General features: G+C 71.6%; 48 protein-coding genes, 1 tRNA gene and 1 pseudogene (1 of these 50 only partly in view). 30 read left to right on the top strand and 20 right to left on the bottom strand.

The annotated features are described in order from the left end of the window. Positions 1–252, top strand: the 3' portion of a protein-coding gene (locus AQJ84_RS15465; protein WP_037804650.1) for a Uma2 family endonuclease. 366 nt of this gene lie to the left of the window's left edge; 252 of the gene's 618 nt are visible here — the last part of the coding sequence; its start codon lies off the left edge, out of view; it ends in the stop codon at positions 250–252. Between the two features lie 2 nt (positions 253–254). Here AQJ84_RS15465 and AQJ84_RS15460 read toward each other — a convergent pair whose 3' ends face one another. Then, complete coding sequence (locus AQJ84_RS15460; RefSeq protein ID WP_030044929.1) at positions 255–1,127, bottom strand: diacylglycerol kinase family protein; 873 nt, start codon at positions 1,125–1,127, stop codon at positions 255–257. A 210-nt stretch (positions 1,128–1,337) separates the two neighbouring features. Between AQJ84_RS15460 and AQJ84_RS15455 the strand changes: the two genes are divergently transcribed. Then, complete coding sequence (locus AQJ84_RS15455) at positions 1,338–2,621, top strand: adenylosuccinate synthase (RefSeq protein WP_053192915.1); 1,284 nt, start codon at positions 1,338–1,340, stop codon at positions 2,619–2,621. A gap of 230 nt (positions 2,622–2,851) precedes the next feature. Here AQJ84_RS15455 and fxsA read toward each other — a convergent pair whose 3' ends face one another. Next, positions 2,852–3,040 (bottom strand): FxSxx-COOH cyclophane-containing RiPP peptide, encoded by a 189-nt coding sequence (fxsA, locus tag AQJ84_RS15450; protein ID WP_030044932.1) that lies wholly within the window; start codon positions 3,038–3,040, stop codon positions 2,852–2,854. Positions 3,041–3,318: 278 nt separating this feature from the next. Between fxsA and fsxC the strand changes: the two genes are divergently transcribed. From fsxC to AQJ84_RS15425, 6 genes and pseudogenes are all read left to right on the top strand, one after another. Next, positions 3,319–4,632, top strand: a complete 1,314-nt coding sequence (gene fsxC, locus AQJ84_RS15445; protein WP_030044933.1) for an FxsC protein — start codon at positions 3,319–3,321, stop codon at positions 4,630–4,632. Continuing rightward, positions 4,622–8,620, top strand: coding sequence for an FxSxx-COOH system tetratricopeptide repeat protein (gene fxsT, locus AQJ84_RS15440; protein ID WP_053192918.1), 3,999 nt, complete (start codon positions 4,622–4,624; stop codon positions 8,618–8,620). The genes fsxC and fxsT overlap by 11 nt, the downstream gene beginning before the upstream one ends. Positions 8,621–8,721: 101 nt before the next feature. Continuing rightward, positions 8,722–9,993 carry an FxsB family cyclophane-forming radical SAM/SPASM peptide maturase gene (locus AQJ84_RS15435; protein WP_053192919.1) on the top strand — a complete coding sequence of 424 codons (1,272 nt, stop codon included), beginning with the start codon at positions 8,722–8,724 and terminating at the stop codon, positions 9,991–9,993. After that, positions 9,990–11,012 (top strand): annotated as a pseudogene (locus AQJ84_RS44140) (aKG-HExxH-type peptide beta-hydroxylase); the annotation flags it as partial. The gene AQJ84_RS15435 and the pseudogene AQJ84_RS44140, both read left to right, overlap by 4 nt. A 21-nt stretch (positions 11,013–11,033) precedes the next feature. Further along, positions 11,034–11,852, top strand: coding sequence for an aminoglycoside N(3)-acetyltransferase (locus tag AQJ84_RS44135; RefSeq protein ID WP_030044936.1), 819 nt, complete (start codon positions 11,034–11,036; stop codon positions 11,850–11,852). A 133-nt stretch (positions 11,853–11,985) separates the two neighbouring features. Next, positions 11,986–12,279, top strand: coding sequence for a hypothetical protein (locus tag AQJ84_RS15425; RefSeq protein WP_030044937.1), 294 nt, complete (start codon positions 11,986–11,988; stop codon positions 12,277–12,279). Positions 12,280–12,297: 18 nt separating this feature from the next. Here AQJ84_RS15425 and AQJ84_RS15420 read toward each other — a convergent pair whose 3' ends face one another. The 3 genes from AQJ84_RS15420 to AQJ84_RS15410 all read right to left on the bottom strand — a co-directional run bounded on the left by AQJ84_RS15420 (position 12,298) and on the right by AQJ84_RS15410 (position 15,267). Beyond that, positions 12,298–12,948 (bottom strand): hypothetical protein, encoded by a 651-nt coding sequence (locus AQJ84_RS15420; RefSeq protein WP_030044938.1) that lies wholly within the window; start codon positions 12,946–12,948, stop codon positions 12,298–12,300. A 121-nt stretch (positions 12,949–13,069) separates the two neighbouring features. Continuing rightward, the gene (locus AQJ84_RS15415; protein ID WP_053192921.1) at positions 13,070–13,771 is read right to left on the bottom strand and encodes a GntR family transcriptional regulator; all 702 of its coding nucleotides are present in this window, start codon (positions 13,769–13,771) and stop codon (positions 13,070–13,072) included. A 140-nt stretch (positions 13,772–13,911) separates the two neighbouring features. After that, a complete protein-coding gene (locus AQJ84_RS15410) occupies positions 13,912–15,267 on the bottom strand; it encodes an aspartate aminotransferase family protein (protein WP_030044941.1) in 1,356 nt (451 codons plus the stop codon). A 180-nt stretch (positions 15,268–15,447) separates the two neighbouring features. Here AQJ84_RS15410 and AQJ84_RS15405 point away from each other — a divergent pair, with 180 nt between their 5' ends. The 3 genes from AQJ84_RS15405 (at position 15,448) to AQJ84_RS15395 (ending at position 18,883) form a co-directional block, all read left to right on the top strand. Continuing rightward, positions 15,448–16,053 (top strand): DJ-1/PfpI family protein, encoded by a 606-nt coding sequence (locus tag AQJ84_RS15405; RefSeq protein WP_030044942.1) that lies wholly within the window; start codon positions 15,448–15,450, stop codon positions 16,051–16,053. Continuing rightward, positions 16,050–16,511, top strand: coding sequence for a MarR family winged helix-turn-helix transcriptional regulator (locus AQJ84_RS15400; protein ID WP_030044943.1), 462 nt, complete (start codon positions 16,050–16,052; stop codon positions 16,509–16,511). The genes AQJ84_RS15405 and AQJ84_RS15400 overlap by 4 nt, the downstream gene beginning before the upstream one ends. Positions 16,512–16,594: 83 nt before the next feature. Further along, positions 16,595–18,883, top strand: a complete 2,289-nt coding sequence (locus AQJ84_RS15395) for a serine/threonine-protein kinase (RefSeq protein ID WP_030044944.1) — start codon at positions 16,595–16,597, stop codon at positions 18,881–18,883. A 130-nt stretch (positions 18,884–19,013) separates the two neighbouring features. Here AQJ84_RS15395 and AQJ84_RS15390 read toward each other — a convergent pair whose 3' ends face one another. Then, on the bottom strand, positions 19,014–19,763 hold the full coding sequence (locus AQJ84_RS15390; RefSeq protein WP_053190223.1) for an SLATT domain-containing protein: 750 nt from the start codon (positions 19,761–19,763) through the stop codon (positions 19,014–19,016). Positions 19,764–20,038: 275 nt separating this feature from the next. Here AQJ84_RS15390 and AQJ84_RS15385 point away from each other — a divergent pair, with 275 nt between their 5' ends. From AQJ84_RS15385 to AQJ84_RS15365, 6 genes are all read left to right on the top strand, one after another. Next, positions 20,039–20,383, top strand: coding sequence for a YbaB/EbfC family nucleoid-associated protein (locus tag AQJ84_RS15385; protein ID WP_030044947.1), 345 nt, complete (start codon positions 20,039–20,041; stop codon positions 20,381–20,383). A gap of 88 nt (positions 20,384–20,471) precedes the next feature. Beyond that, positions 20,472–21,071, top strand: a complete 600-nt coding sequence (gene recR, locus AQJ84_RS15380; RefSeq protein WP_030044948.1) for a recombination mediator RecR — start codon at positions 20,472–20,474, stop codon at positions 21,069–21,071. Further along, positions 21,064–21,723 carry a DUF5063 domain-containing protein gene (locus AQJ84_RS15375; RefSeq protein ID WP_030044949.1) on the top strand — a complete coding sequence of 220 codons (660 nt, stop codon included), beginning with the start codon at positions 21,064–21,066 and terminating at the stop codon, positions 21,721–21,723. Before recR ends, AQJ84_RS15375 begins: the two co-directional genes overlap by 8 nt. A gap of 96 nt (positions 21,724–21,819) precedes the next feature. After that, the gene (locus AQJ84_RS44730; protein WP_259294267.1) at positions 21,820–21,945 is read left to right on the top strand and encodes a hypothetical protein; all 126 of its coding nucleotides are present in this window, start codon (positions 21,820–21,822) and stop codon (positions 21,943–21,945) included. A gap of 338 nt (positions 21,946–22,283) precedes the next feature. Beyond that, positions 22,284–22,469, top strand: coding sequence for a hypothetical protein (locus tag AQJ84_RS15370; protein ID WP_030044950.1), 186 nt, complete (start codon positions 22,284–22,286; stop codon positions 22,467–22,469). 156 nt (positions 22,470–22,625) lie between these two features. Continuing rightward, positions 22,626–23,126: an SgcJ/EcaC family oxidoreductase gene (locus tag AQJ84_RS15365; RefSeq protein WP_030044951.1), complete on the top strand. Its 501-nt coding sequence runs from the start codon at positions 22,626–22,628 to the stop codon at positions 23,124–23,126. 3 nt (positions 23,127–23,129) lie between these two features. On the opposite strand, the gene AQJ84_RS15360 is transcribed toward AQJ84_RS15365, so the two are convergent. Beyond that, positions 23,130–24,515 carry a sensor histidine kinase gene (locus AQJ84_RS15360; protein WP_053190221.1) on the bottom strand — a complete coding sequence of 462 codons (1,386 nt, stop codon included), beginning with the start codon at positions 24,513–24,515 and terminating at the stop codon, positions 23,130–23,132. Next, positions 24,512–25,207: a response regulator transcription factor gene (locus AQJ84_RS15355; protein ID WP_053190220.1), complete on the bottom strand. Its 696-nt coding sequence runs from the start codon at positions 25,205–25,207 to the stop codon at positions 24,512–24,514. The genes AQJ84_RS15360 and AQJ84_RS15355 overlap by 4 nt, the downstream gene beginning before the upstream one ends. 213 nt (positions 25,208–25,420) lie before the next feature. Between AQJ84_RS15355 and AQJ84_RS15350 the strand changes: the two genes are divergently transcribed. The 4 genes from AQJ84_RS15350 to AQJ84_RS15335 all read left to right on the top strand — a co-directional run bounded on the left by AQJ84_RS15350 (position 25,421) and on the right by AQJ84_RS15335 (position 30,037). Beyond that, entirely contained in the window at positions 25,421–26,710 is a 1,290-nt protein-coding gene (locus AQJ84_RS15350; RefSeq protein WP_030044957.1) for an aspartate kinase, read from the top strand. Continuing rightward, complete coding sequence (locus tag AQJ84_RS15345) at positions 26,710–27,780, top strand: aspartate-semialdehyde dehydrogenase (protein ID WP_030044958.1); 1,071 nt, start codon at positions 26,710–26,712, stop codon at positions 27,778–27,780. Before AQJ84_RS15350 ends, AQJ84_RS15345 begins: the two co-directional genes overlap by 1 nt. A 524-nt stretch (positions 27,781–28,304) precedes the next feature. Further along, positions 28,305–28,880 carry a SigE family RNA polymerase sigma factor gene (locus AQJ84_RS15340; RefSeq protein WP_053190224.1) on the top strand — a complete coding sequence of 192 codons (576 nt, stop codon included), beginning with the start codon at positions 28,305–28,307 and terminating at the stop codon, positions 28,878–28,880. A gap of 119 nt (positions 28,881–28,999) precedes the next feature. Next, positions 29,000–30,037 carry a hypothetical protein gene (locus AQJ84_RS15335; RefSeq protein WP_030044961.1) on the top strand — a complete coding sequence of 346 codons (1,038 nt, stop codon included), beginning with the start codon at positions 29,000–29,002 and terminating at the stop codon, positions 30,035–30,037. Positions 30,038–30,195: 158 nt separating this feature from the next. On the opposite strand, the gene AQJ84_RS15330 is transcribed toward AQJ84_RS15335, so the two are convergent. Continuing rightward, positions 30,196–30,981 (bottom strand): SURF1 family protein, encoded by a 786-nt coding sequence (locus tag AQJ84_RS15330; protein WP_030044962.1) that lies wholly within the window; start codon positions 30,979–30,981, stop codon positions 30,196–30,198. A 229-nt stretch (positions 30,982–31,210) separates the two neighbouring features. Here AQJ84_RS15330 and AQJ84_RS15325 point away from each other — a divergent pair, with 229 nt between their 5' ends. Further along, the gene (locus tag AQJ84_RS15325; RefSeq protein WP_030044963.1) at positions 31,211–33,040 is read left to right on the top strand and encodes a S9 family peptidase; all 1,830 of its coding nucleotides are present in this window, start codon (positions 31,211–31,213) and stop codon (positions 33,038–33,040) included. A gap of 217 nt (positions 33,041–33,257) precedes the next feature. Here the strand turns inward: AQJ84_RS15325 and AQJ84_RS15320 are convergent, their stop codons facing one another. Continuing rightward, the gene (locus AQJ84_RS15320) at positions 33,258–35,171 is read right to left on the bottom strand and encodes an NAD(P)-binding protein (protein WP_053190219.1); all 1,914 of its coding nucleotides are present in this window, start codon (positions 35,169–35,171) and stop codon (positions 33,258–33,260) included. A gap of 238 nt (positions 35,172–35,409) precedes the next feature. On the opposite strand from AQJ84_RS15320, the gene AQJ84_RS15315 reads away from it, so the two are divergent. Then, positions 35,410–36,441 (top strand): permease, encoded by a 1,032-nt coding sequence (locus tag AQJ84_RS15315; protein WP_030044966.1) that lies wholly within the window; start codon positions 35,410–35,412, stop codon positions 36,439–36,441. Beyond that, on the top strand, positions 36,438–37,157 hold the full coding sequence (locus AQJ84_RS15310) for a TIGR03943 family putative permease subunit (RefSeq protein WP_030044967.1): 720 nt from the start codon (positions 36,438–36,440) through the stop codon (positions 37,155–37,157). The genes AQJ84_RS15315 and AQJ84_RS15310 overlap by 4 nt, the downstream gene beginning before the upstream one ends. Before the next feature lie 34 nt (positions 37,158–37,191). Here AQJ84_RS15310 and AQJ84_RS15305 read toward each other — a convergent pair whose 3' ends face one another. Then, a complete protein-coding gene (locus AQJ84_RS15305) occupies positions 37,192–38,598 on the bottom strand; it encodes a serine/threonine-protein kinase (RefSeq protein ID WP_059198825.1) in 1,407 nt (468 codons plus the stop codon). A gap of 463 nt (positions 38,599–39,061) precedes the next feature. Between AQJ84_RS15305 and AQJ84_RS15300 the strand changes: the two genes are divergently transcribed. Further along, positions 39,062–40,282, top strand: a complete 1,221-nt coding sequence (locus AQJ84_RS15300) for an amidohydrolase family protein (protein WP_030045697.1) — start codon at positions 39,062–39,064, stop codon at positions 40,280–40,282. A gap of 281 nt (positions 40,283–40,563) precedes the next feature. Here the strand turns inward: AQJ84_RS15300 and AQJ84_RS15295 are convergent, their stop codons facing one another. Continuing rightward, a complete protein-coding gene (locus AQJ84_RS15295; RefSeq protein WP_107082602.1) occupies positions 40,564–44,547 on the bottom strand; it encodes an nSTAND1 domain-containing NTPase in 3,984 nt (1,327 codons plus the stop codon). A 458-nt stretch (positions 44,548–45,005) separates the two neighbouring features. After that, entirely contained in the window at positions 45,006–45,800 is a 795-nt protein-coding gene (locus tag AQJ84_RS15290; RefSeq protein WP_053190210.1) for an MBL fold metallo-hydrolase, read from the bottom strand. A gap of 194 nt (positions 45,801–45,994) precedes the next feature. On the opposite strand from AQJ84_RS15290, the gene AQJ84_RS15285 reads away from it, so the two are divergent. Next, a complete protein-coding gene (locus tag AQJ84_RS15285; RefSeq protein ID WP_079022590.1) occupies positions 45,995–46,651 on the top strand; it encodes a CGNR zinc finger domain-containing protein in 657 nt (218 codons plus the stop codon). 51 nt (positions 46,652–46,702) lie between these two features. Here AQJ84_RS15285 and AQJ84_RS15280 read toward each other — a convergent pair whose 3' ends face one another. From AQJ84_RS15280 to AQJ84_RS15265, 4 genes are all read right to left on the bottom strand, one after another. Beyond that, positions 46,703–47,413 carry a hypothetical protein gene (locus AQJ84_RS15280; protein WP_059198824.1) on the bottom strand — a complete coding sequence of 237 codons (711 nt, stop codon included), beginning with the start codon at positions 47,411–47,413 and terminating at the stop codon, positions 46,703–46,705. A 442-nt stretch (positions 47,414–47,855) separates the two neighbouring features. Next, positions 47,856–47,929: transfer RNA gene (locus tag AQJ84_RS15275), tRNA-Pro, on the bottom strand. A gap of 34 nt (positions 47,930–47,963) precedes the next feature. After that, complete coding sequence (locus AQJ84_RS15270; protein ID WP_053190208.1) at positions 47,964–48,749, bottom strand: Pr6Pr family membrane protein; 786 nt, start codon at positions 48,747–48,749, stop codon at positions 47,964–47,966. Between the two features lie 129 nt (positions 48,750–48,878). After that, positions 48,879–49,805, bottom strand: coding sequence for a metallophosphoesterase (locus AQJ84_RS15265; protein WP_053190207.1), 927 nt, complete (start codon positions 49,803–49,805; stop codon positions 48,879–48,881). A gap of 118 nt (positions 49,806–49,923) precedes the next feature. Between AQJ84_RS15265 and AQJ84_RS15260 the strand changes: the two genes are divergently transcribed. Beyond that, positions 49,924–50,388 (top strand): GatB/YqeY domain-containing protein, encoded by a 465-nt coding sequence (locus AQJ84_RS15260; RefSeq protein WP_030045685.1) that lies wholly within the window; start codon positions 49,924–49,926, stop codon positions 50,386–50,388. Positions 50,389–50,614: 226 nt separating this feature from the next. On the opposite strand, the gene AQJ84_RS15255 is transcribed toward AQJ84_RS15260, so the two are convergent. Then, positions 50,615–52,891, bottom strand: a complete 2,277-nt coding sequence (locus tag AQJ84_RS15255; protein WP_030045684.1) for a transglycosylase domain-containing protein — start codon at positions 52,889–52,891, stop codon at positions 50,615–50,617. A 542-nt stretch (positions 52,892–53,433) separates the two neighbouring features. On the opposite strand from AQJ84_RS15255, the gene wblA reads away from it, so the two are divergent. Further along, positions 53,434–53,772, top strand: coding sequence for a transcriptional regulator WblA (wblA, locus tag AQJ84_RS43470; RefSeq protein WP_030045682.1), 339 nt, complete (start codon positions 53,434–53,436; stop codon positions 53,770–53,772). Positions 53,773–54,024: 252 nt separating this feature from the next. On the opposite strand, the gene AQJ84_RS15245 is transcribed toward wblA, so the two are convergent. Together AQJ84_RS15245 and AQJ84_RS15240 are read right to left on the bottom strand one after the other, a co-directional pair. After that, the gene (locus AQJ84_RS15245; RefSeq protein ID WP_030045681.1) at positions 54,025–55,464 is read right to left on the bottom strand and encodes an ArsA family ATPase; all 1,440 of its coding nucleotides are present in this window, start codon (positions 55,462–55,464) and stop codon (positions 54,025–54,027) included. Between the two features lie 13 nt (positions 55,465–55,477). Beyond that, complete coding sequence (locus AQJ84_RS15240; RefSeq protein WP_030045680.1) at positions 55,478–56,455, bottom strand: ArsA-related P-loop ATPase; 978 nt, start codon at positions 56,453–56,455, stop codon at positions 55,478–55,480. A gap of 95 nt (positions 56,456–56,550) precedes the next feature. Between AQJ84_RS15240 and AQJ84_RS42215 the strand changes: the two genes are divergently transcribed. Both AQJ84_RS42215 and AQJ84_RS15235 read left to right on the top strand, forming a co-directional pair. Then, positions 56,551–56,718 (top strand): DUF4177 domain-containing protein, encoded by a 168-nt coding sequence (locus tag AQJ84_RS42215; protein WP_107082601.1) that lies wholly within the window; start codon positions 56,551–56,553, stop codon positions 56,716–56,718. Beyond that, positions 56,715–57,182, top strand: a complete 468-nt coding sequence (locus tag AQJ84_RS15235) for a RidA family protein (RefSeq protein WP_030045678.1) — start codon at positions 56,715–56,717, stop codon at positions 57,180–57,182. The genes AQJ84_RS42215 and AQJ84_RS15235 overlap by 4 nt, the downstream gene beginning before the upstream one ends. Positions 57,183–57,397 lie beyond the last annotated feature (215 nt).

The following is a 57,397-nucleotide window of genomic DNA, read 5'->3' as shown; positions in this document are numbered from 1 at the left end:
ACGTCCACCCGCGACCACGACCTCACCGACAAGGTCAAGGTCTACGGCAGGGCAGGCGTCCCCGTCTACCTGATCCTCGACATGCAGGAGGCGCAGGCCACGGTGCTCTGGACGCCCTCCGTCAAGGGGTACGAGTCGCACTGCACGAGGCCGTTCGGCGAGAAACTTCCGATGCCGACCCCGTTCGACTGCGATCTCGACACCGCCGGCTTCCGCAGGGCTCCCGGAGAGCCCGAAGAAGACGAAGACTGACCTCACCCCACCTCTGGCATCACCAACCCCCACGCCCCCTCCCACACCGTCCACGTCCGCTTCCGTACCGGCCCCGACAGCACCGTGTCCGCCCGGTAGCGGAAGTCCGCCCCGGACACGGTGACGCGGCGTCCCGTCGCCAGTAGCGGGGTCGCCTCCGCGCCCACCGACAGGGGGCGGATCTCGACCTCGGCGAGGCCCGAAAGGCCGGGGGCGACGGAGAGGGACTCCAGGGGCTGGTCGAGGTCGACCAGGATGACCCCGTCGACCTCGACGCGGAGGCGGGAGGGCCCGGGGGCGGACGTAGAAGCGGGGGAACGAGTGGGGCGGACCGTCACCAGGGTCCGGGCGAGGGAGCGCATCCACGGGGACAGCGCCCCCTGCGGTGCCGCCCCCGTCCCCGACTCGGCCTCCGACTCCGGAGTCCTCCCCGGCGGCGATATCACCAGCGTCCCCAGCACCACCCCGTCGCTCTCGTCGACCAGCAGGTCCATGCGGCGCTCGGCCCCGTCCAGGACGGCCCGGGCGGCCTGCACCGCGCCCATCGGGACGCCCAGGGAGCGGGCCAGGGACAGGACGCCCCCCACCGGCACCACCGACAGCGCACATCCGGCCAGCTCCCGCCGCCGGTGCAAAAGGGACACCGCCCGCACCAGGGCCCGGTCGTCGCCGACCAGGACCGGCCGCCGGGAACCTCTTCGCTGGAGGGCCCGGGCGAATTCCTCGGGCCCGTCCGGGAGACACACCTTCGTGGTCGCACCCGCGCTGAGCACGTCTTTCACGATCCGTACGGACTCACCGTCCGTCCTCCGGGCGACCGGATCGATGATCACAAGCAGCTGATCGGAAGCCGCGGAAGTCGCCACCTCGGTCATGCCTCGCTTCCTCGGGTAGCATCTTTGTGCAAGAGCCCCTTGCGCTATTGCGCCAGGGGCTTCGTCTATTCCGGGGCATCCGGGTCCGACGGGTTCACGGCCGACGACGGCCGTCGGTGGCCGAAGCAGGTCGCCGGTGTACAAGGCACAGGGCCGTGCCGTGTACTCCCCTGACCATGGACATGCCCCGCCCGGAAGGGGTGTACGCGCGTGCCCGCACTTGTGCTGCTCGGTGCTCAGTGGGGTGACGAAGGCAAGGGAAAGGCAACCGACCTGCTCGGTGGCTCGGTGGACTATGTGGTGCGCTACCAGGGCGGCAACAACGCCGGCCACACGGTAGTCGTGGGCGATCAGAAGTACGCCCTCCACCTCCTCCCTTCCGGAATCCTCTCGCCGGGGTGCACCCCGGTCATCGGCAACGGAGTCGTCGTCGACCCGTCGGTCCTGTTCTCCGAGCTGAACGGACTGAACGAGCGTGGCGTCGACACGTCCAAGCTCCTCATCAGTGGAAACGCCCACATCATCACGCCTTACAACGTGACGGTCGACAAGGTGACGGAACGCTTCCTCGGGAAGCGCAAGATCGGCACGACCGGGCGCGGCATCGGCCCGACCTACGCCGACAAGATCAACCGTGTGGGCATCCGGGTGCAGGACCTCTACGACGAGTCGATCCTCACCCAGAAGGTCGAGGCGGCCCTCGACGTCAAGAACCAGGTCCTCACCAAGCTCTACAACCGGCGCGCGATCGCCGTCGACCAGGTGGTCGAGGAACTGCTGGGCTACGCGGACCGGCTCGCGCCGTACGTCGCCGACACGGTCCTGGTCCTCAACCAGGCCCTGGAGAACGACAAGGTGGTCCTCTTCGAGGGCGGCCAGGGCACCCTCCTGGACATCGACCACGGCACGTACCCCTTCGTCACCTCGTCGAACCCGACCGCGGGCGGCGCCTGCACCGGTGCAGGCGTGGGCCCGACGAAGATCAGCCGGGTCATCGGCATCCTGAAGGCGTACACCACCCGCGTCGGTTCGGGCCCGTTCCCCACGGAGCTCTTCGACGCGGACGGCGAGGCGCTGCGCCGCATCGGCGGCGAGCGGGGTGTCACCACCGGCCGTGACCGCCGCTGTGGCTGGTTCGACGCGGTGATCGCCCGCTACGCGACCCGGGTCAACGGCCTGACGGACTTCTTCCTGACCAAGCTCGACGTCCTCACCGGCTGGGAGCAGATCCCGGTCTGCGTGGCCTACGAGATCGACGGCAAGCGCGTGGAGGAACTCCCGTACTCGCAGTCGGACTTCCACCACGCGAAGCCGATCTACGAGACCCTCCCGGGCTGGTCCGAGGACATCACCAAGGCGAAGTCGTTCTCCGACCTGCCGAAGAACGCCCAGGACTACGTCAAGGCGCTGGAGGAGATGTCCGGCGCCCCGATCTCCGCGATCGGCGTGGGCCCGGGCCGCGACGAGACGATCGAGATCAACTCGTTCCTCTAGGACGACGGTTCAGCAGGGTTCTCGCACGGGTGCCCCCGTCCGGTGTCGGACGGGGGCACCCGTGCGTGCGGGGCGGCCACCCGCAGTAGTCGTGAGCCGTTCCCGCACATCGCCGACGCGGACATCGCCGGCAGACTTCGCCGCGACGAACCGGAGGCTGACGCAGGACGGGACGCCGGTGTTCTGACGGCGGTGCCGGGACACCGCGTCCACGGGAGGGAAGCGCCCTGTCAGAGGTCCGACAGGGCGGACTGGAACGCGGCGAAGCCCTCGCTCGTCGGGTTCAGGGCCTCGCCCACCACCCGGCGCAGCTGTTCGGCCAGGACGGTGTCCGGCAGATCGTCCAGGAGTTCCATGGGCAGATCCGCGACATCCACCAGCACCGAGACGAACTCGGAACCGCTCGCGTCCTTCTGCACGTACGGTGCCCTTCTCTGCCGTGCGTGCCCGCGCACGCGTGGTCCCCGGGTGCCGCCCGGTCATCGGCAGCGGGCCGAGCCTATAGGATTCCGCGGCCCCGGGACCGTACAGGTGCGGTCGGGGGAGATGCCCGCGGGCAACCGGGACAGGCGAGTTTTCCGGGACGATGTCTGAGCCCCGAACGGCATGGGTATGAAGGCGCCGCGTACGTGTTCCAGGCGGGGGGACGTTCCGGCGGGTGCGCGCCGGCGGCGGCCGGATACGGGGGTGGTGGGGGGTGCCCTTGCAGCAGGAGTTCTACTTCTTTCTCAGCTATGCCCGGCGCGACGACCGTGAAGACGCCTTCGTGGAACAGTTCCACGCCGATCTGCTGAGCGAGCTCCAGGAGAGGGGAGCGGCCTGCGACGGCCAGCTGTCCTTTCGCGACGCGGCGCGGATCAGGCTCGGCGCGGACTGGGAGACCACGATCGGCGACGCGGTCGGGAGCTGCCGCGCCCTGGTGGCCCTGTGTTCGCCGGGCTATGTGAACAGCCCTTACTGCGGCAAGGAGTGGGCGGTCTTCCAGGACCGGCTGAGGCGGTACCGCGTCGAGACCGACATCGAGGCGCCCGCGCTGATACCGGTGCGATGGCTTCCCATACGCGGCGCGCTGCCCCCGGCGATGAGCCGGTACCAGTACACCGAGCGGGGCATGGACCCGAAGGCGCGTGAGGACTACACCGAGCGGGGTCTGATGCACGTCATGCGCGCCGACCCGGCCGGTGCGACCTACCGCGCGGTCGTGTCGGCAGTCGCCGACGGGGTGCGGCGGGCCGCCGAGCGCTACGGGCTGCCCACCGTCAGACCCGACCTGAGGACCGTACGCAGCGCCTTCCAGGGATACGAGGTGGGCGAACCTCTCGAGCGCGCCACCGGGCGGGTCCGGGTGTTCGTCGCGGCCGGAACCGCCTCCGCGCCGCCCGAGGGCCGTCAGGACCACCAGTACTACGGGCGTTCACCCTACGACTGGACGCCGTACCACCCGCCCGTCCACCCGACCGCGGCGCTGCGCGCCCAGCAGGTGATCGGCGAGTCACGGTGCATCACCCACTTCGACGAGGTCGGCCACGACCTCGTCAGCAAGCTCGACGAGGGGGTGCGCAACCGCGAGACCAGTGTGCTGCTGGTCGACGCGTGGGCGGCGCGCGGGGAGCCGTACCGGGCCGCGCTGGCCGCCTTCGACCGGCAGAACCACCCGGTGACGGGTGTGCTCGTGCCGTGCCACGACACGGACGAGGAATCCAACGCCGACATGCTGTGGCAGGACCTCAGCCAGGTCTTCCAGCGCAACTGGATGCGACGCAACGACGCCTGGGACCCGCTCTTCAGGGTCCGGGTCGACAAACGCCACTTCGACGACCAGTTGTCGGTGATGGTCGTCGTGGCGCAGAACCGCCTGGCGGAGCAGGCCGATCCCGTTCTGCTGCCCGCGGGGCCGGCCGCGCCGCCGTTACCGAGCCTGGGCGTTCCGGCGCAGTCCCCGATGGGCCGCGGCGCACCGGCCGACCAGCACGGCAGTCCTCCCACCGAAGGATCGGACGATGACGGCTGACACCGGGACGCGACGCGAGGGCAAGATCGTCACCTTCTACTCGTACAAGGGTGGAACGGGACGGACCATGGCGCTGGTCAACGTCGGCTGGATTCTCGCCAGCAAAGGGCTGCGGGTGCTGCTGGTCGACTGGGACCTCGAAGCTCCGGGTATGCACCGCTACCTGAGGCCGCTGCTCGTCGTCGACCCCGAACTACGCTCCACGGACGGCCTGGTCAACATGATGCAGGCCTACGTCGGGCAGGTCATGGGCTCGGGCCGTCCCGAGCAGCCGCCCGGCGAGCGGGACGCGGCGCCCGCCGTGATGGGAGCGCAGGAGCTGCGCGCCTGTGCCGACCTCGGCCCCTACACCACCGGTCTCAGACTGAGCCTGCCGCCCGGCGGACGGCTCGACTTCCTTCCGGCCGGACGTCAGTCCGCCGCCTACTCGGCCGCCGTCACCAGTTTCAACTGGCACGCCTTCTACGACCGCCTGGGCGGCGGATCCTTCCTCCAGGTGCTGCGCCGGCGGATGGCGGAGGCGTACGACTACGTGCTCATCGACAGCCGTACCGGGGTCAGCGACATCTCCGGGATCTGCACCATCCTGCTGCCCGACATCGTCGTGGACGGTTTCGTGCTGAACCACCAGAGCATCGAGGGCGGCATCGCGGCCGCGAACTCGGTGACGGTCTCCGCACCGCGTCCGATCCGCGTACTTCCCGTGCCCATGCGGGTCGAGGAGGCCGAGCAGGAACTGCTCGAGCAGGGCCGCGACTCCGCCCGCGCCGGCTTCGCGCCGTTCCTGTCATGGCTGGGAGAGGAACACCACGCCCGGTACTGGGGCGAGGTCGAGATCCCCTACAAGCCCTACTACGCCTACGCGGAGATCCCGGCGACCGTGAAGGACCGGTTGCTCCAGAAGGGCTCGCTGCTGACCGCGTTCGAACGGCTCACCGCGTGGATCACCGAAGACGCGGTGCGGGCCCTGGAACCGCAACCAGCCGAGGAACGCAAGCAGCTGGCGGCGGAGTACCTCCGCGATCCCCGCGCTGTCCCGCCCCGGCTGTACGTCAGCTACGCGCCGATCGACCGGATGTGGGCCGAGTGGGCCGCCGCACACCTGGAGACGGCCGGCTACCAGGTGTCCCTGCACAGCGCCGCCGAACCCGTGACCGGAGCGCCACCGGAGGCGACGTCCGTCCTGGAGCGGCGAGGGCGACTGCTCGCCCTGCTCTCCCCCGAGTATCTGGTGCAGCCGCGGGCCCTGAACATCGCGGCCCGACTGGGCGGTGTCGAGGCGGGTGGCGGGCCGGCCCTGCTGCTGGTGCGGGTGCAGGAGACGGAGGCCGCTTCGGACGGCCCGTTCGGCGACCGACCCAGTCTCGACCTCACTCGCAGATCGCCCGACGAGGCCGCCGTACACCTGTTGGCGGCCGTCGGTTCCCCCTCGGGCGGGCGGTCGGCCGATCGTGGCACCCCGGCCCTGGGCACGGCCACTCCCCCCTACCCCGGTGACTCGCCGGCCGTGCAGCGCGTCCCGTCGCGCAACGTCTCCTTCACCGGCCGCGGGGCACTCCTGGACCGGCTCCGCGACGGTTTCACCACAGGGCCCACCGCCAGGCCCCAGGTGCTCTACGGGCTGGGCGGGATGGGCAAGACCCAGGTCGCCCAGGAGTACGCACACCGCTTCAAGTCCGCCTACGACGCCGTCTGGTGGGTGACCGCGGCGCAGCCCGGCCTGATCCGCTCGGCACTCGCCGAGCTCGCCCCCGACCTGGGGCTGGAACAGGGCCAGGACGTCTCCGGCACGGCCGACGCGGTGCTGCGGGCACTGCGACGCGGCGAGCCCTACGACCGCTGGCTGCTGGTCTACGACAACGCCGGGCGCCCGGAGGAGCTGGCGGAGCTCATCCCCGCCGGGCCGTCCGGCGGACACACGCTGCTGACCTCACGTGACCGGGCCTGGGTGAACAACGCGGGCCTGGTCGAGGTCGAGGTGTTCCAGCGCCACGAGAGCGTGGAACTGCTGCGCGGGCTCAACCCCGGCCTGGCCGAGGGCGACGCCGACAAGGTCGCCGAGGAACTGGGCGACCTGCCGCTGGCCGTGGGCCAGGCCGCCGTCTGGCTGAGCGAGAGCAGCATGCCGGTGGCGACCTACCTCAGCCTGCTCGGTGAACGGCTCACCGAGGTCCTGCGCGACACCCGGCTGCCCGACCGGGACTACCCGCACTCGGCGGCGGCGACCTGGCGCCTCGCGCTGGACGAACTGCGCCACGTGAACCTGGCGGCGGCCGAGATGCTGGAGATCTGCGCCTTCTTCGGCCCCGATCCCGTTCCCCTGGCCCTGCTGTACAGCAGGGCCGTCACCCAGGCGTTGACGCTCCAGGAGGGCGAACCGCGCGACGAGATGGCCATCGCCCAGGTGGTGCGTGCCATCAACAGGTTCGGGCTGGCCAAGAGCGACCAGGGCAGCGAGACGCTCACCGTCCACCGGCTGGTGCAGGCGGTCATCCGCGACCAGGTGGCCGAGCCGCGCAAGGTGCGGCTGCGTGGCGTGGTGCACGCGGCGCTGGCCGACGCCAGGCCGGGTGACCCGGACGAGACGTCCGGCTGGAACCGCTACGACCAACTGCTGCCGCACCTGGCGCCGTCCCGTGCCGTCAGGAACCCGGATCCCCAGGTGCGGGCGTGGATCACCGACTCCGTCCGCTACCTGTGGAAGCGGAGTCTGCACGGCGCCGCGCACCAACTGGCCCAGGACATACTGCAGCGGTGGGAGGCCTCGGGCATCGGTCACGCGGACGATGCCCAGACGCTCATCCTGCGCATCCAGCTCGGGAACGTCCTGCGCTCCCTGGGCCGGCTGCGGGAGGCGTACGAGTCCGATCTCGACACGTACGAGCGGCTGCGCCGCAGCAAGGGGGACGAGTACGCCCACACTCTGGCCGCGGCCGGCAACGTGGCCGCCGACCTGCGCGAGCTGGGCCGGTACCTGCAGGCACGGGACCTGGACCGGCGGACGCTGCGGGCGGCGCAGCGCACCCTGGGCGACGACCACAAGCGCACCCTGATGTACCTGAACAACCTGGCCCTGTCCGAGTATCTGGCAGGGGACCGCCCCTCGGCCCTGGAACTGCACCACCGCGCCTGGCGGCAGCAGAGCGAGACGCACGGCGCGAACAGTCTCAACGCGCTGTCGTCGGCCAGCAACTACGCCCGTGACCTGCGGGAGACCGGACGGCTGCGGGAAGCCCTGGAGTTGCTGGAGAGCACGGTGGCGCGCTACCGGGAGACGCTCGGCGAGAGCCACATCGAAACCCTGCGCGCCCTCAAGAACCTGGCGGTGGCACTGCGCAGGAACGGAGAGTACGAACGGGCCAGGGAGATCGACGAGGACATCCGCAGCCGGTACGTCTCGGACCAGGGTCCCGACCACCAGGACACCCTCGCCGCCGCCTCCAACCTGGCCAGTGACCTGGCGGCGCTCGGCGAGCCGGCTCAGGCCCTGGAACTCGCCGAGCGCGTGATGAACCGTTACCGCGACTACCTGGGCGAGATGCATCCGGTCACGCTGGCCTGTGCCAACAACGTGTCCGTCTATCTGCGTCTGGTGGGCCGCACGGCCGAGGCGCACGAGCTGGTGGACCGGGCGCTGACGGGGCTCCGCGAGGTCCTGGGGGAATCCCATCTCTACACGCTCGCCTGCACGATCAACCACGCCAACGACCTCGTCCTGGCCGGCGACCTGGAGGGCGCGGTCGCGGAGGAGCGGTTCGTGCTCGAGCGGCTGACGGAGGTGCTCGGCCCGGAGCACTACGACACCATCGGCGTCACCTCCAACCTCTCGCTCAGCCTCCGTGCCGCGGGCCGGACGGAGGAGGCCGACCGGCTCGTCGAGGAGGCGCGGCAGAACGCCGTCAGAACCCTCGGGGAGGACCACCCCACCACCAAGGCGGTGCGGGCCAGGCAGCGGCTCGACTCCGACATCGAGCCGCCGACCACCTGACCGCCCCCGGTCCGTCCGCCGTTCTCCGCAAGGCGTTTGACCGAGGGCGGCGGGTTGTACGATGCCGCATCACCACCGTCGCACCAGAGCGATCGAGGCCCATGCACGCCACCCGGTCCACGCCTCACGAGCCGTGCGGTCCGCGAGAGCGGCCGCCTCACGCGACGCTGCCCTTCCGCCAGTTCCTGCTGAAGATCCACAGCCGCTGTGATCTGGCCTGCGCCTACTGCTACATGTACGAGGCAGCCGACCAGAGCTGGCGAGAGCGACCGCGCCGCATGGACATGGAGACCGTCCGTCGCACGGCCCGGCTGATCGCCGAACACGCCGTGCGGCACGAGTTGGCGACGGTGTACGTCGTGCTGCACGGCGGTGAGCCGCTCCTGGTCGGCGCGCGGCATCTGGAAGCCACGCTGCGAGTGCTCGCCGACTGCCTGCCCCCAGCCGTCGAGCTGCGTGTCACCCTGCAGACCAACGGGGTACGGCTGGCCGAGGACCCGGCCCTGCTGCCCGTGCTCGACCGGTACGGCGTCCGGCTCGGCATCAGCCTCGACGGGCCGGCAGCCGTCCACGACCGCCATCGACGGCGGCCGGACGGGCGCGGCAGTCACGCCGCTGTCGGGCGTTCGCTGCGGCTGCTCACGGGCGGGCCGTACCGGCGGCTGTTCGCGGGGCTGTTGTGCGTGGTGGACACGGACGCCGATCCCGTGGACACGTACGAGGCCCTGCTCGCGTTCGCCCCGCCCCGGCTCGATCTGCTGCTCCCGCACGGCACCTGGGGCACCCCGCCTCCCGGTCTGGAGGGGCGCACCTCGCCCCCGGACGAGCCACCGGTCCTGGCCGCGCTGGGCCGGTCCGTCCCGTACGGCGACTGGCTGTGCGCCGTCTTCGACCGCTGGTACGACGCTCCCCGCCGGGAGACCGGTGTCCGGCTCTTCGAGGAGATCATGACGCTCCTGCTGGGCGGCACCTCACGCAGCGAGGCGGTCGGGCTGACCCCGGTCGACCTGGTCGTCGTCGAGACCGACGGGGCGATCGACCAGGCGGACTCGCTCAAGGTCTCCTATCCGGGGGCTCCGGCGACCGGGCTCGACGTGTTCCACCACACCTTCGCCGACGCCGCCGCGCACCCGGCGTTCCAGGCCCGTCAGCGGGGGCTGGCCGGGCTCGGTCCGGTGTGCCGTTCCTGCCCGCGCGTCCGCGTCTGCGGAGGGGGCCTGTACGCCCACCGGTACGACCCCTCCCGCACTCCCGTCTTCTCGGCGCCGTCGGTCTACTGCGCCGACCTGGCGGTGCTCGTGGACCACATCGCCGGGCGGCTGCGGCGGGACGTCACCGAACTGGTCGCGCCACGGGGGGACGCGGCCCGATGAGCGGCGGGGCGAGAGCGGGTACGCGTCGGGTACAAGTGCCCGACGCCGGACGGTACTTCATCCCGCCCCACACCCTCGCCGCGCTGGCGCGCGCCCGCGGCGGCGCCCAGGCCGTGACGCTGCTGCGCTCCGGTCAGCTCAGCAAGCGGAAGCTTCTGGTGCGGGCGCTGCACCAGGCGGCGGTGCGCCGGGGAGGGAGCGACGGGCTCGACGCCGTGTACCCCCGGCTGCTCGACCTCAGCCGCCGGGACCCCGAGGCCTGGCGGACCGTCATGCTCCATCCCTACCTGGACGAAGGGCTGGCACGGGCCCTGGTGGTGCTGGAGCGCGGCGAGCGGATCGAGGCCGAGTGGCTCACCTGGTGGGAGCGGCTCGTGGCCCCTTCGCCCGGCGGGGACTGGCCGCAGGTGCGCGCGGAGTGCGACGGGCAGGTCCTGCGACTGCGGCTCGCTGACAGCGGGCCCTTCCGCGACGCTCACGGGCACACCCCCGACGGGCCCCTCACGGCGGAGCTGGCCCGTCACTGGACGAAGGCCCTGTCCGCCGCCTGGAAGGTGATCGTGCGGCGGCACCCCTGGCATGTCCGCGCGATGGCGGCCTGCCTCACCACGCTGGCACCGCTGCGGCCCGGATCGGACGGGGCCGCGGTCAGCTCGGCCGCCCGGCGGGCCTACGGCGCCGTAGGCGCCTCGCTCCAGGACGACCCTTCCCTCCTGGCGCTGACCCTCGTGCACGAGTTCCTGCACGTCCAGCTCGGTGCCCTGCTGGACCTGTTGCCCCTGCACGGCCCGCCGACCGGCGTGCGCTACCACGCCCCCTGGCGTCCGGACCCCCGGCCGGCCGGGGCGCTGCTGCAGGGTGCGTACGCGCACATGGGTGTGACCGACTTCTGGCGGGCCGAACGCGCCGTCGGCGGGAGGCGCGCCCGGCGCGAGTACGCCACCTGGCGGGGGCACACCGTCGACGCCGCGGGAACGCTGCTGGACAGCGGGGAACTGCTGCCCGCGGGGGTGCGGTTCGTGACGGAGCTGCGAGACGCGGTGCGTCGCCCGCCGGTCGCGTCCGGCAGGTTCGGGAAGCCGCGGAACAGGGGCACTCTCGCCGCCGAGCTGCGTGCCCTAGGGCTGCGGGCGGGGGACACCGTCGTGGTGCATGCCTCCCTGCGCGCTCTGGGGCCGGTGACGGGCGGCGCGGACACGGTCGTGGACGCGCTGCGGGATGTGCTCGGCCCGGCCGGCACGCTGGTGGCGTACGCCCAGACACCGGACAACTCCGATCCGGCCCGCTGGCACCTCACCCGCGGGTACGCCGTGCCGGAGGAACACTGGGCCGGGCTGCGGGCCCGGCTGCCCGCGTTCGACCCGTCGCGCACCCCCAGCTTCGGTGTGGGGGTCCTGCCGGAGACGGTGCGGACCCGGCCGGGTGCGCTGCGCAGCGCCCATCCCCAGAGTTCCTTCGTGGCCCTCGGGTCCAGGGCCCGCCACGTCACCGAGGAACACGCGCCCGACTGTCACCTGGGGGAGCACTCGCCGCTGGCCCGTCTGGAGCGGCTCGGCGCGCGGGTGTTGCTGCTGGGCGTGGGGTACGACGTCTGCACGGCCTTCCATCTCGCGGAGTACCGGGTTCCCGGGCGGCCGCGGCTGTCGTACGCGTGCGTGGTCGCCGACGAGCAGGGCCGACGGGCCTGGTACCACTACGACGACGTCGCCCTCGACGCCTCACCGTTCGCCGAGCTGGGCCGGGCCTACGAGGCCACCGGGGCCGTGACCCGGGGACGGGTCGGCGACGCGGACTGCCGGCTGCTCTCCCTCGCCCCGGCCGTGGCCCACGCGGTCGAGTGGCTCGGCGCCCGCGCCTGACGTCCGGGCGCGGGCTCCGGTTCCTCCGCTGTGCCGCCGTGAGGCAGCCGACAGCACAGGATAAATGACGCATACGGCCCTATTCTGAGACCGTACCCCCCGCGCGTGCGCCGATCAGGAGAAGGTGAGTGCGATGCGCGTACTGCTCAAGGTGTCCATGGACACGGAGAAGGCCAACGAGGCCATCCGCAACGGCACGCTGCCCAAGCTGATCCAGGAGTCCCTGGAACAGATCAAGCCCGAAGCGGCCTACTTCACGTCCGAGAACGGTCAGCGCACCGCCTACCTGGTCTTCGACATGCAGGACAGCTCGCAGATGCCGGTGATCAGCGAGCCGTTCTTCATGAACCTGGGTGCCAAGATCACCTACACGCCGGTGATGAACTACGAGGACGTGCAGAAGGGTCTCTCCCAGCTGGGGCGCTGACCGTCGGCCCGGCACCCCTCAGCTGAAGATGATCATCGACCCCTGCGCCAGACTCCGCGTCGCCGCCGCGTGCAGGCCCAGCCAGACGTGCCGTTCCCGGGAGAAGGGGCTGGGATCGTACGGCGCCGGTACGGCGGGCTCCTCCAACTCCGTGGGCGCGAGCGGGGCCTGCGGGGGCGCCGGAGGGTTGGCAGGGTCGATGCCGAGTGACGGCGCGACGTACTCCAGTTCCCGCAGCAGCGTCTGCGCCGAGCCCAACGGGCCGCCGCCCGCGAGGAGTTCGTCGTTGGACAGCGGGTGCGGAAAGTCCACGGGGACGTACGCGCCCGCGTGGTCGTAGTGCCACACCAGGTGCGACTGCTGGGCCGTGGACTCGAACATCTCCAGCAACTGCTCGTAGTCGCCGCCCAGTTCGTCCACCGGCGTCACCGGTAGTCCGCACACCTGGAGCAGGTAGGCGCGGCGCAGGAAGTGCAGCGCGTCGTAGTCGAAACCGGCGACCGGGGCGACCTCGCCGGACAGGCCCGGCATGTACTGGTACACCGGCACCGGAGGCAGCCCGGCCTCGGCGAGCACCTTGTTGTATTGCGCGAGTTCCTCGGCGAACGGGTTGTCCGGCGTGTGGCACAACACGTCCACGAGCGGCACCAGCCACAGGTCACAGGCCAAAGGTCAGCTCCTCGGATACTCGCAGCGCACGGTGGTCGTCACAGTGTGGTCAGGGCAGGGTAGTCGGTGCGGCACGGAGTGTGCTCCTGTCGTGCAGGTCCCATACCCGTGCCGGCCCCGCTCACCCCGCTGCGAGGCGTTCGATCAGTGCGAGCGCGTCCTGGTTGTAGGCGGCGATGATCGAGCGGGCGGCCGGGGTGTCGTGCCGGGCCAGGGTGTCCACCAGTTCCGTGTGCCCGGACCACAGGCTGCCGCGCAGGTCGGACAGGCGCCGCAGGTGCTGCACCGTGCACACCCAGGACTGCACGCGCAGCCGGTGCAGGAAGTCGGCGAGGTAGGGGTTGCCGAACAGGTTGCTCAACTCGCGCCAGAAGCGCAGGTCGTAGCCGATGAGGACGGTGAGGTCACCGGCGGCGGCGGCGCGCTGCGCCTCCTCGCCGCGGCGGCGGACGCCCGCGACGGCGGCGGCCGTACGGGGGGCGTCGAGATCGCGGTAGACCAGGTGACCCTTGTCGAGCACCTCGAACATGCCGTCGGTGACCAGGCTGCGGGCCTCGATGATGCCCCGGAAGTCGGTGTACGTGTACTCGTGCACCCGGAAGCCCCGGTGCTGGTCCGCCTCGAGCAGCCCCTGCGCGGACAGGTCCACCAGTGCCTCGCGCACCGGTGTCGCGGAGACGCCGTACTGGTCGGCGATCTCCTTCACCGTGAACTCCTGCCCCGGCTGCAGCCGCCCGGCCAGCACCTCGTCGCGAAGCGCGTCGGCGATCTGTTGCCGCAGGGTGCTGCGGGTCACGGCGCCGTTGCCGCTACTGGCGGGCATCGTCGGGGCGTCTCCCTCGTCGCGATCGGGTGGCGTGCACGTATATGTCTACGAGCACGCCACCTTACGCGTTCGAGTTCGCGGCGGCTGTTGTCGAACTGTGGGCAGACTCACGTGCCTCAGGCGCCTGCCCACCACGGCTATTCCGTGAACTCGTCCGCCACCGAGAGGGCCGTGTCCAGCGCCGCCAGCCCCTCCTTCAGCTCCGCCTCACTCACGTTGCACGGCGGCACCACGTGCGTCCGGTTCATGTTGATGAACGGCCACACTCCTCCCGCCTTCAGGGCGGCGCCGAACCTGGCCATCGGCGCGTTCGCCTCGCCGGCCGCGTTGTACGGCACCAGCGGCTCGCGCGTCTCCTGGTTCCTGACCAGGTCGATCGCCCAGAACATGCCGACGCCGCGCACCTCGCCCACCGACGGGTGCCGGTCGGCCAGCTCCCGCAGCGCGGGACCGACGACGTCCGCCCCGAGCCGCGCCGCGTTCTCGACGACGCCCTCCTCGGCCATCACGCCGATCGTCGCGACGGCCGCCGCACACGCCAGCGGGTGCCCCGAGTAGGTCAGCCCGCCCGGGTAGGGCCGCTTGCCGAAGGTCTCCGCGATCGCGCCGGAGACGGCCACGCCGCCGAGCGGCACATACCCGGAGTTCACGCCCTTGGCGAAGGTCATCAGGTCCGGTACGACGTCGAACAGGTCGGCCGCGAACCACTCGCCGGTCCGGCCGAATCCGGCCATGACCTCGTCGAGGACGAAGACGATCCCGTACTTGTCGCAGATCTCGCGAACCCCGGCGAGGTAGCCCGGCGGCGGGACCATGATCCCGGCCGTCCCCGGGATCGTCTCCAGGATGATCGCCGCGACCGTCGCCGGCCCCTCGAAGGCGATCGTCGTCTCCAGGTGTTCCAGGGCGCGCGCGCACTCCTGCTCCTCGGTCTCCGCGTAGAAGCGGGAGCGGTACAGGAAGGGCGCCCAGAAGTGCACGACCCCGGCCGCGGCGCCGTCGGAGGCCCAGCGGCGCGGGTCACCGGTGAGGTTGATCGCCTGCTGGGTGCCGCCGTGGTACGAGCGGTACGCCGACAGCACCTTCGGCCGCCCGGTGTGCAGCCGGGCCATGCGCACGGCGTGCTCCACCGCGTCCGCCCCGCCGTTGGTGAAGAAGATCTTGTCCAGGTCGCCGGGCGTCCGCTCGGCGATCAGCCGGGCCGCCTCCGAACGCGCCTCGATCGCGAAGGCGGGAGCGAACGTGGACAGGGTCGCGGCCTGCTCCTGTATCGCGGCGACGACCTTGGGGTGCTGGTAGCCGATGTTGGTGTAGACGAGACCGCTGGTGAAGTCGAGGTACCGGTTGCCGTCGTAGTCCCAGAAGTACGACCCCTCCGCGCCGGCCACGGCGAGCGGGTCGATGAGCTCCTGCGCGGACCAGGAGTGGAACACGTGCGCACGGTCCGCGGCCTTCACGGCGGCGCCGACCTCGGGGTTTGGCTGAGGGGTCATGGGCCCGAGGGTAAATGTCCGCGATGCGGAAGCGGTATTGGCGTCCTGTCTGTGGACGAGGGCTTTCCGCGACAGGTTGTCGAAGGTCGGTCGCCTGGAGCGGTGCCTATTGACAGCAAGCTGTCGAAATGACAGTGTGTTGTCATCGCAAGGGGCGATCGCAGGACCGAGGAGGCCGCCATGAACCGCAAGCCAGTGCATCTCGCCGTGTACGACACGCTCGCCGACTGGGAGACGGGATACGCGACGGCGCATCTCGCCCGCGCCGGATACGAGATCCGCACGGTCGGTCCCACCGCGGCGCCGGTGACGTCGGTGGGCGGGCTGCGCGTCCAGCCCTCGTCCGCGCTGGAGGACCTGCGACCGCAGGACAGCGCGATGCTGATCCTGCCGGGCGCCGACCTCTGGGACACGACGGACGACCTCGCCCCCTTCGCCCGCACGGCCCGCGCGTTCCTGGACGCCGGTGTGCCCGTCGCCGCGATCTGCGGGGCCACCGCGGGACTGGCCCGCGAGGGACTGCTCGACGAGCGCGACCACACCAGCGCGATCTCCTTCTACCTGGCCGCCACCGGATACGCCGGCGGCGGGCGGTACGTCGAGGCGGACGCGGTGAGCGACCGCGGCCTGGTCACCGCGGGACCGACCGAACCCGTCGCCTTCGCCCGCGAGATCCTCGGGCTGCTCGGGGTGTACGAGGGCGACGTGCTCGACGCCTGGTACCGGCTGTTCCACGACTCCGACGTCGAGGCCTACGCCGTCCTGGAGAAGGCGGGGGCGCTGTGAGCCGGGAGCGGCAGGATCTGCTCAGCCGCAGCGCGCTCGGCGTCTTCCGGCTCAACGGCCAGTTCCTCGCCGTGGCGGAGGAGCTGGCACGGCCCGCCGGGCTCACCGCCGCCTGGTGGCAGGTGCTCGGCGCGGTGCTCGGCGAACCGCTGCCCGTCTCCGGCATCGCCCGGGCGATGGGCATCACCCGGCAGAGCGTGCAGCGCATCGCCGACCTGCTGGTGGACAAGGGGCTCGCGGAGTACCGGCCCAACCCGGCGCACCGGCGCGCGAAGCTCCTGGCGCCCACCGAGGAGGGGCTCGCGGCGGTGTCCCGGATCGACCCGGGGCACGCCGCCTTCGCCGACCGGCTGGCCGCCGCCTACGGCGACGACGCCGGGTTCTCGGACGCCGTACGCGTGCTGGAACGGCTGTCGAAGGCACTCGAACAGATCGGCCCGCCTGTTACGGAACCGTAGACAACGCCCAGCTCACCGGCGGGTGGGGCCGCACTATCCTCGGTCTGTTGCTCAGGGGCGGGGCGGGGGAAGGCGGCGCGACGATGGAGAAACTGGGGCCCGGGGATCCACCACGGATCGGTGCGTACCGGCTGTTGGCGCGGCTCGGCGCCGGTGGGATGGGCCAGGTGTATCTGGCCCGCTCCGACCGGGGGCGCACGGTCGCCGTCAAGCTCGTACGGGAGGAACTGGCCGCCCAGGACGAGTTCCGGGCGCGGTTCCGGCAGGAGGTGCAGGCAGCCCGACAGGTCGGCGGGTACTGGACGGCGCCCGTGCTGGACGCCGACACCGAGGCGGCCGTGCCCTGGGTGGCCACCGGATACGTCGCCGGGCCGAGCCTCCAGCAGGTCGTCGGTCACGACCACGGGGCGCTGCCCGAACGCACGGTACGCATCCTGGCGGCCGGCCTCGCGCACGCGCTGAAGGACGTGCACGCCGCGGGGATCGTCCACCGCGACCTCAAGCCGTCCAACGTGCTGGTGACCATCGACGGTCCGCGGGTCATCGACTTCGGCATCGCACGGGCGCTGGAGACGGTCACCGACGGGGGACTGACCCGCACCGGCGCGCTCGTCGGCTCACCGGGGTTCATGGCGCCCGAGCAGGTGCGGGGTGACCGGATCACCCCGGCCTGCGACGTCTTCTGCCTCGGCTCGGTGCTGGCCTACGCCGCGACCGGCAAGCTCCCCTTCGGCACCGCCAACAGCGGTGTGCACGCCCTGATGTTCCGCATCGCCCAGGAGGAACCCGACCTGGAGGGCGTCCCCGAGGGCATCGCCGACCTCGTCCGCACCTGCCTGAAGAAGGACCCGGGGTCCCGTCCGACGCTGGACCGGATCCTGGAGCGCACGGGCGCTCAGGACACGGTCTCCGGCGGCCGGGCCCTGGACCCGTGGCTGCCGAGCGCGTTGGTGGCCCAACTGGGGCGGCACGCGGTGCGGTTGCTGGACGCGGAGGATCCGGAGGGGGCGGGGGACGGCGGCGGATCCGGTGCTGCTGTCGGCGGTGGTGCCGCCGGTGCTGCCGTCGGCGGTGGTGCCGCGTCCGGCGAGGGCGACGGCGTGGATACCGGCGCCGTGGCCGGTGCGGGGGCCGCGGCCGGGGCCGGCCCGGGTGTTGGTTCCGCGCCCCACCCCGCCTCCGGTGCCGGTGCGGGGCCCGCTGCCGAGGTGCCTCCCGAGCACGCGGCCGTCGCCGACGGCTCGCCCCCGCCCCCGGCGGTGAGCCCGGCATCCGATCGCGCCCCGCACCAGGCCTCGAACCCGCACCAGGCCTCGAACCCGCACGAGGCCGGAACCCGGCCCCAGGCGGGCTCCGCGCATCAGACCCCCGCACCGGCCCAGGCCCCCGCCACGCCCCCCGGCCCGCCCGCGCCGCGGCAGCCCGGCAGCGGTGAGCGCCTGGACCACCTGCCCACCGTCGCCGCGGGCCAGGGAGTCCGGACGCCCCCGCCGGGCACCCCGGGCGCTCCGCCCGCCGCCGGTTCCTTCGGGAACTCCACCCCGGCCGGCCCCGCCCCCTCCCACCCGGCCTACGGCTACCCGCAGCAGCACCCGAACCCGGCCGCCCCGCCCCCGGCGTACGGTCACCCCCAGCAGCCCGGCGCCCCGGGCAACTGGGCGGCCGTCCCCGGGGCCTGGTCCGGAGCGCCCGGAGCGCCGGGCACCCCGTCGCCGTACAACCAGTACGGCGGCCTGGGCCAGACCCCGCCCTACGGGCCGCCCCCGGCCACCCACATCCCGCCCCAGGCCCCCAGGCGCGACTCCCGCTCCACCGCCGTGCTCGTCCTGGTCGCCCTGGTCGTCGCGCTCGCGGCCGGCGGCTCGGTCTACGCGCTGATGAACGGTGACGGGGACGACCAGGCGGGCGGTGACCCCACCCCTTCCGTGACGGCTCCGACGACCCCCGGCGAGAGCACGCCCGAACAGCGGACGTCACCGGCCCCTTCGCAGTCGGCGACCTCCAGCCCGGCGACGGACGGCGCGGTCCCGGCCGGCTACCTCGGCACCTGGAGCACGACGATCGACAACGCCGACGGCCTGCACACCCGCGAACTGACCATCCAGCAGGGCGAGAAGGGCGACACGGTGCTGTCCCTCGTCGCCGACGGCCCCACCGCGAACGGCACCTACCACTGTGTCTTCCAGGCGGACCTGGTCGAAGCGTCCGGCGCCGAGGGGCCGTTGCGGGTCGGCCCGTCGACGGTCACCAGCGGTGAGCCGCGCTCGTCCTGTTCCCCGGGCGCGGCGACCGAGATCACCCTGCTGCCGGACGGCACCCTCGAACGCGTCAACACCGACACGAGCGAGAAGCTGACGTACACCAGGCAGTGACCGAACCCGAACCCGAACCCGCCCTCGTCGTCGGCCCGTCGAAGCGAGGCCGGCGCGAGGGGTGGCCGGCGCGAGGGTGCCCGGTCACCTCACGCGCGGCGGCCCGTCATCCCGGCTCGGCCGGCGGCCCTCAGCGCGGCTCCGGCGGGCGCTGCCGCGGCATGTTGGGGCGGGTGCCGGGGCCCGGCGGGAGCGGGAAACGGCCCTGGGAGGCCCCCGAATCCGTCCGCTGGGGAACGGTCACCGCCGACTGGATGCCGAGGGGGGCCGCGCCGGTGCGGAACTCGACCATCCAGTCGGCCGTCTCCGTGCGGACCAGCTCGGTCACGTCCTCCGAGAAGCGGCGCAGTACGGCCAGGCACCGGTCGGCGGCCTCGCCCGCCGTGCCCTCCGTCGGCCCGAGCACCTCGCGGACGCTCTCGGAGGCCCAGTCGAACTGGAGGACCTGGAGCCGTCGCTGCACGGCCTGGGCCGTGGCCACGTCCCTTATCCAGCCGGACGTCACACCGAAGTAGCGGTCCCCGGCCACACACGCCACCCCCAGCAGCAGCGCGAGGTAGCCCCAGGGCGCGACCCCGCCCACCACCCCCGTCATGTCCAGCAACGGCAGCGCCGCCCCGGCCACCGCCCCGGCCGCCGCCCCCGCCCGCAGCGCCCGCGCCCCGCGCCGCTTCCACACCCGGTCCGCGAGATACCAGGCCGCCGTCTCCAGCGCCCCCTGCTCCACCCACCGGTACAGCTCGTCCAGCCGCAGCGCGGGCTCCCCCCAGTCGCCCAGCGGGAACGTCCGCCCGGTCAGATCGCCCGGCCGGAGCCCGGCCGCCCTCTCTTCCCGTCCGTCCTGAGGCGGACCCTCGGGCTGCATCTCCGGCTGACCCACCCGGCACTCCCTACTGATCCCGACCGATCACGTTGCGTGACTCACGTGCGTGGCACCGTGACACCGTGACGCCCGGTGCTGATGCGCCGGACCCTTCCTACCGCCCAATGGGTGGCGAAGCAGTGCCTTTCGCCTCTTTTCCGTCCGGAAGAGGGCCTTGATCAGGTATAGGATTCCCGGCCCACTCACTCGAAAGAGTGCTGGGGCGATGCCTGGGCTGAGCACGTAGGCTCGTGCTGAACGGGAAAACCCGTACCGACCAAGGAGAGCTGATCGTGATCCCCGGTGGTGGCCAGCCCAACATGCAGCAGCTGCTGCAGCAGGCCCAGAAGATGCAGCAGGACCTGGCGAACGCCCAGGAGGAACTCGCCAGGACCGAGGTCGACGGACAGGCGGGCGGCGGCCTGGTCACCGCGACGGTCACCGGTGCCGGTGAACTGCGTGCCCTCAAGATCGACCCCAAGGCGGTGGATCCGGAGGACACCGACACCCTCGCCGACCTGATCGTGGCGGCCGTCCAGGCGGCCAACGAGAACGCGCAGACCCTCCAGCAGCAGAAGCTCGGACCGCTGGCCCAGGGCCTCGGCGGCGGCAGCGGGATTCCCGGCCTGCCGTTCTGATCCTCGGCCCGCCCTTCTACGCGGGGCATCGGCCAACTACCGTACGTACAGAAGGATCCTCGGCAAGCACGGAAGGACGGGCAGTCCGTTGTACGAAGGCGTGGTCCAGGACCTCATCGACGAGCTGGGGCGACTGCCCGGCGTCGGTCCCAAGAGCGCGCAGCGGATCGCCTTCCACATCCTGCAGGCGGAACCGGCGGACGTACGCCGGCTCGCGCAGTGCCTGATGGAGGTCAAGGCGAAGGTCCGCTTCTGCGCGACCTGCGGCAACGTCGCGCAGGAGGAGCTGTGCAACATCTGCCGCGACACCCGCCGCGACCTGTCCGTCATCTGCGTGGTCGAGGAGCCGAAGGACGTCGTCGCGATCGAGCGCACCCGTGAGTTCCGGGGCAAGTACCACGTCCTCGGTGGCGCGATCAGCCCGATCGAGGGCGTGGGGCCGGACGACCTGCGGATCAGGGAACTCCTGGCCCGTCTGGCCGACGGCACGGTCACGGAGCTGATCCTGGCGACGGACCCGAATCTCGAAGGCGAGGCGACGGCCACCTACCTCGCCCGCATGATCAAGCCCATGGGCCTCAAGGTCACCCGCCTGGCCAGCGGCCTCCCGGTGGGCGGAGACCTGGAATACGCGGACGAGGTCACCCTCGGCCGCGCCTTCGAGGGGAGACGACTCCTAGATGTCTGACGCCACGCTGCACGCGACCAGCCAGAACCCCGACGACTTCGCGGTCCAGATCGCGGACCAGGTCGAGAGCTTCCTGGTGGCCGTCACGGAGGTAGCGAAGGGCGACGAGCCGGACTCGGCGGTTCCCTTCCTGCTCCTGGAGGTCTCCCAGCTGCTCCTGGCCGGCGGCCGCCTCGGCGCCCACGAGGACATCGTCCCCGACGAGCGCTACGAGCCGGACCTGGGCCCGGAGGGCGACGTCGACGACCTCCGCGAGAACCTCGCGCGTCTCCTGGAGCCGATCGACGTCTACTCCGAGGTCTTCGACCCCTACGAGCCCCGTAAGGCACCGGTCCCGGCCCGTATCTCCGACGACCTCACCGACGTCATCACCGACCTCCGCCACGGCATGGCCCACTACCGGGCCGGCCGTACCTCGGAGGCCCTGTGGTGGTGGCAGTTCTCCTACTTCTCCAACTGGGGCTCCACCGCCTCGGCGGCCCTGCGCGCCCTCCAGTCCGTGGTGGCCCACGTCCGCCTCAACCAGCCGCTGGAGGAACTGGACGGCCTCGACACGGACCAGGAGATCGGCGACGAGACCCTGGAGTTCGAGGCGGGCCGAGTGATGGCGCAGGAGATCGGGGAGCCGCTGGGAGTCCGGCCGGTGAAGTAGCCGTCTCCGGATACGCGTGGTGTCGGCGCGGGTACGCCGGGTGGCTTTCGGGCAGGCGCACCGCACTCTCCGCCCGCCGCCCGCGGCGCGTACGGCGTGGAAGTTCCGTGGATCGAGCAGCAGGGCCTCGCCGACGGCGGGCCTGATCTCGACTCGAACGGGTCGTACGGCAGGTCCAGTTGCTGGCAGGCCAACCGCCAGGCCTCCACGGCGGGCCAGTAGCTGTCGGCGACGCCGCCGTTCTCGCGGTGGTCGCCGACACCGACGCCGAAGCGCGACACCGGCGGGTGCACGCGCTGTCTGCCGTAGGACTCGAAGGGGCGGTTCTGCGGGTTCGCGGTTGAAGGCGGGGGCGGTGACGACGGAGAAGTGGGGATCGTGCGGTACGGCGTGTCGGTGAGCCGACAAGCCGGCGAGGTGCTGCCTGCCAGGGCCGATGGTGTAGCGCGCTACACCCCCGCTTCGGGAGAGCACTCCCTCGTGAAGGGCCCGGCGAAACGGAATCGTTGATCTCGCCAGGCAAGCCGGCAAAGCAAACGCCCTCACCGAAGGAAATCGCCATGAAGACGCTGCTCTCCGCCAAGCCCGTCCTGTGGTTCCTGTTCCTGTTCAACCTCGCCGTCGCCGCCCTCGCGCCGTTCGTCGTGGACGGGACGCAGGGCGTCATGACCGCCGTGGGTATGGGCGTGGTGGCCCTCGGGGCCGGGGTCGGCCTGCTGCGGAGCCGACAGCCGGGCAGCGTGTGACCGAGTCGGCACGGTAAGTGAGTTGGACGAGTCCTGTCTCTGCCCTGTATCTCGCCTGCACAGGGCCTAACCAGTGAAAAGCGAGTCTGGAGTCACTCCACACCGCACAGCACGCGGAGGGAGACGGACCCACCTCCGACCGCACTGGAGACAGCGATGACCCGTCGTTCCATGACCAAGCGCGCAGCCGTCGTGACCGCCACCGCCCTGGTCGCCGTCGGAACCGTCACCGCCGGGGTCGGCTTGGCCGGCCCCGAGGCCCCGGCCAAGCCGACGAAGAAGCAGGTCGCCTCACTCTTCGACAGCTGGAACGCGGCCCTGCAGACCGGTGACCCGGACAAGGTGGCGGACCTGTACGCGAAGGACGCGGTTCTCCTGCCCACCGTCTCCGACAAGGTCCGTAGCGACCGCGCCGGGATCGTCGACTACTTCGACCACTTCCTGCAGAACAAGCCGGTCGGCAAGAAGGTCCAGACGATCGTCAAGGTCCTCGACGGCAACTCCGTGGTCGACACCGGCGTCTACGAGTTCACGCTCACCGACCACGAGAGCGGCGAGAAGAGAGTCGTCAAGGCCCGCTACACGTACGCGTACGAGAAGCGGGACGGCGAGTGGCTGATCGTCAACCACCACTCCTCGGCGATGCCCGAGAGGTGAGCGTCAGCCGTTCCGCGCCGCGCCCCGCAGGTGGATCTCCACACCCAGCCCGCCGCCGGGGGCGTCCCGGAGCGTCACGGTCCCGCCGTCGTCCGTCACCAGCTGCTTGACGACGGCGAGGCCGAGCCCGGAGCCGGCGCGGCCGGTCAGACCCTGACCGCGCCAGAAGCGGTCGAAGGCGCGGGACTTCTCCGCGTCCGACATGCCGGGCCCCTCGTCGAGCACCGACAGCACCACTTCGTCGCCCCGCGTCCGCACCTGGACGGTGATCGTGCCGCCGTCCGGTGACACCTCGAGGGCGTTCGAGAGCACGTTGTCCAGCACCTGGTCCAGATGACCGGGGCTGGTCAGCACCAGCAGCCGGCCGTCGATACTCCCCCCGAGCGCGACGGTGACTCCGCGCTCATCGGCGGCCGGCCTCCACACCGTCAGGCGCTCGTCCACGATGTCCCGCAGGGACAGCGGCTCCGCCGCCGTGACCTTCGCCTCGGCCCGCGCCAGCACCAGCAGTCCGTTGACCAGCCGGCTCATCCGCACCACTTCGGCGGTGGCCTGTTCCACGTCCTCCCGCACGAAGTCGTCGTCCACGCCGTCCGCGATGTTGTCCAGCGACAGGCGAAGTGCCGTGAGCGGGGTGCGGAGTTGGTGCGAGGCGTCCGCCACGAAGATCCGTTGCGAGGCGACCAGCGTGTCCAGGCGTTCGGCACCCTGGTTGAGGGTGCGGGCCAGCGTCTGGGTCTCCGGCGGACCCGTCACCGGCGACCGCGCGGTCAGGTCGCCGTCGCTGAACTTGCTGGCCATGTCGTTGAGTTCGCGCAGCGGAGCGGTGATCCGGCGGGCGGCGAACGAGCCGATCGCGGCCGCCGCCGCCAGGACGAGCACGGCGAGGCCCGCCCGGAAGCCCCAGATCTGCCAGAGCCTGGCCGTCATGTCCGAGGTCGAGTAGACGATCCGTACGGCGCCGACGACCGGCCCCTTGCCGGACTCCCCGTCGGCGGCCCGCTCGTGCGCCGGAACGGTGACGACCAGGTGCCTGCCCCAGATGAAGTCGGCGCCCCAGTCGGGCCCGGGTTTGCCGCCCTCCAGGGCCCGGGTCAGGGCCGCGTCCCGCGCCGGCCGGGGAAGGTCCGGCGCGCAGCCACGGGCCGGGGTCGCCTGGACCCTGCCGGGCGTCTCGACGCCGTAGGCCTCGGCCATCTGTTCCAGGGCGTCGCAGGAGGTGCGCTCCCCGTCGCCCAGCAGCAGCGCCATGGTCTTGGCCTCACGCAGGACGGACACCGCGGTGTCGTCCCGCAGCTGCTTGGTGAGGGTGAAGGCCACCGGCACGGTGAACAGGAAGATCGCCACCGCGACGAGCAGGATGTAGCTGCGGATGAGCTGGCGGTTCATGAGGCGCCGTGACCGCTCTCGCCGTCCGCGATCTCCAGCCGGAAGCCGACCCCCCGGACCGCCTCGATCGTGATCGCGCCCCGCAGCTTCCGCCGCAGCGCAGCCACGTGCACGTCCAGGGTCTTCGTCGGCCCGAACCAGTTCGCGTCCCAGACCGCCTCCATGATCTGCTCGCGCGACATCAGCGCGCCCGGCTCCTCGGTGAGGAAGGCCAGCAGGTCGTACTCCTTGGGCGCGAGCGCCACCTCCTCGCCGTCCAGCCGGACCCGGGCCGCCTTGCGGTCGACGGTGAGGCGGCCGCCGTAGCGGTCGGGGCCGGCCGCGGCGGCCTCCGCGCGCGGCTGCGCGCGCCGCATCACGGCTCGTATCCGCGCGATGACCTCGCGGACGCCGAAGGGCTTGGAGACGTAGTCGTCGGCGCCGAGCTCCAGGCCGACCACCCGGTCCGTCTCGTCGCTGCGCGCGCTGATCACGATGATCGGCACGTTCCCGCGCTCCCGCAGCGCCCGGCACACGTCCAGGCCGTCGGTGTCGGGCAGACCGAGGTCGAGGAGTACGACGTCGTAGGGCTCGGGGTGGGCCAGGGCGGCGGCGCCGGTGGTGACCCAGTCGACCTCGAAGCCGTAGCGGGTCAGGCCGCGGCGCAGGGACCGGGCGACGGGCTCATCGTCTTCCACCAGAAGTACGTGCACATCGCGCACCTTAGTGCTTGAAACTTAATTGACAGGCGCGGCCTGTGACGCTTGGCACTTTTCCGCAGGTCTCCGGGTGGGCATGCGCTGACGTGGGCGCCGGAGTCTCAGCATGCGACACCACAGAGGCGAATTTCGGGCGCTCGATAGACTGAGCCGACCGCAGTACATATGCGTATGTGCGGATAGTGACTGAATGAGCGAGGAGCGCACGTGGGCCTTGTCGTGCAGAAGTACGGAGGCTCCTCCGTAGCCGATGCCGAAGGCATCAAGCGCGTCGCCAAGAGAATCGTGGAAGCGAAGAAGAACGGCCACCAGGTGGTCGTGGTCGTTTCCGCGATGGGCGACACGACGGACGAGCTGATCGATCTCGCCGAGCAGGTATCCCCGATGCCGGCCGGGCGTGAGTTCGACATGCTGCTGACCGCCGGAGAGCGGATCTCCATGGCACTGCTGGCCATGGCGATCAAGAACCTGGGCCACGAGGCCCAGAGCTTCACCGGCAGCCAGGCAGGCGTCATCACCGACTCGGTCCACAACAAAGCCCGGATCATCGACGTCACGCCAGGCCGGATCCGTGACTCGGTGGACGAGGGCAACATCGCCATCGTCGCCGGCTTCCAGGGCGTCAGCCAGGACAAGAAGGACATCACCACGCTCGGACGCGGTGGGTCCGACACCACGGCCGTGGCCCTCGCCGCCGCGCTGGACGCCGAGGTCTGCGAGATCTACACCGACGTGGACGGCGTGTTCACCGCCGACCCGCGCGTGGTGAAGAAGGCGAAGAAGATCGACTGGATCTCCTTCGAGGACATGCTGGAGCTCGCGGCCTCCGGCTCCAAGGTGCTGCTCCACCGCTGTGTGGAGTACGCCCGCCGCTACAACATCCCGATCCACGTCCGCTCGTCCTTCAGCGGACTGCAGGGCACGTGGGTCAGCAGTGAGCCACTCGCTCAGAACACGCAGCAGCAAGGGGTCAAGGTGGAGCAGGCCATCATCTCCGGTGTCGCGCACGACACCTCCGAGGCCAAGGTCACGGTCGTCGGTGTGCCGGACAAGCCGGGCGAGGCCGCCGCGATCTTCCGCACGATCTCCAACGCCGAGATCAACATCGACATGATCGTGCAGAACGTGTCCGCCGCCTCCACCGGGCTGACGGACATCTCCTTCACGCTTCCCAAGGCAGAGGGCCGCAAGGCCATCGACGCCCTGGAGAAGAACAAGGAGGGCATCGGCTTCGACTCGCTGCGCTACGACGACCAGATCGGCAAGATCTCCCTCGTCGGCGCCGGCATGAAGACGAACCCGGGTGTCACGGCCGACTTCTTCACGGCCCTGTCCGACGCGGGCGTGAACATCGAGCTGATCTCGACCTCCGAGATCCGCATCTCGGTCGTCACGCGTGCCGACGACGTCAACGAGGCCGTCCGCGCCGTCCACTCGGCCTTCGGACTCGACTCCGACAGCGACGAGGCCGTCGTCTACGGGGGCACCGGCCGCTGATGACCCTGGGTGCCGGGAGAGCCGGCAGGCCGACGCTCGCGGTCGTGGGCGCGACCGGGGCCGTCGGCACGGTCATGCTCCAGATCCTGTCCCAGCACGCGGACATCTGGGGCGAGATCCGCCTGATCGCCTCGCCGCGCTCGGCCGGCCGGAAGCTGACCGTGCGCGGCGAACAGGTCGAGGTGGTGGCCCTGTCGGAGGAGGCCTTCGACGGGGTCCAGGTCGCCATGTTCGACGTGCCCGACGAGGTGTCCGCCCAGTGGGCGCCGATCGCCGCCGCCAAGGGCGTGGTCGTGGTGGACAACTCCGGCGCCTTCCGGATGGACCCGGAGGTGCCGCTGGTCGTGCCCGAGGTCAACGCGCACGCGGCCCGGATGCGGCCGCGCGGCATCATCGCCAACCCGAACTGCACGACCCTCTCCATGATCGTCGCCCTGGGCGCGCTGCACGCCGAGTTCGGGCTGCGCGAGCTGGTCGTCTCCTCCTACCAGGCGGTGAGCGGGGCCGGACGCGCCGGCGTGGAGACACTGCGCCGGCAACTGGCCATGGTCGCCGGCACCGAACTGGGGACGAGCCCCGGTGACGTACGGCGGGCCGTCGGCGACGACACCGGGCCGTTCCCCGAGCCGGTCGCGCTGAACGTCGTGCCGTGGGCCGGGTCGCTGCGCGAGGACGGCTGGTCGTCCGAGGAGATGAAGGTCCGGGACGAGTGCCGCAAGATCCTCGGGCTGTCCCGGCTGCCCGTCGCGGTCACCTGTGTCCGCGTTCCCGTCGTCACCACGCACTCACTGACCGTCCACGCCCGCTTCGAGAGCGAGGTCACCGTGGACAAGGCGCGTGAGATTCTCGCCACGGCCCCCGGGGTCGTCCTCTTCGACAACCCGGCGGCGGGGGAGTTCCCCACGCCGGCCGACGTCGTGGGCACCGACCCGACCTGGGTGGGGCGGGTGCGCCGGGCGCTCGACGACCCGACGGCGCTCGAACTCTTCGTGTGCGGCGACAATCTGCGCAAGGGCTCTGCGCTCAACACCGCGCAGATCGCGGAGCTGGTGGCGGCCGAGTACCGGTGACGGCCGGGCCCCGAGACGGGCCCGTGTGACGCCGGGGCGGTCCCCTGCGCTTGATCCAGTGTGTGACGTGTGTGGGCGCCAGGGGTTACCGCCGGAAAAGTCCTGGCCGAAACCGCGTACATTTGTAGGATCTGTAGCAGAAGTGTGAGCCGGTCGATGGTCCGGACCACTTGAACCGAGCCGCCTCGGCGTCCGAAGATTTGGCTCCCCGTCCTCCGCAACCGCGCGGAGGGCGGGGAGCGTCTTTGCGAACGCCTTTCGGGGGCGCGGGACGCTTCACAGGGCGTGGGGACGCCCTGGTCATTCAGGACACAGGGGAAGAGCGGGTAGGGCATGAGCGCGTTTGACGCACGGTCAGTTGTGCTGCCTGGCAGAAGATGGTCTGCCGCGTACAACCCTGACGGGGGGAAGCGTGTCCAACTGGCGTGGCAGAGGTTCTCGATTTCAGAGCGGCGACACGCGGCACGGCCCTTCGGCCGCCTCGCTCGCCCCTACGACCCCGCATGGCCGGCACGGCCGGTGGCATGCCGGTGATCGCGCCCATGCCAGCAGCGCGGCCCGCCCGCATACCCAATCAGCGTGACGGCGCCGAAGACGTCGTGGCCGCCGGCACCACCGTCGACCACCTCACCGAGACCTACCGGGCGCACTACCGCTCGCTGCTGGGTCTCGCCGCCCTCCTCCTCGACGACACCGCCTCCTGCGAGGACGTGGTCCAGGAGGCGTTCATCCGCGTGCACTCCGCGCGCAAACGCGTCCGCGACCCGGAGAAGACCCTGGCGTACCTGCGTCAGACGGTCGTCAACCTCTCCCGCTCCGCCCTGCGCCGCCGCATCCTCGGCCTGAAGCTGCTCTCCAAGCCGATGCCGGACATGGCTAGCGCCGAGGAGGGGGCGTACGACCAGCTGGAGCGCGACTCCCTCATCCACGCCATGAAGGGCCTGCAGCGTCGGCAGCGCGAGGTCCTGGTGCTGCGCTACTTCGCGGACATGACCGAGGCCCAGGTCGCCGAGACGCTCGGCATATCACTGGGCTCCGTCAAGGCGTACGGGTCGCGTGGCATCGCCGCCCTGCGGGTCGCCATGGAGACGCCGGCATGAGCTCAGACGACGACGGGCGGCGGCATCCGCACGTCCCCCACGAACCCTACGAGTGGCGCGAGCCGACAGGGCGCTCGGGCAACCAAGAGCCGAAGCAATCGCACGCTGGGAACGGAACTGTGAACCACGGCCCCGACGACCCGAGCTCCACGGGGCTCGACTCGGACGAGCTGGCACTGCGCAGCCTGTTGCAGGAGGCGGTCCAGGAGATCGCGCCGCGCGACGGCACGCTGGACCACCTGCGCAAGGCGGTACCCGCCCGGCGGGCACGCAAGCGGCAGGCCCTCGTCGGCATGGCGGCCGCGGCCCTCTTCATCGGCACCGCGGTCCCGGCCCTCGTGCACGTCTCCAACTCCACCGGCACCAACGCCAACCCGTCCATCGCCGGCCACGGCTCCGACACCGAGGGCGGCTCCGGCGAGGGCAAGGGCCCCGACGGCGGGGAGAGCACCTCCGGGGGCACCGCCGGCAAGACGGAGGACAAGGGCAAGGGCGAGCAGAAGGAGGAGGACAAGGGCAAGGGCACCGGCAGCGGCGCCGGAGTGAGCAGTGGCGCCGACCCCTCCGCCACCAGTGCGGCCGGCGTGCCCCTCTGTACGGCCGCCGAGCTCGGCTCGGCCACCGGGAGTGCCGACGCCGCCGACTCCGTCGGCACGGTCTACGGCACCTTCCGCATCACCAACGTCTCCGGCACCGACTGCACGGTCGTCGGCCCCGGCAGCATCAGCCCGACCCCGCAGGGCGCGGCGGACCCCGCCAAGATCACCACGGCACGGCATGTCGCCGGGGACGCGGCGGCCGCGCTGCCCGACCCCTCCCTCGAAGTCTCCTCGCTGCTGCTGAAGCCGGGTTCCTCGTACGAGGTGAAGTTCGCCTGGGTGCCCCTGGAGACCTGCCCGACCACCGGTGAGAACTCCAACGGCGACACGGGCAACCCGACGCCCGACCCGACGCCGACCGACGACACCACCACGGCCGGCGGCACCTCCACCGGCGACACCGGCACCTCGACCCAGCTGGTCACGGAGGAAGGCACCGCCGACGGCAGCGTGATCATCACGAACACCGCGGAGGGCGGGGCGCCCTCGGTCTCGACGCAGGTGTCCAACGCGTGCGCGGGCACGGTCTACTGGACGGGTCTGCTGGCCGGAGCCTGAGGCGTCACGCGATCGGCGCCGACGCCGGCGCCGGTCGCCGTGCCCGTGCCCTGAGGGCGGGCGCCCCGAGGAGCGGTCAGCCGGCCTCTCGTGGACGGGTGCCGGCGCTCCGGGCGGTTCAGCCGGCCTTCGTGGACCGGTGCCGGCGCCCCGGGCGGTCAGACGGCCACCCGCTCCTCTTCCCCGTCCGGCAGCAGCCCCAGCTCCGCGTCCCGGACGAACTCGATCTCCCGGCGCAGCAGCCGGAACCACATGAACACCACGAACCCGGCGAACACGAACCACTCGCCGGTGTACCCGAGGTTCTGGAAGGCCTTCAGGTCCAGGCCGGTGTCGGCCGGCGCCGTCGCCGGCACCGCCGTCATCCCGGAGTCCGCCTTGGTGAGCGTGATCCACGCGTCGTACACGCCGTACGGCACGAGGTTCACCAGGGACGCCGCGCTGATCGCCGCGGTCTGTCCGGCCGGGAGCCCGCCCTGCGCGCTGACGCCGTTGTCTCCGGGCGTCTCGGACGCCTGGAGCACACCGGTGACGGTGACCTCGCCGGTCGGTGCGGCCGGGACCTTCGCCGGGTCGGGGGTGCCGGGCAGCCAGCCCCGGACCACGGGCAGGGCCTTGCCGCCGTCGGTGCGCAGCAGCGACAGGACGTAGTAGCCCTTCCTGTCGTTCAGTTCGCGGCCGGGGACCAGAAGCTGCCGGTCGTACCTGCCGGTCACGGTGGCCTGCTTGCCGGATGTCGCCTTGTCCACGGGCAGCAGCTCCGCCAGCGGACGGGCGGCCTCCCGCCGACCGGTCTCGACCGAGGCCTCGGCGGTCTTCTGGTCCTGCATCCGGTCCTCGAAGCGGCTCAGCTGCCATGACCCCATGAAGACGCAGAAGGGGATGGCGAGCAGCACGAAGACGTTGATCCCCCACCAACGGGGCGTCAGCAGAAACCGGTACACGCCTTCAAAGGTACGGGGGCGTCCCGCGTCGCCGGGCCGCGGGGTCGTGTCGGTCAGTACCGCTCGGAGAGGTGGTCGCGGCCCGCGGGCGGCTCGTACGGCTCGGGCCGGAAGTCGGTGACGGTGGGCCGAGTCTGCACCCCGACACTGACAACCGGCCGGGCCGAGGTTTTCCACAGGCTGGGGGCCGGGTCGGCGGAATGTCGGCCCGGGCGGGCAGTATGGGGCCATGACTGAGAGCAACGGGTCCGCCGCGGCCGGGCGGAACGAGGAGATGCCGGACTGGGAGAAGCGCTTCCGGGCGCCCCGGGTGTCGCTGCCCGACTGGGCGGAGGACGCACCGGACCGCTCCCTGTTCGTGTCGAACGCGACGGGGACCTACGAGCTGTACGCCTGGGACCGCGCGACAGGCGAGCAACGCCAGGTCACCGACCGGCCGAACGGCACGACGGACGGTGTGCTCTCCCCGGACGGCACCTGGGTGTGGTGGTTCGACGACAAGGACGGCGACGAGTTCGGTGTCTGGCGCCGCCAGCCCTTCGACGGCGGGGAGGACGAGCTCGCGACCGCGGGGCTTCAGGCGTCGTACCCGGCGGGTCTCGCCCTCGGGCGTGACGGCCGTACGGCGGTCGTGGGCCGGTCGACCGACGAGGACGGCACGACGATCCACGTGGTGCGCCTCGGCGAGGATCCGGTGGAGATCTACCGGCACCGCGAGTCGGCGGGCGTCGGCGACCTCTCCCACGACGGCTCGCTGATCGCGATCGAGCACACCGAGCACGGCGACGCGATGCACTCCGCCCTGCGCGTCCTGCGGCCCGACGGCACGGCCCTCGCCGAGCTCGACGACACCAAGGGCGGTGCCGAGGAGCTGGGGCTCGAGGTGCTCGGGTTCGCTCCCGTCGACGGCGACACCCGGCTGCTCGTCGGCCACCAGCGCCGCGGCCGCTGGGAGCCGCTGGTGTGGGACGTGGCGACCGGCGAGGAGTCCGACCTGGCCCTGGAACTGCCGGGCGACGTGAGCGCCGAGTGGTACCCGGACGGCAGCGGCCTGCTCATCGTGCACGGCTTCGAGGCCCGCAGTGAGCTCTTCCGCTACGACCTCGCCACCCGCGACCTGGTCAAGGTCCCCACCCCGGCCGGTTCGGTCTCCGGGGCGACGGCCCGTCCCGACGGCAGCGTGGAGTACCTCTGGTCCTCCGCCGCCCAGCCCTCGACGGTCCGCTCCACGTCCGGCCGGGTCGTCCTCGACCCGCCCGGCATGAAGTCCCCCGGCTCCGTCCCCGTGGAGGACGTCTGGGTCGAGGGGCCGGGCGGCCGCATCCACGCCCTCGTCCAGAAGCCGGCCGGTGCGACCGGCCCGCTCCCCACGGTCTTCGACATCCACGGCGGGCCGACCTGGCACGACAGCGACGCGTTCGCGGCGGGCCCGGCGGCCTGGGTGGACCACGGGTACGCGGTGGTCCGCGTCAACTACCGCGGCTCCACGGGCTACGGCCGTGCCTGGACCGACGCCCTCAAGCACCGGGTCGGGCTGATCGAGCTGGAGGACATCGACGCGGTCCGCGCATGGGCGGTCGACTCCGGCCTGGCCGACCCGTCCCGCCTCGTCCTCACCGGCGGTTCCTGGGGCGGCTACCTCACCCTTCTCGGCCTCGGCACCCAGCCCGGCGCCTGGGCCCTGGGCATCGCGGCGGTCCCGGTCGCCGACTACGTCACGGCGTACCACGACGAGATGGAAGCCCTGAAGGCCATGGACCGCACCCTCCTGGGCGGCACCCCGGAGGAGGTCCCGGAGCGCTTCGAGGCGTCCTCCCCGATCACCTACGTCGACCAGGTCAAGGCCCCGGTCTACATCTCGGCCGGCGTCAACGACCCGCGCTGCCCGATCCGCCAGATCGACAACTACGTGAAGCGGCTGGAGGCGAGGGAAGCGGTCCACGAGGTGTACCGGTACGACGCGGGGCACGGGTCGCTGGTGGTGGACGAGCGGATCAAGCAGGTGAGGCTGGAGCTGGACTTCGCGGCGAGGCACCTGGGCGCCCAGGACCTGACCTAGGGCCGGACAGGCCCCAGCCGCGGTCCGTCCGTTCGCGCCCGACGTTCGCCGCGACCGTTCGCGCCCACTGTTCGCGGCGACCGTTCGCGCCCACCGTGCCGCCGGGGCGGTGCCGGTGGGCGCGGGCGGGACGGGTGGGCAGGGCCGGGAGCATGCCGGGTGGGGCCCAGGCGGGGCCGCCTCCTGGACCCCGGCCCAGGCGGGGCGGGGCCGTCGCCTACGCCCCGGCCCCCTCCCGCTGCGTCCGCCTCCCCAGCAGCTCCGCCAGTCCTCGACGGGTCGCCGCCAGCACCACCCGGTCCGAGCCCCGCAGGACGTACGTGTCGGGCAGGTCCCACACCAGCCCGGAAGCCCCCGCCTGCCTCGGCTCCTCGTAGGCCTCCTCCGCGGCCGGTTCCTCCCGGGCCCCGCCGGAGGCGGCCGTGTCCAGGGCCAACACCCGCCAGGCGCCCGCCCGGAACGCCTCCCCGACCGTCTTCCCCTCCAGCTGCGGGTGCCCGCTCACGTCCACGGCCGCGAACAGCAGCACCCGCCGCTCGACCGGTATCGCCCCCAGGATCTGCCGGCCCATCATCGCCCCGGCGAAGGCGGGCGCCGCCAGATGCGTCACGCTCCGGCTGCGGGTGGACGCCCCCGGGTGCGCGGCCCGCAGCGTGCGGTACACGGCGGTCGCGAAGTCGTCGTCGTACAGCCGCAGGACGACCCGCAGATCGGGCCGTACGGACCGGGCGTACAGCACGGCCTCCAGATTGGTGGTGTCCGCGCTGGTCACCGCGAGCAGGGCGTGCGCGCGGTGGATCTTGGCGGACTCCAGGACGCCCTCCTGGGTGACGTCCCCGAGGATGACCGGCACCCGCAGCCGCCGAGCCGTGGCGAGCCCGCGGGCGTCGGGGTCGGCCTCGACGCACACCACGGGGATGTTCAGTTCACGCAGCCGGGTCAGCACCCGGGTGCCGATCTTGCCCAGCCCGAGCAGCACGACGTGTCCGCCGAGTCCGCGCGGGGGCTTGCGCAGCGCGGAGGCGCTGCGGAAGGTGCCCAGCGTCTCGAGCGCGGCGGCCAGCAGCACCGGGAGGAGCAGCAACCCGACCAGACCGGAGAGGAGTTGGAGGATCTGGCGGCCGGTGGGCTCGCCGAGGGCGGGGTCGTTGATGGCGAACAGGTCGAGCAGCGTCAGGTAGGTGGCGTGCAGCGGGTGGTCACCGGTGACCAGCGTCAGCGCGACCGCGAGCGCGACCACACACCCCACGAGCCCCGCCAGCGACCACCGCAGCCGCCGCGAGAACAGCGAGGCGAACGGCGGCACGATCCCGCGTCCGGAGGGCAGCGGGGGCCCGGAGTACGACACCTGTTCCAGTACGACCGTGCCGCGACCGACGGCGTCCCGTACCGTCGCCGCGTCGGGCAGCAGCAGCGGCCCCTGCTCCCCGCTCTCGGGACTGCCGCCGCCGGCCGGGCCGTTGGGCGTCGCCGACAGCAGTGCCAGCGTGGCCAGGCCCGGGGCTGCCGTCTCGCCGGGGCGCGGCACCGGCCGCTCCACCGCGCGCAGCATCAGCCCATCGGTCTGGACGACCTTGCTGGTACCGGCGACGGCGCTGGCGGCCAGCGCGGGTGCGGCCGTGTCGGCGTCGGACAGGACGGTCGTGGAGGCGTCGAAGGCGGCGGCCGGTCCCGTGCCCCCGGTCGCCAACGCGGCTGCCTGGTCGAGGAGTTCCTCGATGTGCTGTCCCAACCGACGGTTGTAGAGCCGCAGTACGAGCCGCAGCGTGGGGTTGAGGCGGCGGGCGGTGAGCGCGGCGCGGATGTTGGTCTCGTCGTCGTCGTAGACGAGGGCGAGGGCGGCGGCCCGCTCCACACCTGCCGCCGCGAGCACGGTCTCGGTCGCCTCGGCGGCCTCCAACAGCACCGGCTCGCTCCCGGCCGGCTCGGCCGAAGTGCCGTTGCCCGCGGCCCGGTTGACGGCGGCCGTCACCACCCGGTCCAGCAGCGCCGAGGCCCGGGCCCGGCCGACCACGGGCGGACGTACGGTCCGCTCGGTCGGCGGGACGACCAGGGTGACCTGCTCGCGGTACACACCGCGCAGTTCGGCGGCCAGTCGATGCGCCAGCCCGTCGTCACCGCACACGACCATGTGCGCGACGGCCGCATCGCCCGGCGGACTCTGATTCGGAACGCTGCCCACGAGGGAAAGAGTGCCTCAACAGGGCAGGTGGTTCCACCAGGCATCAGCCGTAGCACCGGTCGTTCCCCACGAACGCACACGACTTCGCCGTACCGGCACTGAACGGACACTCCCCGGCAGCCGTAAAGGGGGGAGGGGGAAACCGCGCCCTTCCGCGCCCTTCCGCACCACCGGAGGTACCTCGCCCGTGGCCATCACCAAAGCCGCCCCACCGGAGTCGGGCGCGGAGACGAACGCGGCGAAGACGACTCCACCGGAGCACGGAAGCGGGCGGCGGCTCAACTCCCAGCTCGTCCTCACCCTGGTGCTCGTCCTGATGGTGCTCGGGCAGGGGCCGATCCGGGGTGCGCTCGCCGCGCCGGTCATGCAGAGCTGGATGACCGTCTTCGTCGCCGTGATGGTGCAGGCGCTGCCCTTCCTCGTGCTCGGTGTGCTGCTCTCGGCGGCGATCGCGGTGTTCGTGCCGGCGTCGTTCTTCGCGCGCGCCCTGCCCCGGAAGCCGGCTCTGGCCGTTCCGGTGGCCGGCGTGGCGGGGGTGGTGCTGCCGGGGTGCGAGTGCGCGTCCGTACCGGTGGCGGGGGCGCTGGTGCGGCGGGGGGTCACGCCGGCCGCGGCGCTCGCCTTCCTGCTGTCCGCGCCGGCCATCAACCCGATCGTGCTGACGGCGACCGCCGTCGCCTTCCCGGGCGACCCGGAGATGGTCCTCGCCCGTCTCGTCGCCAGCCTCCTGGTGGCGTGCGCGATGGGCTGGCTGTGGCTCAGGCTCGGCCGCGCCGAGTGGCTGCGCCCGCCGGCCCGGGAGGCCTACGACGGTCAGGGCCGGGGCGCCGCGTTCTGGGGCTCGGTCCGGCACGACGTGATGCACGCGGGCGGGTTCCTGGTGGTGGGCGCGATGGCTGCCGCGACGCTCAAGGCGGTGGTGCCGGAGGAGTGGCTGCGGCTGGCCGCCGACCACCCGGTCGTCTCGGTGCTGGCGTTGGCGGTCCTGGCGGTGCTGCTGTCGATCTGCTCGGAGGCGGACGCGTTCGTGGCGGCCTCGCTCACCCAGTTCTCGCTCACCGCCCGGCTGACGTTCCTGGTCGTCGGGCCGATGATCGACCTCAAGCTGTTCGCCATGCAGGCGGGCACGTTCGGGCGCGGTTTCGCCCTGCGGTTCGCGCCCGTGACCTTCGTCCTCGCCATCGCGGTGTCGGTGCTGACCGGGGCGGTGCTGCTGTGAACCGGCAGGCGCAGGCGGCCGTGCTCTTCCTGCTCGGCTCGGCCCTGCTGCACGCCGGCCTCACCGACCTCTACCTGCGCTATGTGAAGGCCGGCCTGCGCCCGATGCTGCTGGCCGCCGGCGTCGTACTGGTCGCGGCGGCCGCGGCGACGGTCTGGTACGAGTGGCGGGCCAGGAGGCAGGAACCCGGGCACGAGGCCCATGTCCACCCCGAGCCCCGCGTCTCCTGGCTGCTCGTCCTTCCCCTCCTCGCCCTCATCCTCGTCGCCCCGCCCGCGCTCGGCTCGTACAGCGCCCTGCGCACCGGCACGGCCCTGCAACAGCCCTACGGCTATGCCGCCCTGCCCGCCGACGGACCGCTGCGCCTCAACCTCGTCGACTACGCGGGCCGCGCGGCCTACGACCACGGGCGTTCCCTGCGCGGCCGGCAGATCAAGGTCACCGGGTTCGTCGCCCTCGACGGCAAGGGGAAGCCGTACCTGGTCCGTATGGCCCTCAACTGCTGTGCCGCGGACGCCCAGCCGGTCAAGGTCGGTCTGACCGGGCGGATCCCGCCGGTGCTGCGACCGGACACCTGGCTGGAGGTCACCGGCACGTACACCGCCCGGCGGGCCAAGGACCCGGTCAACGGCGGCCCGATCCCGTTCATCGAGGTCAGCGGTGCCGCGCCGGTGCCGGCGCCCAAGGACCCGTACGACGAGACGTGGAACAACTGACCGCCACGCCCCGTCGCGTCTTCGTCCGGTGGCCTCAGTCCTCCTCGTCCCCCTCGTCCTCCTCGCCACCGTCCTTGCCCCTGCCCTTGTCCTGACCGGGTCCCTTGTCCGTGTTCGCGTCCTCAGGCACCGACACGGAGGGCACCGGGGAGGACGGGGTGGGGGAGGCCGTGGTGGGGGAGGGGAAGGCGGCGGGGGCGGTGGGGGAGGTGGGGGAGACCTCGGGGGTGTCGGACAGGCCGGTTCCGTACGCCTCGGGCGTGCCCTGCGGCGGGGCCGTGGCGGCGCCGTTTGGCGTGGCGGTCGTCCCGGTCCGGGGCCGCTCCGCCGAGCTCTCGCCCGGCGAGAACCAGAGCATCCCGGCGATCATCGCGGCCAGGAACACCAGCACCCCGGCGGCCGTGGCCGGCATCCTCGACCGGCGCGAGGCCGGACCACGGGCGCCGCCACGGGCTGCGCCCCGGGACCGCGAGGGCCGGGAGACGGCGGAGGGCAGCGCGTACGTGGTCGGCGGCCCGGCCTCCGAGCCCAGAGTGACACCGGGTCCGGGCGACAGCGGGCTCGACGACAGCGGGACCGGTGACGTCACCGCGGCCGGCGCGCGCTCCGGTTCCGGCAGCGGCTCCGAACGGCCCTGCCACGCCCCGCCGCCGAACCACTCGGCGACCTGGGGCGCGGAGGGACGGTCCTCGGGCTGCTTGGCGAGCATCCCGAGAAGGTAGTTCTCGAAGGCGGGCGGCAGTTCGGGCCGCTCCTGCCGGGGCGGTGCCGGGGTGGCGTCCAGATGCTGGTGCAGGATCGCGACCGCGGTGTCGGCCTGGAACGGCGGCCGCCCGGTGAGGAGTTGGTAGAGCAGGCAGCCCAGCGCGTACACGTCGGAGGCCGGGCCGGCGGGCTGCCCCAGCGCCCGCTCGGGGGCGAGATAGAGGCTGGTGCCGACGATCTGGCCGGTGGTGGTGAGCGCGCCCGACGGGTCGTCGACGAAGCGGGCGATGCCGAAGTCGCCGATCTTCAGGGTGCCGTCGGTGTCCAGCAGCAGGTTGGCGGGCTTGATGTCACGGTGCACGATGCCCTGCTGATGGGCGGCGGCGAGCCCGGCGGCGGCCTGGGACGCGATCCGGGCCACCTGGTCCACGGGGAGCGGACCCGCCGTACCGAGGCGCCGCGCGAGGCTGTCGCCCTCGACCAGTTCCATCACCAGGAAGAGCCGGCCGTCGTACTCGCCGAAGTCGTAGACCGCCACCACGTAAGGGTGGTTGAGCCGTCCGGCGGTCTGGGCCTCCAGCCGGAAGCGTGAGGTCGCCGTCGGGTCGGAGTCGTGGGGGAGGAGGAGCTTGACGGCCACCGTCCTGCCCAGCGTCTCGTCGTAGGCCCGCCAGACCTCTCCCATCGCGCCGCGTCCGATGGGGTCGTGCAGCCGGTACCGGCCCGCTATCAGCACCTGTGTTTCATCCTCTTGCCGTAAGACGATTCGACCGCCGCAGGCCGCAACACGCCACGGTGACGCGGGTGATGGTGGGGGGTGCCGCAGCCGACCCAGCCTACCGGCGGTCGGCTGCCCCCGTGTTCACCCACGGGTGCCCAGCGGCCGAGGCCGAGGCCGAGGTGGCCGGCCGGCCGCGCCGGCTCAGCCCGGCCGACGTCCGGAAGAGGCAGCCCGCCGTCAGGTACCAGCCGGGCAGTTCCAGAGTCGCCGCCCTGGTCAGCGCCCCGGCCAGGGTCTCGTGCGCAGGAGCGTCCCGCGCAGCGCGTCGAGTTGTTCGGTGAGGGACAGTCGGCCGGGCATGCGTCCTGCCTACCACGATCAGGTGGTTCGTATTGCTGCCTGAGTGAGCTCCCCCTACGCTGAATCTGATGGGTCGTCAGATTCAGTGCCGGTATCGGCAGGCAGTGAGGGGCGAGCAGTGGTCGGCGTCGACAGCAGCACCAGGGAACTGCCCAAGGTCATCAGCGTGGACGATCACGTGATCGAGCCCGCGCACCTCTTCGAGACCTGGCTCCCGGCGAAGTACCGGGACAGGGGACCGAAACCGCTCACCGCGGGCATCGGCGATCTCGCCTACGTCGGGGGGAAGTACCGGTTCACCACCGACCCCGAGGGTCAGACCACCGACTGGTGGGAGTACGAGGGCGAGCTCTTCCCCTACAAGCGCATCATCGCCGCGGTCGGTTTCTCCCGGGACGAGATGACGCTCGACGGCATCACGCGGGAGCAGATGCGGCGGGGCTGCTGGGATCCGAAGGCCCGGCTGGAGGACATGGAGATGAACCATGTCGAGGCCTCGCTCTGCTTCCCCACCTTCCCCCGGTTCTGCGGGCAGACCTTCGCGGAGGCCAAGGACAAGGAGGTCGGGCTCGCGTGCGTGCGGGCGTACAACGACTGGATGGTCGAGGAGTGGTGCGGCGACAGCGGCGGCCGCCTCATCCCGCTGTGCCTCATCCCGCTGTGGGACATCGATCTGGCCGTCGCGGAGATCCGCCGCAACGCCGAACGGGGCGTGCGGGCCGTGACCTTCAGCGAGATCCCCACCTACCTGGGGCTGCCGTCGATCCACTCCGGCTACTGGGACCCGTTCTTCGCGGTCTGCGAGGAGACCGGGACCGTCGTGAACATGCACATCGGGTCCTCGTCGCAGATGCCGGCGGCGTCCCCCGACGCACCCCCCGCCGTGCAGGCCGCGCTGAGCTTCAACAACGCCATGGCGTCGATGATGGACTTCCTCTTCTCCGGGGTCCTGGTGAAGTTCCCGCGGCTGAAACTGGCATACAGCGAGGGTCAGATGGGCTGGATCCCGTACGCCCTGGAGCGCGCCGACGACGTCTGGGAGGAGCACCGGGCGTGGGGCGGGGTCAAGGACCTCGTCCCGGAGCCGCCGTCGACGTACTACTACCGGCAGATCTTCTGCTGCTTCTTCCGCGACAGGCACGGCATCGAGGCGATCGAGACCGTCGGCGTGGACAACGCGACCTTCGAGACGGACTATCCGCACGTCGACTCGACCTGGCCGCACACCAAACAGGTCGCCGCGGAGCACGTGGCCGGGCTTTCGTACGAGGTGACGTACAAGCTGCTGCGCGGCAACGCCATCCGGATGCTGGACCTGCCCTTCGACCGGCCCGCGTGAGCGGGGCTGCACGTCCCGGGCGATCACGATCGACATCCCGTAGGACCGGGGCCCGGCCGTCACTCCAGCCCCTCCAGCCCCTCAAACAACTCTGGTAACTCCTGTGCGCACGGCGGCTCGTGGGCACGGAAACGCCCGACCGCTGGCGACGGGGGATGCACCAGCGATCGGGCTATGGCCAACACTAACAAGGCTGTCAGTCCGGCGGGAGACGACTGCTGAGCCGTAGCAAGAAGTTGTGATCGGGATCACGCGGCAGGATCCGGGGCCGGGGGCCCGGCTCACCGGTCGCACGGGGGCTCGTAGGGCAGGCGCGACAGGTACTCGTCCCACTTCTCCTGGGTCAGTACGCCCCTGGTGGTCGAGCAGATCCGGCGGATGGCGTCGTCGACGTCGAGGTTCCACAGCCGGACGGTGTCGGTGCCGCTGGACACCCCGAGCATGTGACTCCTGGGGCTGAAGGAAAGGAAGTTGCCGCTCCTGGCGTTGGGGCTCATCGACTGACCGATGGGCGAGGCGTGGGCGGGGTCGGAGACGTCCCACAGCCGGACCGTGTTGTCGTTGCCGCCGCTCGCCAGGGTGTCGCCGTCCCGGTCGAGGGTCAGCGACACCACCGCTTCGGTGTGGCCGGTGAGCGGGGAACCCAGCGGCGCCGGTTTCGAGGGGTCGGAGACGTCCCACAGCCGGACCGTGTCGTCGCCGCCGGCACTGGCGAGCGTACGGCCGTCGGGGCTGTGGACGAGCACGTTGACCGGCCCGCGGTGCCCCGTGAGCGCCGGGCCGCGCCGGGTGACCCGGCCGGGGTCGGTGACGTCCCACAGCCGTACGGTGCCGTCCGCGCTGCCGCTGGCCAGGGTGCGGCCGTCGGGGCTGAAGGTGAGGGAGTTGATGTAGCCCCGGTGGCCGGTGAGCGGCGCGCCGGCCGGGACCACGTGCGAGGGGTCGCTGACGTCCCACAACCGGATCGTCCGCTCGTCGTAGGCGGTCGCCAGGGTGCGTCCGTCCGGGCTGAAGGCCAGCGCGTCGGGGCCCATGAACCGGGTGCGCAGGGTGAGCGACGGCCCGAAGGAGACCGGCCTGGACGGATCGGAGACATCCAGCAGGTACACCGTCCGGCTTCCGGTGAGCACCGCGAGCGTACGGCCGTCCGGAGCGAACGCCAGCGAACGCTGGCCGCCGTCCCCGGGCATGAACGGTTCGCTCAGCGGCGTGGGCCGCTGCGGGGAGCGCACGTCCCACAGCCGGATGCGACCGTCGCGGGCGGCGGTGGCGAGCACCTTCCCGTCCGGGCGGAACGCTCCGCTGCGGCCGATCATGTCCGTCGTCGGCAAGGACCACAGCCGGACCTTGCTGTCGCCGCTCCCGGTGGCGAGGGTCCGGCCGTCGGGGCTGAAGCCCAGCGCGTACATCTCCCCGCTGGCGCCCGCGAGCGGCTCGCCGACCCGCGCCGGGTACGCCGGCTCACTCACGTTCCACAGGCTCGCGGTGCTGTCCGCGCTGGCGGCCGCGAGCGTGCTCCCGTCGGGGCTGAACGCCACGGACCAGACCGGGCCGGTGTGTCCGGTGAGCGGCCCGCCGAGGGACTTCGCGCGCCCGGCCTCGCGCACGTTCCACAGCCGTACGGTGTCGTCCGCGCTGCCACTGGCGAGCGTGTGGCCGTCGGGGCTGAACGCCACCGAGTGCACGAGGTCCGTGTGACCGGCCAGCGCCGGGCCGACCCGCTCGGGACGCTGCGGATCGGCCACGTCCCACAGCGCGATCGTCTCGTCGTCGCCACCGGCCGCCAGCATCCGCCCGTCGGGGCTGAACGCCACCGAGCGCACCGCCGCGGTGGCGCCGGCCAGGGCGCCGAGCTCCTTCGGCCGGCCCGGATCGCCCAGGTCCCACAGGCGTACGGTCCGGTCCTCGCCGGCGGAGGCCAGCGTGCGGCCGTCCGGGCTGAAGGCGAGCAGGTAGATCGTGCCGTCGTGCCCGGTCAGGGGGGCGCCGAGCAGGCGCGGGTGACGGGGGTCGCGCACGTCCCACAGCCGGATGGTGCCGTCGTCCCCGGCACTGGTGAGCGTCTGCCCGTCCGGGCTGAAGACCGCGCTGCTGACCCAACTGGTGTGCCCGGTCAGAGGCTTGCCCAGCGGTCTCGGGCGGGTCGGGTCCCGCACGTCCCACAGCCGTACGGTCCGGTCGTAGCTCGCGGTGGCCAGCAGCCGCCCGTCCGGGCTGAACGAGGTGAGGTAGACGGCGCCGGTGTGACCGAGCAGCGGCGTGGCCAGCGGGGCGTTCACGATCGAGACCAGCCGGTTGTCCGTCCCCTCGTCGTCGGGCCGCAGGTCGTGGGCGACCAGATCGAGCTGGGCGGACAGGGAGGGGTCGGTGTACTGGACGCGGTCCGCCTCCGCGACCACCTGCTCGAACACCGCGTCGTTGCGCTGCTGCCAGGCGATCAGGGCCGCGCCGACGGCCACCAGCGCCAGGACGACCAGCGCCGACACCGCGCCCCGGCTGATCAGCACCGTACGCCTGCGCAACCGGACGGAGGCGGCCAGAAAGTCCACCGCGCCCCGGGTCAGGAAGGTGTCACCGGCGGACTTCGCCCAGTTGCGGGTCTGTTCGAGACGCGAACCCCGGTAGAGCAGCGACGCGTCACGGTTCGAGTCCTCCCAGGCCCGGCCGTCCTCCTCGATGCGCTGGCGCAGCAGGTGGTCGTTGCGGCCCTCGTCGATCCAGTCCCGCAGCCGCGGCCAGGCGTGCAGCAGCGCCTCGTGGGTGATCTCCACGGTCTCCGCGTCGAGCGTCACCAGACGGGCGCGCACCAGCGCCTCGAGGGACTCCTCCGTCTTGCCGGGGTCTCTCGACTCCCGCGCCAACTGCCGGCGCGTCCCGCGCCTCCGGGTGGCCTGGGTGTCCTCGCCCAGCCGCACCAGCCTCAGCAGCAGCAGCCGGGCGGCCGTACGGGCCGCCGGGTCGAGCCCCGACCAGGCCCGCTCCGCGGTCGCGGCCACCGCGCCCTGGATGCCGCCCGCCGCGCGGTACCCGGCCAGCGTCAGCCGGCCCGCCTTGCGCCGCTGCCAGGTCGAGAGCAGGGCGTGGGACAGCAGCGGCAGCATCCCCGCGTCGTGCGCCCCGCGCGGGCCGTCGGCGCTCACCTCCCGCACGATCAGCTCCGCCAGCCCCGGTTCCATCTCCAGCCCCACGGCCTTGGCGGGCCCGGTCACCGCCTCCCGCAGCTCCGCGGTGGTCAGCGGCCCGAGCACCATGTGCCGGTGCTGGAGGGCGTCGGCCAGCTCGGGATACCCGAGGCACCGCTCGTAGAAGTCGGCGCGGATGCCCAGCACCACGAGCACGGGGGCCCGCTCACCCGGGCCTGCGGGCGTGCACGCGGCGTGCAGGAGCCGGATGAACGTACGCCGTTCCGCCTCGTCGGCGCAGAGGGTGAACGTCTCCTCGAACTGGTCCACGATCACGACCGGCGGTGCGGGACCGGAGTTTTCGCGGCGCGCCCACGCGGTCGCCGCGTCCCGGACGGTGTCCGCGAAGAGGCTCCCGCCGGGCTCGCCGTCGGCCTTCGCCAGTTCGGCGAGCGCCGGTACCCGGCCGGTCAGTTCCGCGAGCGGATCGGTGCCCGGCACCAGCTGGAGCACCTCCCGAGCCGGCGCGGCGTCGCCCTCGTCCACCGGCGCCCCCTGCCGGAGGGCGGGCACCAGACCGGCGTTGAGCAGGGACGACTTCCCCGCGCCCGAGGCGCCGACCAGCATGACCAGCCCGCCGGTCCGCTCCGCCGCCCGCAGCTGGGCGACGAGGGCCTCGGTGCTCCGCTCCCGCCCGAAGAACCACCGGGCGTCCTGCTGACGGTACGAGGCGAGCCCACGGTAGGGGCAGACGCCGACCGGCCGCTCCTCCTCCGCCTCCGCGGCGGCGGGCCGCTCACCGGCCGGATCGGCCACCGCCCGCTCCCACAGCCGCTGCCACTGGGCCAGGTCGTACAGCCCGGCCGCCACCGGCGTCGGCCGCGCGCGCCGGGCCTGTGGGATCAGGACATGCAGGACGGCGGACAGGGCGACGAACTGCGCGGGCACGTTCCGGGCCCGCCGCCAGTCGCTGATCCGCTGCGCGGACACCCGTACGGCCCGTCCGCGCTCGTCGACGCGCTGCAGGCGTACGACCGCCTCGGACACACTCTTGAGGGGCGGGTTTCCGGCCTCCTTGTACAACAGCGCGAGCCGCTCCGCGAAGGCCGTGCGTGCCACTGAGTCGGAACTCAAGGCATTCACCCCTTACTTCCTCCGCGTCCGCGCCGCCGGACCATCCGGTCCGGAAAACTCACTTTATATGTCTGACCTGCGGCTAAAGCCCCGGATCGGGACCGGAGCCTCCTCGGCGGGAGCCCCAGCTGGCAGGATCACGACCCAGCAGCGCAGCAACCGGACGTCGTCCAGACAGGCCACCAGCTCAGCGCTCGGAGAGACACTCACGGCGCCGTACGTTCTCGGTCAACTTCCGTCGGAACCACGGCACGGCGCGTCGGTCCTCTCCCACGTGCACCAGAGCCCCGTGGAGCCGGCCCCACCGGGCCCGTGCTCTCCCGCCGACAACGGGCCCGGCCTCTCCCTACGGTCCACGCCACCACGGCAGGGACCGACGCCGCCCGCATGGTTCGGCACCGGTCCCCACGAGGGGAGGGACCGGTGCCGGACTTTCCTCCTCGCTTCGGCCGCGAGCGGCCCGCGGCTCAGCTCGGTCGCAGGCGTTCGGCCAGACCGGCTGCCGTGAACGCCTTCACGACGTCCTCGCGGTCCTCGGTGAAGTGGGTCCAGCTGTCGCAGTGCACCGCAACCACGTGCCGCGCGTCGAGGATCCGCGCGGCCTCCGCGGCCCCGGCGCTGTCGAGGACGAGCGGTTCGCCGTCGAAGAGGACGGGGAAGCGGGGCGCGCCGGCGAACAGGACGGCGGTGTCGACCGGCCCGAACCGCTCGGCGATCCGCCGCACCGCGTCGAGCGAGGCGTTGTCCCCGCTCACGTAGACGGTGGGCAGCCCCTCCCCGGTCAGTACGAACCCGACCACCTCGCCCGTGAACGGTACGACGTCCTCCCGTGCCCCGGGCCCGTGGACGGCGGGCACACCGGTCACCACGACCGTGCCACCGCCCGGCCGCTCCAGCTCGACGGCCTCCCAGTCCGCCAGCCCCTTGGCCCCGCTGCCCAGCCGCTGTCCACCGGAGGGCGTGGTGAGGGTGAGCGGGACGTCGGCGAGCAGGGCCCGTCCGGCGTGGTCGAGATTGTCGGCGTGCTCGTCGTGCGAGAGCAGCACCACGTCGACCCGGCCGAGCTCGGCGGGCGTCGCGGCGGAGGGCGCGGTCTTGGTCAGGGTCGGCCCGCCGGGCCTCGGGTAGTCGCCGGGCGGGTCGAAGGTGGGATCGGTCAGAAAGCGCAGCCCGCCGTACTCGAAGAGAGCGGTGGGGCCGCCGAGGACGCGGACGGCGAGCGGTTCGTGGGTGGTGCGGGCGCCGGTGTGGTCAGCGGTCATGACGGGAATCCCCTCACGGATGAAAGTGTGCTTATCCGTGAGGGACGGTAGTTGTTTCTCACGGATGAATGCAAGGCGTACCGTGAGATTTGAGGTTGATGCCGTGAGGGAGAATGAGCCGTCGAGGGAGACGGGACAGGGGCTGGAGGCGGAGCACCTGACACCTGATGGAGAGCGGGACATGGTGATGGGTGATGGATGAGGCGGCAGAGGCGGCCGAGCGAGGGGCGGGCGCGGCGCGTCAGCAGGAGACGGCGACTGTGCCGGCCGCCGAGCTCGCACCCCCGCCGGCGCCCGGCGCGGAGCAGTACCCGGCCCTCGATCTCGCCAACACCGCGATCGCACTGCCCGGCGGCCACTTCCTGGACCTCCTCGGCACCCCAGCCGCCGCCAACCGCTGGATGACGGAACACGGACTCGCCCCGGCGGACGCCGGCATGCGCGAGATGTGCGCGGCGCAACTGCGCTCGCTGCGCGAGAATGTCAGGGCCTTGCTCGCGTCCCGCGTCGACGGGCTCCCCGCGCTGCCGGCGGCCCTCTCCGCCGTCAACGACGCGCTGACCAGGGTCCCGACGGCGGCCCTACTGCACTGGGACGACAAGAACGGCCCCTACCGGGCCGCCCCGCACCCCACCACGCAGATCGTGGACCACGCCCTGGCCACCCTCGCCGCCAACGCGGCCGACCTCCTCACGAGCCCCGACGCCGACCGCCTCACGGCCTGCGGCTCGCCCCCCTGCAACCGCTACCTCCTGCGCCACGGCCGCCGCCACTGGTGCTCCACCCGCTGCGGCGACCGAGCCCGAGCGGCCCGCGCCTACGCCCGCCGCACGGGCCGCGAGACGGACTGAACGGGGCGGCAGGTCACCGAGGTGCGACGGTGCAACCCCTCGGGTCACGCCTCACGGGATTCGGATACGCGTGCAGGTCGGCCCGCGGTGGCTGCGTGATTCACACAGATCGTCAGTTCCGTTACTCGCGTTGAGGGCCGTGATGCTGATGCCCCCCGCCTCTGGTGGAAGGGTCATCGGCATGCTGACCCGCTGCTCGACCGTGCCCGTGTCGTCAGGTCTGAGCTCACTTGAGTAGTCGTCGACCGAGCCCCGGATGGGCGTGTCCAAGTCAGCCCCGGTGGCGGTCACGTACACCTGGATGGTCGCCCACATCTCCACGCCGTCGGCATGCACGTCGAAGCTCAGTTGCAGATGGGACCGAGGGCCTTCGATCTTGACGTCGGTGATGTTGGGTCGTCCGTTCCCGTCGGCAGCCTTGGCCGCGCCGATCACCGCCACGCTGAGAGCCACCATGTAGAAGACCACTCCAAGGATGAGAACGCAGGTCTCCCACAGATTGCCCCGCCGGGTGGGGTGGATGAGCAGGGCGACGATGCTGCAGACGATGGCGAGGATGGCGCAGAGCGAGGCCACGTAGATCGGCCATGACTTGTTGTTGAGGGCGACGAACACGACGTCGCTGGACAGCCCGAGAGCCGTCATGATCCCGGCAACGGTGATCAGCGCACCGGCCAGGATCTTGGCGACGTCGTCCAGGCGCTTTCCGACCCTGGCCTGGATCTCGTCGGGCGTCGGCACAGCCTCTCTGTCGTCGCCCATGTTCGGCACCCTCATTGCGGTCCTCCACGCGTAGGCTCGCGCAGGCAAGGCCATACACCGCTCGGTGCGCCCAACAAGGAGGCAACCCGGCCCGTGGCATCCGCTCGACCTACTCGCCCTCGGGTGGGTAAGGCTCCCAGCCCCAGTCTGGCCGTGGCCTGTGAGCAGGTTGCCGCAACCTATCGGCTGGCAGCGTGGCCGTGCTCGGGACACTCCCACCCCACACATCTTCACCGAGCGAAGTCACCCGAAGTCACCCCATCGAGGCGGCTCCCAGTCCCGGCCTCTGGATGTTGTGGGTCTGCCATGGCGGCGGCACCACCCCCCCTCAACCCACCACTCTCCCGGCATCTTCCGGAGCGGTGGTCGCGCAGATGGACACGCACGCGAAAACAGATGAGCACCTCCGAAATTTCGGAGGTGCTCATCTGCTGTATCACTGTCGGGGTGGCGGGATTTGAACCCACGACCTCTTCGTCCCGAACGAAGCGCGCTGCCAAGCTGCGCTACACCCCGATCGTCGCTGCTTGTCGCGGCGACGTCGTTTACTTTAGCCCACCGGTGGCTGGAGACGAAATCCGGTTTTGGCGCGGTGGCGGACGGGGTTCGGGCGGGCGTGGTCGAGGGCTACGAGGAGGATGGCGAGGGTGTAGAAGGCGAGGCCGAGGAGGAGGGCGTTGCCGAGGATGCTCTTGTAGCCGTGCAGGTCGACGTCCAGGAACGGGTAGAGATAGCGGCCCGGCGTGCCCGGGGGGATGAGCTCGCCGCGGATCAGGGAGAGGGCCAGGTAGGCCAGGGGGTAGAGGAGCCACGGGGCGGCCTGGCGTAGGTGCAGGCGGCCGGGCGGGGTCAGGAAGAGCCAGTCCAGGAGGGCCGCGACGGGGACCACGGTGTGCAGGACCTGGTTGGTGATCATGTGCCAGCCGGTGGGCGCGGCCGCCGCGCCTGTCAGGGGGAACGGGCTTGCCGCGTTCGCGAGGAGCAGGTGGTACACCAGGCCCGTGATCGTGACGTAGAGAAGGGCCGCGCCGGTCAGGGCGGACGGGAGGGGGCGGCGGGCCGTCCACGCCCTGCGGGCCGAGAGGGTCAGGACCAGTGCCAGAAGGATCGCGCTCTGGACCGAGAAGTGGCTCAGGACCCGGACCGGGCTGCCGAGGAGCAGGTCGATCGTCACGGCGGCCGCCGCCACCAGGGCGACCAGCAGGCGGTAGGCGGCGGCCAGGGGGCGGCGAATGCGGGGCACCACCGCCGTGGCGGGGACGGGCGAGGGCAGCAGCGCGGGCACGCCCGGGATGGCGGGCAGGTCCGGGATGTCCCTGGGTATCGGGGCGGTCATGCCCTCACGCTAGGCAGGGCCGACAAAAGGGGCGATACGGGCGGGCCGTGCGGGTTAACGGTCGAACCGCGCCGGCCCACGCAAGCCCGCGCGCCGGCCTGCGCAAGCCCGCCTGCTCCGCGGCGTGCCCTACTCCCGCCCCACCAACGTCAGCAACGTCACCTCCGGCGGACAGGCGAACCGCACCGGTGTGTAGCGGTTCGTGCCGCAGCCCGCCGAGACGTGGAGGTAGGAGGTGCGGTCCTCCGCCGTGTGCCTGGACAGGCCCTTCACGCGGTCCGTGTCCAGGTCGCAGTTGGTGACGAACGCGCCGTAGAAGGGGAGGCAGAGCTGGCCGCCGTGGGTGTGGCCCGCCAGGATCAGCGGGTAGCCGTCGGCCGTGTAGGAGTCCAGCACGCGGAGGTACGGCGCGTGCACCACGCCCATAGAGAAGTCGGCCGACGCCGACGGCCCGCCGGCGACCTGTGCGTAGCGGTCCCTCTTGATGTGCGGGTCGTCCAGGCCGGTCAGCTCCACCGACACGCCCTCGATCTTCAGCGTGCCCCTGGTGTTGGTGAGGTTCAGCCAGCCCGCGCCGTCGAAGCCGTCCCGCAGGTCCTCCCACGGGTTGTGGATCGCGTTGACGGCGGGCGCGTTGCCGTTCAGGCCGTGGCGGCCCTGGGCCTTCTCGAACAAGTACCGGGCGGGGTTGCGGAGTTTGGGGCCGTAGTAGTCGTTGGAGCCGAAGACGTACGCGCCCGGGAACTCCATCAGCGGGCCCAGCGCGTCCAGTACCTCCGGCACGCCCTCGGGGTCGGAGAGGTTGTCGCCCGTGTTGATCACGAAGTCGGGGCGCAGCCCGGCCAGTGAGCGCAGCCAGCGCTGCTTCTTGCGCTGGCCGCCGACCATGTGGATGTCGGAGACCTGGAGCACGCGCAGCGGGCGCATTCCTGCGGGAAGGACGGGGACCGTCACCCGTCGGAGGCGGTAGGAGCGGGCCTCGAAGCCCGCCGCGTACACCAGACCGGCGGCGCCAGCCGCCGCGATCGACAGAGGTACTCCGTATCGCGCGCGCATACGTCCATCGTGTCAGACCCCGAGGGTGCCCCGTGCCCAGACCCCGAGGGTGCCCCGTGCCCCACCGTCCGTTAAATGCATGGGCGTCCGGCGTGCGACACCTGCGACAATCAAACCCATGACCACGCTCAAGTCGAAGCTGCAGGCAGACCTCAACGCCGCGATCAAGGAGCGCGACGAGCTCCGCTCCTCGACGCTCCGGCTGACCCTCGCCGCGATCACCAAGGAGGAGGTCGCGGGCAAGACCAAGCGCGAGCTCTCCGACGACGAGGTGCAGAAGGTGATCACCCGCGAGGCGAAGAAGCGCCGTGAGGCCGCTGACGCCTTCGCGCAGGGTGGTCGTGCCGAGTCGGCCGAGCGGGAGAAGGCGGAGGGCGAGGTGCTCGCCGCGTACCTGCCCCAGCAGCTGTCCGACGAGGAGCTGGAGCGGATCGTCGGCCAGGCCGTCGAGGAGGCGAAGGCGGCCGGCGCCGAGGGGCCGCGGGCCATGGGCGCCGTCATGAAGATCGTGAACCCGAAGGTCGCGGGCCAGGCCGAGGGCGGCCGGGTCGCCGCCGCGGTGAAGAAGCTGCTCGCCGGCTGACCTACGCCGGGCGGCCCGCGGAAGGACGCCGGCTGACCCACGCCGCGCGGATCGACAGAAGGACGCCGGCTGACCCTCGCCGCGCCGATCCGCAGAGGACGCGGGCCGGCCCACGCCACCTCACCGACAAGGCGAACGGCCCCTTTCTCTCGTACGTCATGAATCCGTACGGGAGAAAGGGGCCGTTCCCGTCGTTCTCAGGCCCCGGCCCCGTTCTCAGGCCCCGTCAGTCCCGGCCCCCGTTGCCGTTTCCGTTGCTCTGGCCCTGGAAGAAGCCCTCCGGGATGGAGAAGGACGGGGTCGGGAAGGTGCCGCCGTCCGTGCCGCCGCCGTTGTCGTCGCCGTTGCCCCCGTCGTTGTTGCCGTTCCCACCGCCGTTGCCGTTGCCGTTCCCGTCGCCGTCACCGTCGTCGTCACGGTCACGGTCACGGTCCGGGTCCGGGATGCTGACGCGGTTGAAGGACTCGACTTCCTTGCCGGCGAGGGCGCCGGCCATCGCGTCCTTCCAGATCGGGCCCGGGACCTTTCCGCCGTAGACGAGCGAGTTGTAGGTGCCGCCGATCGTGATGTTCTTCATCTGGACCTTCTGGCTGGCACTGCCGACCCAGACGGCTCCCGACATGTTCGGCGTGTAGCCGACGAACCAGGCGTTCTTCCGCTCGTCGGTCGTACCCGTCTTACCGGCGCTCTGGCGGTCGGTGAGGCCGGCCGCCTGACCCGTACCGGAGTCGACCACGCCACGCAGGAGCTCGTTGACCGTGTCCGCGGTCTTCTCGCTCATCGCCCGCGCGCAGGTGGACTTCGGGACCTCCAGCGTCTTCTTCTCGTCGCCGATGCGCTGCGTGATCGACTCGATGGCGACCGGCGAGCAGTACATGCCCCGGGAGGCGAAGGTGGCGTACGCGCTCGCCATCGTCAGCGGGGAGAGACCGATCGAGCCGAGCGCGATGGAGGGCGTCTCGGGGAGCTTGTCACCGTTGCCCTGGCGGACGTGCAGCTTGTCGGTCATGTTGACCACGGGGCACAGGCCGATGTCGGAGATCATCTGCACGAAGTACGTGTTGACCGACAGCTCCATGGCCTTCTTCAGCCGGTACGGCCCGACCTCCGACTCGGTCTCGTTCTCCAGCGTCTCGCCGCGCAGGTTGGTCCACGGCTTGCTGCTGCACGTCTGGACCGGGGTCGGGTACTCCATCTTGAACGGCGCCGAGTACTCCTGGTACGCCGGGCGGCCCTCCTCCAGCGCGGCCGCCGCCACGAACGGCTTGAACGTCGAGCCGGTCGGGAAGCCGTAGTTGGAGCCGCCGTAGGCCGCGTCGACCGAGTAGTTGTACTCGGTCTCGTTCTTGCCGTAGCCGTACGGCTTCGACTGGCCCATCGCGACGATCTTGCCGGTGCCGGGCTCGACCAGGGTGGCCGCCGCGGCGACCTTGTCGCTCTTGTAGACGTGGTCCTTGAGCGACTCCTCGACCGAGTTCTGCGCCTGCGGGTCGAGCGTCGTACGGATCGTCAGGCCGCCCTGGTTCCAGATCTTCGCCCGCGCCTCGCGGGACTTGCCGAACACCGGGTCGCTGAGGAAGACCCGCTCCACGTACTTGCAGAAGAAGCTGGCTCCCTGGACGGCCGTGATGCAGCCGTTCTTGGGCTGGCTGACCTTGAGGCCGAGCGGCTCCTTCATCGCCTCGGCGGCCTCCGCCCGGGACACGTCACCGACCTCGGCCATGCGCTGCAGCACGATGTTGCGGCGCTTGGTGGCCTCCGCCTCGTCGTTGACCGGGTCGTACCGGCTGGGCGACTGGACGATGCCGGCGAGGAGCGCCGACTCCTGGAGGGTGAGGTTCTTGGCGGACTTGGAGTAGTAACGCTGAGCCGCCGCCTCCACGCCGTACGCCTGCTGGCCGAAGAACGTGATGTTCAGGTAGTTCTCGAGGATCTTCTTCTTGCCGAGCTCCTCCTCGACCTGGATCGCGTACTTCAGCTCCTTGATCTTGCGGCCGAGGGTCTGCTGGGTGGCCTGCGCGACCTTCGTCGGGTCGTTGCCGGCCTCCTCCACGAAGACGTTCTTCACGTACTGCTGGGTGAGCGTCGAGGCGCCCTCGGCGACACCGCCGCTCTGCGCGTTCTTGTTCAGCGCGCGCAGGACGCCCTTCAGGTCGATCGCGCCGTGCTGGTAGAAGCGCGAGTCCTCGATCGCGACGATCGCCTTCTGCATGTACGGCGAGACGTTCTTGAGGCCGACCACCGTACGGTCGCGCGAGTAGACGGTGGCGAGCTGGCCGCCGTCGGCGTCGAGGATGGTGGTGCGCTGGCTCAGCGGCGGGGTCTTCAGATTCGCCGGGAGCTCGTCGAAGCTCTCCACCGACCCCTTGGCCGCGAGTCCCAGCGCACCGGCCGCGGGCAGTGCGATGCCGGCCATCACGGCACCCGCGAGCACGCTGACACCGAGGAACTTGGCGGCCTGCTGCGTGGAGGACAGACCACCGCCCGAGCGCTTCTTTGGCATGGGGGCAGCCTAATCCGTTGTGCTGAGCGTTCCGAAGGAGCGGCCGCTCCAGGGGAGGTTCGGGTGCCGGATCGTGACATCCAGGGCAGGCGGCAGGGTGCGTCGTGGCGGCATGGCGGCACGACGACAGCGACGCGAGACGCCTACGTTCTCATTCGCCGGACACGCGCACAGGCCTTGGCCTAAGCTGCTCGCAACTGTCACAGCTCCAGGGCTACGTATCAATACGTCCGGCGACCCCGATCCGTTCCGGAAGTTCCCCGACTTTTTTGATGGGGACGTGTCCGAATCCGCCTCGTGTGTCATCTGGTGCCCGTTGTGACGCCATACAACTGTCCCGCTTTGCCGGAACAGTCACGTATGTCGCCAGCTCACTCCCCCGGGTGATCTGCCGCTTACGCATAGTCCGTTCGGGCCATTCAAGATTGGGCCCGAAGGGGGTGTTGCGCTGTGCCCACCTTCCGTAACGTCCTCAACTGGCGGCGGTGAATATGCCGCTGCCGCCGTGGGGGAGCCTCGATTCGGGAGAGGACGGCGCCGGTATGGGCTGGGTAGTCGACTGGAGTGCGCAGGCGGCCTGCCGCACTACCGATCCGGATGAACTGTTCGTTCAAGGAGCAGCGCAGAACCGGGCGAAGGCGGTGTGCACGGGATGCCCGGTGCGCACGGAGTGCCTCGCCGACGCGCTCGACAACCGTGTCGAGTTCGGGGTGTGGGGAGGGATGACCGAGCGGGAGCGCCGCGCACTGCTGCGCAGGCGGCCCACCGTGACCTCCTGGCGCCGGCTGCTGGAGACCGCGCGGACGGAGTACGAGCGGGGGGTCGGCATTCTGCCTCTCGACGACGACGAGGTGTACGAGCGTTACGCCGCGGTGAGCTGATCGCACGCGGCGGTGAACCGAGGGCACGCCCTCGGTCACCGGTCGCCCGGTTACCTGCTTACCCGGTCACGCTGGTCGCCGGGCGCCTGGATCGCCGGTCACCCCGGTCACTGGGTGGTGCCGGGTGCGGGATCACCCTGGTCTCTGGGTGGTGCCGGCGGGATCACCCTGTCACTGGGTGGTGCCGGGTGCCGGGGCATTCCGGTCTCTGGGTCGTGCCGGTTGGCGGTTCGGCCGCCGCCTGTCTGCGGTTCAGGCATCGGTGTCGGGCTCGGGCAGCTCCGGTCGGGCGGTCGCGAGCCGGTTTCCGATGTCCCGCAGCCCCGCGAGGTCGTGTACGTCGCCGGGCAGCGCGGCCACTTCGGTCACCGCCACCTCGGGGTGGAGCGCCGTGAAGCGGTCACGCGTGCGCTGCTCGCGGGAGAGCAGCCGCATACGCTCGGCATGCAGCCTCAGCAGGCCTGCGGTGAGCTGTTCGACGGACATCTCCTGCGATGCGTCCTCCTGCGATGCGTCCTGCTGCGACGCGTCCTGCTCGGTGGCGGGGGAGCCTTCGTCAGGAACCGGTGATGCCGAGGCAGGAGACTCCGCGGCCGGAGACGCCGCTGGGGGCGCCGCTGCGGATGCTGCGGGCGTTGCCGAAGGGGCTTCTGAACTGCCGTACGTGTCGGGAGAGTTACGAAGTCCAGCTTTCCCGTCCCCCTGATCCACAATGCGGGGCTCTTCAAGATTTTCCGCGGCGGAGAGCGCCCGCTCGGCCGACAGCCGGTCGGCGCCGCTGCCGTGGACCCGGTTGAGCACCAGACCGGCGAGCGGCATGTCCTCGGCCGCCAACCGCTCCACGAAGTACGCCGCCTCACGCAGCGCGTCCCGCTCCGGGGCCGCGACCACCAAAAACGCCGTCCCGGGCGCCTGGAGCAGCTTGTACGTCGCGTCCGCGCGCGTGCGGAACCCTCCGAACATCGAGTCCATCGCCGCGACGAACGTCTGCACGTCCTTCAGCAGTTGGCCGCCGAGGACCTTGCCCAGCGCGCCGGTCATCATCGACATGCCCACGTTCAGGAACTTCATCCCGGCGCGGCCGCCGACCTTCGCCGGCGCCAGCAGGACGCGGATGAGCTTGCCGTCCAGGAACGACCCGAGTCGCTTCGGCGCGTCCAGGAAGTCCAGCGCCGAACGGGACGGGGGAGTGTCGACGACGATCAGGTCCCACTCGTCCCTGGCGCGGAGCTGCCCCAGCTTCTCCATCGCCATGTACTCCTGCGTGCCCGCGAAGCCCGCCGAGAGCGACTGGTAGAACGGGTTGCCCAGGATCGCGCCCGCCCGGTCGGCGTCCGCGTGCGCCTCGACGATCTCGTCGAAGGTGCGCTTCATGTCGAGCATCATCGCGTGCAGTTCGCCGTCGCCCTCCACGCCCTTCACCCGGCGCGGGGTGTTGTCCAGCGAGTCGATGCCCATCGACTGGGCGAGGCGGCGAGCCGGGTCGATGGTCAGCACGACCACCTTGCGGCCCCGCTCCGCGGCGCGCAGGCCGAGAGCGGCCGCGGTGGTCGTCTTGCCGACACCGCCCGAACCGCAGCACACCACGATGCGGGTCTCCGGGTCGTCGAGCAGGGGGTCGAGGTCCAGCGCGGGGGCGGGGGAGAGACGGTGACGGGTGCCCTCCTGGGCGACAGCCGGATCCTTGCTCATGACATCCCCCTGCTCATGACATCCCCTGTTCCCGCAGTTCGGCGGCGAGTTCGTACAGGCCCGCCAAATCCATGCCCTCGGTCAGCAACGGCAGTTCGTGCGAGGGCAGGTCCAGCTCGGCCAGTACGGCCCGCTGCTCGTGCTCCAACGCGTACCGCTCGCCGTACTCCTCGGCCTGCCGCAGCAACGGATCCACCAGCCGCTCGGCGTGCCCGCCGCGCCGCGCCCCGCCGAGTCCGGCCGCGGACAGCGACTGCGCCACGGCCGTACGCGGCACCGTCCGTACGAGTTCCAGCTCGGCCGCGTCCAACACCTCGGGCCGCACCATGTTCACGATGATCCGCCCCACCGGCAGCCGCGCCGACCGCAGCTCGGCGATGCCGTCCGCGGTCTCCTGGACGGGCATCTCCTCCAGCAGCGTCACCAGGTGCACGGCCGTCTCCGGCGACTTCAGCACCCGCATCACCGCCTGCGCCTGATTGTGTATCGGGCCGATCTTGGCCAGGCCGGCGACCTCGTCGTTCACGTTCAGGAAGCGGGTGATGCGGCCGGTCGGCGGGGCGTCCATGACGACGTAGTCGTACGCGAACCGGCCGCTCTTGTCCTTCCGGCGTACCGCTTCGCACGCCTTGCCGGTCAGGAGTACGTCTCTGAGGCCGGGCGCGACCGTGGTGGCGAAGTCGATCGCGCCGAGCTTCTTCAGGGCCCGGCCCGCGCTGCCCAGCTTGTAGAACATCTGGAGGTAGTCCAGAAGGGCCAGTTCGGGGTCTATGGCGAGGGCGTACACCTCCCCGCCCCCTGGAGCGACGGCGATCTTCCGCTCCTCATAAGGCAGCGCTTCCGTTTCGAAGAGCTGCGCGATGCCCTGGCGGCCCTCGACCTCGACGAGAAGCGTCCGCTTCCCCTCTGTGGCGAGGGCCAACGCGAGGGCGGCGGCGACCGTGGTCTTTCCGGTCCCGCCCTTGCCGCTGACGACCTGGAGCCTGCTCACGTATTCGAGCGTAACCAGTCCGGGCTCGGGCTAAGCGGGAGGCTGTGGATAACGCGGGCGCGGGCCGCGTGTGGGCAGCGGCTAAAGTCGGCCACATGACCAAGTGGGAATACGCAACCGTGCCGCTGCTCGTCCACGCCACGAAGCAGATCCTGGACACCTGGGGCGAGGACGGCTGGGAGCTCGTCCAGGTCGTGCCCGGGCCGAACAACCCCGAGCAGCTCGTGGCCTACCTGAAGCGAGCCAGGCAGGCAAAGGCATGAGCTCCGTCGAGGCGCGGCTGGCCGAGCTGGGACTGACGCTTCCGGAGGTCGTGCCGCCGCTGGCCGCGTACCAGCCGGCTGTGCAGTCCGGCGTGTACGTGTACACCTCCGGGCAGCTGCCGATGGTGGAGGGCAATCTTCCGGTCACCGGCAAGGTGGGTGCGGAGGTCACGCCCGAGGAGGCCAAGGAGCTGGCGCGTACGTGCGCGCTGAACGCCCTGGCCGCGGTGAAGTCCGTCGCGGGTGACCTGGACCGGGTGGCGCGTGTCGTGAAGGTGGTCGGCTTCGTGGCGTCCGCCTCCGACTTCACGGGGCAGCCCGGGGTCGTCAACGGCGCGAGTGAGCTGCTGGGTGAGGTGCTGGGCGACAAGGGCGTGCACGCGCGGAGCGCGGTGGGGGTGGCTGTGCTGCCGCTGGACGCTCCGGTGGAGGTCGAGGTTCAGGTGGAGCTGACGGGGGCGTAGGGGTGTGCGGGGGTGTGCCTGCGGCGGCCTGTTCGGGTTCGGTGGGGGTGCGCGTAGCGCCCGGTGCTTCGTTGTGGGTCGGGGCCGTGTCGGGGGGTGTCCGTCCTCGGAACGTCGCGGAATCGGTCGGTCATAGAGGTGCTCGTGTTGACGCGACAACCGCTGCGGGCGGGCACCCCCCGACACGTCCCCTTCCCGCCGTGGGCGGCTGCGGC

The sequence above is a fragment of the Streptomyces resistomycificus genome, assembly GCF_001514265.1.
GTDB lineage: Bacteria > Actinomycetota > Actinomycetes > Streptomycetales > Streptomycetaceae > Streptomyces > Streptomyces resistomycificus.
The sequence above is the reverse complement of the archived record's forward strand: the minus strand, read 5'-3'. Positions and strand labels throughout refer to the sequence as shown.

Bases quoted from the DNA above. Each gene is read 5' to 3' on its own strand.
- AQJ84_RS15270 (WP_053190208.1), bottom strand. From the start codon at position 48,749: ATGACCGCCCCGATACCCAGGGACATCCCGGACCTGCCCGCCATCCCG.
- AQJ84_RS15345 (WP_030044958.1), top strand. From the start codon at position 26,710: ATGACCCTGGGTGCCGGGAGAGCCGGCAGGCCGACGCTCGCGGTCGTG.
- AQJ84_RS15435 (WP_053192919.1), top strand. From the start codon at position 8,722: ATGCACGCCACCCGGTCCACGCCTCACGAGCCGTGCGGTCCGCGAGAG.
- AQJ84_RS15405 (WP_030044942.1), top strand. From the start codon at position 15,448: ATGAACCGCAAGCCAGTGCATCTCGCCGTGTACGACACGCTCGCCGAC.
- fxsT (WP_053192918.1), top strand. From the start codon at position 4,622: ATGACGGCTGACACCGGGACGCGACGCGAGGGCAAGATCGTCACCTTC.
- AQJ84_RS15255 (WP_030045684.1), bottom strand. From the start codon at position 52,891: ATGCCAAAGAAGCGCTCGGGCGGTGGTCTGTCCTCCACGCAGCAGGCC.
- AQJ84_RS15265 (WP_053190207.1), bottom strand. From the start codon at position 49,805: ATGCGCGCGCGATACGGAGTACCTCTGTCGATCGCGGCGGCTGGCGCC.
- AQJ84_RS15285 (WP_079022590.1), top strand. From the start codon at position 45,995: ATGGATGAGGCGGCAGAGGCGGCCGAGCGAGGGGCGGGCGCGGCGCGT.
- AQJ84_RS15415 (WP_053192921.1), bottom strand. From the start codon at position 13,771: ATGCCCGCCAGTAGCGGCAACGGCGCCGTGACCCGCAGCACCCTGCGG.
- wblA (WP_030045682.1), top strand. From the start codon at position 53,434: ATGGGCTGGGTAGTCGACTGGAGTGCGCAGGCGGCCTGCCGCACTACC.
- AQJ84_RS15245 (WP_030045681.1), bottom strand. From the start codon at position 55,464: ATGAGCAAGGATCCGGCTGTCGCCCAGGAGGGCACCCGTCACCGTCTC.
- AQJ84_RS15370 (WP_030044950.1), top strand. From the start codon at position 22,284: ATGAAGACGCTGCTCTCCGCCAAGCCCGTCCTGTGGTTCCTGTTCCTG.
- AQJ84_RS15280 (WP_059198824.1), bottom strand. From the start codon at position 47,413: ATGGGCGACGACAGAGAGGCTGTGCCGACGCCCGACGAGATCCAGGCC.
- AQJ84_RS15340 (WP_053190224.1), top strand. From the start codon at position 28,305: ATGCCGGTGATCGCGCCCATGCCAGCAGCGCGGCCCGCCCGCATACCC.
- AQJ84_RS15290 (WP_053190210.1), bottom strand. From the start codon at position 45,800: ATGACCGCTGACCACACCGGCGCCCGCACCACCCACGAACCGCTCGCC.
- AQJ84_RS15325 (WP_030044963.1), top strand. From the start codon at position 31,211: ATGACTGAGAGCAACGGGTCCGCCGCGGCCGGGCGGAACGAGGAGATG.
- AQJ84_RS15395 (WP_030044944.1), top strand. From the start codon at position 16,595: ATGGAGAAACTGGGGCCCGGGGATCCACCACGGATCGGTGCGTACCGG.
- AQJ84_RS15235 (WP_030045678.1), top strand. From the start codon at position 56,715: ATGAGCTCCGTCGAGGCGCGGCTGGCCGAGCTGGGACTGACGCTTCCG.
- AQJ84_RS15410 (WP_030044941.1), bottom strand. From the start codon at position 15,267: ATGACCCCTCAGCCAAACCCCGAGGTCGGCGCCGCCGTGAAGGCCGCG.
- AQJ84_RS15260 (WP_030045685.1), top strand. From the start codon at position 49,924: ATGACCACGCTCAAGTCGAAGCTGCAGGCAGACCTCAACGCCGCGATC.
- AQJ84_RS15365 (WP_030044951.1), top strand. From the start codon at position 22,626: ATGACCCGTCGTTCCATGACCAAGCGCGCAGCCGTCGTGACCGCCACC.
- AQJ84_RS15460 (WP_030044929.1), bottom strand. From the start codon at position 1,127: ATGACCGAGGTGGCGACTTCCGCGGCTTCCGATCAGCTGCTTGTGATC.
- AQJ84_RS15320 (WP_053190219.1), bottom strand. From the start codon at position 35,171: ATGGTCGTGTGCGGTGACGACGGGCTGGCGCATCGACTGGCCGCCGAA.
- AQJ84_RS15360 (WP_053190221.1), bottom strand. From the start codon at position 24,515: ATGAACCGCCAGCTCATCCGCAGCTACATCCTGCTCGTCGCGGTGGCG.
- AQJ84_RS42215 (WP_107082601.1), top strand. From the start codon at position 56,551: ATGACCAAGTGGGAATACGCAACCGTGCCGCTGCTCGTCCACGCCACG.
- AQJ84_RS15375 (WP_030044949.1), top strand. From the start codon at position 21,064: ATGTCTGACGCCACGCTGCACGCGACCAGCCAGAACCCCGACGACTTC.
- AQJ84_RS15425 (WP_030044937.1), top strand. From the start codon at position 11,986: ATGCGCGTACTGCTCAAGGTGTCCATGGACACGGAGAAGGCCAACGAG.